The 57,671-nt window shown below is 66.3% G+C and carries 55 protein-coding genes (1 of these 55 running past the window's edge); 10 read left to right on the top strand and 45 right to left on the bottom strand.

Features of this window, described 5'->3' with window-relative positions:
* The 41 genes from ON27_RS38730 to ON27_RS42300 form a co-directional block, all read right to left on the bottom strand.
* On the bottom strand, positions 1-459 hold a 459-nt coding region (locus tag ON27_RS38730; protein ID WP_043739156.1), incomplete at its 3' end, for a histidine phosphatase family protein.
* A 145-nt stretch (positions 460-604) separates the two neighbouring features.
* Positions 605-1,300: a phosphotransferase gene (locus tag ON27_RS40980; protein ID WP_043739038.1), complete on the bottom strand. Its 696-nt coding sequence runs from the start codon at positions 1,298-1,300 to the stop codon at positions 605-607.
* Positions 1,297-2,112 (bottom strand): class I SAM-dependent methyltransferase, encoded by an 816-nt coding sequence (locus ON27_RS38740; protein ID WP_051047554.1) that lies wholly within the window; start codon positions 2,110-2,112, stop codon positions 1,297-1,299. Before ON27_RS38740 ends, ON27_RS40980 begins: the two co-directional genes overlap by 4 nt.
* A 28-nt stretch (positions 2,113-2,140) precedes the next feature.
* Positions 2,141-2,659, bottom strand: a complete 519-nt coding sequence (locus ON27_RS38745) for a P-loop NTPase family protein (RefSeq protein ID WP_043739042.1) — start codon at positions 2,657-2,659, stop codon at positions 2,141-2,143.
* A gap of 11 nt (positions 2,660-2,670) precedes the next feature.
* A complete protein-coding gene (locus tag ON27_RS38750) occupies positions 2,671-3,759 on the bottom strand; it encodes a glycosyltransferase family protein (protein WP_218003126.1) in 1,089 nt (362 codons plus the stop codon).
* Positions 3,741-5,468, bottom strand: coding sequence for a carbamoyltransferase family protein (locus ON27_RS38755; protein WP_051047556.1), 1,728 nt, complete (start codon positions 5,466-5,468; stop codon positions 3,741-3,743). Before ON27_RS38755 ends, ON27_RS38750 begins: the two co-directional genes overlap by 19 nt.
* Complete coding sequence (locus tag ON27_RS38760; RefSeq protein ID WP_043739045.1) at positions 5,465-6,430, bottom strand: thymidylate synthase; 966 nt, start codon at positions 6,428-6,430, stop codon at positions 5,465-5,467. The genes ON27_RS38755 and ON27_RS38760 overlap by 4 nt, the downstream gene beginning before the upstream one ends.
* Positions 6,427-7,497: an NAD-dependent epimerase/dehydratase family protein gene (locus tag ON27_RS38765; RefSeq protein WP_444543656.1), complete on the bottom strand. Its 1,071-nt coding sequence runs from the start codon at positions 7,495-7,497 to the stop codon at positions 6,427-6,429. Before ON27_RS38765 ends, ON27_RS38760 begins: the two co-directional genes overlap by 4 nt.
* Complete coding sequence (locus ON27_RS38770) at positions 7,487-8,806, bottom strand: cytochrome P450 family protein (RefSeq protein ID WP_051047558.1); 1,320 nt, start codon at positions 8,804-8,806, stop codon at positions 7,487-7,489. Before ON27_RS38770 ends, ON27_RS38765 begins: the two co-directional genes overlap by 11 nt.
* Positions 8,807-8,979: 173 nt before the next feature.
* Positions 8,980-10,572, bottom strand: coding sequence for an FAD-dependent monooxygenase (locus ON27_RS40685; RefSeq protein WP_051047559.1), 1,593 nt, complete (start codon positions 10,570-10,572; stop codon positions 8,980-8,982).
* 24 nt (positions 10,573-10,596) lie between these two features.
* On the bottom strand, positions 10,597-11,394 hold the full coding sequence (locus ON27_RS38780; protein WP_043739049.1) for an SAM-dependent methyltransferase: 798 nt from the start codon (positions 11,392-11,394) through the stop codon (positions 10,597-10,599).
* 419 nt (positions 11,395-11,813) lie between these two features.
* Positions 11,814-13,307, bottom strand: a complete 1,494-nt coding sequence (locus tag ON27_RS38785; RefSeq protein WP_083888187.1) for a flavin-containing monooxygenase — start codon at positions 13,305-13,307, stop codon at positions 11,814-11,816.
* An 80-nt stretch (positions 13,308-13,387) separates the two neighbouring features.
* Positions 13,388-14,053: a GNAT family N-acetyltransferase gene (locus tag ON27_RS38790; protein ID WP_157227962.1), complete on the bottom strand. Its 666-nt coding sequence runs from the start codon at positions 14,051-14,053 to the stop codon at positions 13,388-13,390.
* A gap of 60 nt (positions 14,054-14,113) precedes the next feature.
* Entirely contained in the window at positions 14,114-14,977 is an 864-nt protein-coding gene (locus ON27_RS38795; protein WP_051047560.1) for an MBL fold metallo-hydrolase, read from the bottom strand.
* A gap of 251 nt (positions 14,978-15,228) precedes the next feature.
* The gene (locus ON27_RS38800) at positions 15,229-16,158 is read right to left on the bottom strand and encodes a hypothetical protein (protein WP_043739056.1); all 930 of its coding nucleotides are present in this window, start codon (positions 16,156-16,158) and stop codon (positions 15,229-15,231) included.
* Entirely contained in the window at positions 16,155-17,099 is a 945-nt protein-coding gene (locus ON27_RS38805) for a hypothetical protein (RefSeq protein WP_157227963.1), read from the bottom strand. Before ON27_RS38805 ends, ON27_RS38800 begins: the two co-directional genes overlap by 4 nt.
* On the bottom strand, positions 17,096-17,992 hold the full coding sequence (locus tag ON27_RS40690; RefSeq protein ID WP_083888170.1) for a DUF4913 domain-containing protein: 897 nt from the start codon (positions 17,990-17,992) through the stop codon (positions 17,096-17,098). The genes ON27_RS38805 and ON27_RS40690 overlap by 4 nt, the downstream gene beginning before the upstream one ends.
* Positions 17,989-19,866 (bottom strand): type IV secretory system conjugative DNA transfer family protein, encoded by a 1,878-nt coding sequence (locus ON27_RS38815; RefSeq protein WP_043739061.1) that lies wholly within the window; start codon positions 19,864-19,866, stop codon positions 17,989-17,991. The genes ON27_RS40690 and ON27_RS38815 overlap by 4 nt, the downstream gene beginning before the upstream one ends.
* Positions 19,867-19,910: 44 nt before the next feature.
* On the bottom strand, positions 19,911-21,005 hold the full coding sequence (locus ON27_RS38820; RefSeq protein WP_043739064.1) for a hypothetical protein: 1,095 nt from the start codon (positions 21,003-21,005) through the stop codon (positions 19,911-19,913).
* Positions 21,006-21,287: 282 nt separating this feature from the next.
* Positions 21,288-22,259, bottom strand: coding sequence for a hypothetical protein (locus ON27_RS38825; RefSeq protein WP_043739067.1), 972 nt, complete (start codon positions 22,257-22,259; stop codon positions 21,288-21,290).
* A gap of 12 nt (positions 22,260-22,271) precedes the next feature.
* Positions 22,272-23,210 (bottom strand): hypothetical protein, encoded by a 939-nt coding sequence (locus tag ON27_RS38830; protein ID WP_157227964.1) that lies wholly within the window; start codon positions 23,208-23,210, stop codon positions 22,272-22,274.
* 62 nt (positions 23,211-23,272) lie between these two features.
* Positions 23,273-24,178: a hypothetical protein gene (locus ON27_RS38835; protein ID WP_043739071.1), complete on the bottom strand. Its 906-nt coding sequence runs from the start codon at positions 24,176-24,178 to the stop codon at positions 23,273-23,275.
* Positions 24,179-24,226: 48 nt separating this feature from the next.
* Positions 24,227-25,336, bottom strand: coding sequence for a hypothetical protein (locus ON27_RS38840; RefSeq protein WP_157227965.1), 1,110 nt, complete (start codon positions 25,334-25,336; stop codon positions 24,227-24,229).
* Positions 25,303-25,848 (bottom strand): hypothetical protein, encoded by a 546-nt coding sequence (locus ON27_RS40695; protein ID WP_157227966.1) that lies wholly within the window; start codon positions 25,846-25,848, stop codon positions 25,303-25,305. Before ON27_RS40695 ends, ON27_RS38840 begins: the two co-directional genes overlap by 34 nt.
* A complete protein-coding gene (locus tag ON27_RS38850) occupies positions 25,845-26,813 on the bottom strand; it encodes a hypothetical protein (RefSeq protein ID WP_043739076.1) in 969 nt (322 codons plus the stop codon). Before ON27_RS38850 ends, ON27_RS40695 begins: the two co-directional genes overlap by 4 nt.
* A 118-nt stretch (positions 26,814-26,931) precedes the next feature.
* A complete protein-coding gene (locus ON27_RS45520; protein WP_043739078.1) occupies positions 26,932-28,056 on the bottom strand; it encodes a C40 family peptidase in 1,125 nt (374 codons plus the stop codon).
* Positions 28,057-28,062: 6 nt separating this feature from the next.
* Positions 28,063-29,775, bottom strand: coding sequence for a putative type IV secretion/conjugal transfer ATPase (locus tag ON27_RS38860; RefSeq protein WP_043739080.1), 1,713 nt, complete (start codon positions 29,773-29,775; stop codon positions 28,063-28,065).
* Positions 29,772-31,238, bottom strand: a complete 1,467-nt coding sequence (locus tag ON27_RS38865) for an SCO6880 family protein (protein ID WP_245560564.1) — start codon at positions 31,236-31,238, stop codon at positions 29,772-29,774. Before ON27_RS38865 ends, ON27_RS38860 begins: the two co-directional genes overlap by 4 nt.
* Complete coding sequence (locus ON27_RS38870) at positions 31,235-32,530, bottom strand: TrbL/VirB6 family protein (protein WP_051047564.1); 1,296 nt, start codon at positions 32,528-32,530, stop codon at positions 31,235-31,237. Before ON27_RS38870 ends, ON27_RS38865 begins: the two co-directional genes overlap by 4 nt.
* A 152-nt stretch (positions 32,531-32,682) precedes the next feature.
* Positions 32,683-33,483 (bottom strand): DUF8175 domain-containg protein, encoded by an 801-nt coding sequence (locus ON27_RS40700; RefSeq protein WP_051047565.1) that lies wholly within the window; start codon positions 33,481-33,483, stop codon positions 32,683-32,685.
* Positions 33,484-33,501: 18 nt separating this feature from the next.
* On the bottom strand, positions 33,502-34,143 hold the full coding sequence (locus tag ON27_RS46200) for a DUF8175 domain-containg protein (RefSeq protein WP_506330641.1): 642 nt from the start codon (positions 34,141-34,143) through the stop codon (positions 33,502-33,504).
* 23 nt (positions 34,144-34,166) lie between these two features.
* Entirely contained in the window at positions 34,167-34,400 is a 234-nt protein-coding gene (locus ON27_RS38885; RefSeq protein ID WP_043739088.1) for a hypothetical protein, read from the bottom strand.
* Positions 34,397-35,293, bottom strand: a complete 897-nt coding sequence (locus ON27_RS38890) for an alpha/beta hydrolase (protein ID WP_043739090.1) — start codon at positions 35,291-35,293, stop codon at positions 34,397-34,399. The genes ON27_RS38885 and ON27_RS38890 overlap by 4 nt, the downstream gene beginning before the upstream one ends.
* A 56-nt stretch (positions 35,294-35,349) precedes the next feature.
* Positions 35,350-35,646 (bottom strand): hypothetical protein, encoded by a 297-nt coding sequence (locus tag ON27_RS38895; protein ID WP_043739091.1) that lies wholly within the window; start codon positions 35,644-35,646, stop codon positions 35,350-35,352.
* Entirely contained in the window at positions 35,643-36,299 is a 657-nt protein-coding gene (locus ON27_RS38900; RefSeq protein ID WP_051047567.1) for a hypothetical protein, read from the bottom strand. Before ON27_RS38900 ends, ON27_RS38895 begins: the two co-directional genes overlap by 4 nt.
* 4 nt (positions 36,300-36,303) lie before the next feature.
* On the bottom strand, positions 36,304-37,014 hold the full coding sequence (locus ON27_RS40710) for a DUF8176 domain-containing protein (protein WP_051047568.1): 711 nt from the start codon (positions 37,012-37,014) through the stop codon (positions 36,304-36,306).
* Positions 37,015-37,142: 128 nt separating this feature from the next.
* Positions 37,143-38,597 (bottom strand): cutinase family protein, encoded by a 1,455-nt coding sequence (locus tag ON27_RS38910; protein WP_169334591.1) that lies wholly within the window; start codon positions 38,595-38,597, stop codon positions 37,143-37,145.
* A 137-nt stretch (positions 38,598-38,734) separates the two neighbouring features.
* The gene (locus tag ON27_RS42295) at positions 38,735-39,856 is read right to left on the bottom strand and encodes a lipase family protein (RefSeq protein WP_083888174.1); all 1,122 of its coding nucleotides are present in this window, start codon (positions 39,854-39,856) and stop codon (positions 38,735-38,737) included.
* On the bottom strand, positions 39,853-41,103 hold the full coding sequence (locus ON27_RS38920) for a cutinase family protein (protein WP_083888176.1): 1,251 nt from the start codon (positions 41,101-41,103) through the stop codon (positions 39,853-39,855). Before ON27_RS38920 ends, ON27_RS42295 begins: the two co-directional genes overlap by 4 nt.
* Positions 41,100-41,915, bottom strand: a complete 816-nt coding sequence (locus ON27_RS38925; RefSeq protein WP_157227967.1) for a hypothetical protein — start codon at positions 41,913-41,915, stop codon at positions 41,100-41,102. Before ON27_RS38925 ends, ON27_RS38920 begins: the two co-directional genes overlap by 4 nt.
* 1,370 nt (positions 41,916-43,285) lie before the next feature.
* Complete coding sequence (locus ON27_RS42300; protein WP_083888177.1) at positions 43,286-44,110, bottom strand: helix-turn-helix domain-containing protein; 825 nt, start codon at positions 44,108-44,110, stop codon at positions 43,286-43,288.
* A gap of 223 nt (positions 44,111-44,333) precedes the next feature.
* Between ON27_RS42300 and ON27_RS38945 the strand changes: the two genes are divergently transcribed.
* Positions 44,334-45,203, top strand: a complete 870-nt coding sequence (locus tag ON27_RS38945; RefSeq protein WP_051047572.1) for an SDR family oxidoreductase — start codon at positions 44,334-44,336, stop codon at positions 45,201-45,203.
* Between the two features lie 255 nt (positions 45,204-45,458).
* Positions 45,459-46,217: a helix-turn-helix domain-containing protein gene (locus ON27_RS38950; RefSeq protein ID WP_043739096.1), complete on the top strand. Its 759-nt coding sequence runs from the start codon at positions 45,459-45,461 to the stop codon at positions 46,215-46,217.
* Between the two features lie 84 nt (positions 46,218-46,301).
* Here the strand turns inward: ON27_RS38950 and ON27_RS42305 are convergent, their stop codons facing one another.
* Positions 46,302-47,096, bottom strand: a complete 795-nt coding sequence (locus tag ON27_RS42305; protein WP_083888179.1) for a histidine phosphatase family protein — start codon at positions 47,094-47,096, stop codon at positions 46,302-46,304.
* A gap of 116 nt (positions 47,097-47,212) precedes the next feature.
* Here ON27_RS42305 and imuA' point away from each other — a divergent pair, with 116 nt between their 5' ends.
* From imuA' to ON27_RS38965, 3 genes are all read left to right on the top strand, one after another.
* Positions 47,213-48,004: a DnaE2-dependent mutagenesis accessory factor ImuA' gene (gene imuA' / locus ON27_RS38960; RefSeq protein ID WP_051047573.1), complete on the top strand. Its 792-nt coding sequence runs from the start codon at positions 47,213-47,215 to the stop codon at positions 48,002-48,004.
* A 164-nt stretch (positions 48,005-48,168) separates the two neighbouring features.
* Positions 48,169-48,336 carry a hypothetical protein gene (locus ON27_RS43770; protein WP_157227969.1) on the top strand — a complete coding sequence of 56 codons (168 nt, stop codon included), beginning with the start codon at positions 48,169-48,171 and terminating at the stop codon, positions 48,334-48,336.
* A gap of 251 nt (positions 48,337-48,587) precedes the next feature.
* A complete protein-coding gene (locus tag ON27_RS38965) occupies positions 48,588-50,369 on the top strand; it encodes a hypothetical protein (protein ID WP_043739104.1) in 1,782 nt (593 codons plus the stop codon).
* 19 nt (positions 50,370-50,388) lie between these two features.
* On the opposite strand, the gene ON27_RS38970 is transcribed toward ON27_RS38965, so the two are convergent.
* Both ON27_RS38970 and ON27_RS38975 read right to left on the bottom strand, forming a co-directional pair.
* Positions 50,389-51,537 (bottom strand): XRE family transcriptional regulator, encoded by a 1,149-nt coding sequence (locus ON27_RS38970; RefSeq protein WP_051047574.1) that lies wholly within the window; start codon positions 51,535-51,537, stop codon positions 50,389-50,391.
* Positions 51,491-52,132: a hypothetical protein gene (locus ON27_RS38975; protein ID WP_043739107.1), complete on the bottom strand. Its 642-nt coding sequence runs from the start codon at positions 52,130-52,132 to the stop codon at positions 51,491-51,493. Before ON27_RS38975 ends, ON27_RS38970 begins: the two co-directional genes overlap by 47 nt.
* A 147-nt stretch (positions 52,133-52,279) precedes the next feature.
* On the opposite strand from ON27_RS38975, the gene ON27_RS38980 reads away from it, so the two are divergent.
* Entirely contained in the window at positions 52,280-52,705 is a 426-nt protein-coding gene (locus ON27_RS38980) for a hypothetical protein (protein ID WP_157227970.1), read from the top strand.
* A 361-nt stretch (positions 52,706-53,066) separates the two neighbouring features.
* On the opposite strand, the gene ON27_RS38985 is transcribed toward ON27_RS38980, so the two are convergent.
* On the bottom strand, positions 53,067-54,044 hold the full coding sequence (locus ON27_RS38985) for a 5'-nucleotidase (protein WP_043739113.1): 978 nt from the start codon (positions 54,042-54,044) through the stop codon (positions 53,067-53,069).
* A gap of 277 nt (positions 54,045-54,321) precedes the next feature.
* Between ON27_RS38985 and ON27_RS38990 the strand changes: the two genes are divergently transcribed.
* The 4 genes from ON27_RS38990 to ON27_RS39005 all read left to right on the top strand — a co-directional run.
* Positions 54,322-54,930, top strand: a complete 609-nt coding sequence (locus ON27_RS38990) for a poly-gamma-glutamate hydrolase family protein (protein ID WP_051047576.1) — start codon at positions 54,322-54,324, stop codon at positions 54,928-54,930.
* A 32-nt stretch (positions 54,931-54,962) separates the two neighbouring features.
* Positions 54,963-55,730: a dihydropteroate synthase gene (gene folP / locus ON27_RS38995; RefSeq protein ID WP_043739115.1), complete on the top strand. Its 768-nt coding sequence runs from the start codon at positions 54,963-54,965 to the stop codon at positions 55,728-55,730.
* Positions 55,731-55,903: 173 nt separating this feature from the next.
* Positions 55,904-56,638: an FAD-dependent thymidylate synthase gene (gene thyX, locus ON27_RS39000; protein ID WP_043739117.1), complete on the top strand. Its 735-nt coding sequence runs from the start codon at positions 55,904-55,906 to the stop codon at positions 56,636-56,638.
* 144 nt (positions 56,639-56,782) lie between these two features.
* Positions 56,783-57,671: the 5' portion of a hypothetical protein gene (locus ON27_RS39005; protein WP_043739119.1), read on the top strand. The gene runs 122 nt beyond the window's last position; 889 of the gene's 1,011 nt are visible here — the first part of the coding sequence; the start codon lies at positions 56,783-56,785; the stop codon falls past the right edge of the window.

Here is a 57,671-nt window from a genome sequence, read left to right on the forward strand (position 1 = left end):
GAGTATGAGGATGCGTTGCTGTGGGTGCTGGTCGATGATGCGACGGAGCGCGTTGGTGGCGCGATGCAGGTAGCTTGACCAGGTCTCGGAGTTCTCGGCGTAGGCGTGGTCGGGGTCGTGCTGGGGTGGGCCGCCGAAGGAGTCTTTCACTCTGCGCCACAGCTGCCCATCGGCGTCGCCGTGGTCGGCTCCGCGCAGCTCAACGTCGATGACCACGGCGACATCGAGGACTTCGGTGACGATCGCCGCGGTTTCGCGGACCCGCCGCCGTGGCGTGGTGTAGACGATGTCGAAGGCGCGGGCTGCGTGTTCCCGCGCGAGGCGGGCGGCGAGCTGGTGGGCTTGGCGGCGCCCGTGATCGGTGAGGCCGGTGCAGCCACAGTCGCCGCCGACTATTCCGTGGACGTTGCAGATTGCTTCGCCGTGGCGAGCGATGAGCAGTTCGGTCGTAAACGGCATCGGAGTGTCCTCCAGGTCGAGGGTGCGGGTAGTCGCTGGTTATTGCCGCTGGGCGGCACCGTCCCGCTGTTGTCCACGAGGAGCTGGTCGAGACGGACGCCTGGTCTGTCGCCGGGAATCGGTTGAGTCAGGTTGAGCGTTGCGGTTACCGGGTCGAGGTCCTTGGCGGCCACGGTCGGACATCGACCCAACTGTGGCGGTAGCCGTTGCGATGCAGGTATGGGGCGGTGAGGTGATGGTGAATCTCTGCGTACCGCTGCAAACTCGGCAGTGAGCAGCGAGCCTCGTACGGTAGATGGCTGTTGTATGAGCCCAGGGCGTGCTCGACGGTGGCGGGGTGGAGCCGGCCGTGTGTCATAGCGGTGCTGACGATGAGTTTGGCCAGGTCGTAACCGAACGGTGCGAGGGTCAGGTCGTCGAAGTCGATGACCGCGACACCCTCGTCGATGAGCAGGAAGTTGCGGATGTTCGAGTCCTTATAGAACGCCACCGGCCGAAGCGGCAGCGGTGCAGCGGCTTGGGCGAGAACGTTGCGGCGGGAGGACACAAAGTCTTTGATGAGCAGATCACCCATGCGGACGGGCCGGTCGAGGCGGGCATCGAAAAAGTGCCGCTGGTGTGCGATGTGATGGGTGCGGCCGACCGCGTCGGCGAGTCTGATCAAGTCGTTGGCGCCTGGCTGGTGGTGGCCGAGGTGCTCGAAGACCAAGCAGTGGCTGCGGGATTCGAGTAAGGCCGGGACACGTACTGCGCCCAGGTCTCGCATCCATGCGTGGTGGGCCGCTGCTGCGGCAGCCCGCGACGGATCGGCATAGTGCTTGACGTAGACCGAGCCGGTCATGGTGTTCTCGCCAAGACGTAGGTGACGGTAGATGTCGCCAGGACAGGCCAGTGCGGCAGCCGACGAAGCTGTGCGACCAGTCGTGATGTGTCCCGGAAGGTTTGGGACATCGAGTATTTCGGCGAGGTTGCTACGTAGGAGGCCAGCGCGTCGGGGCTATCGAAGCAGAATTCGTGACGTTGGTGCACGACGTCCTCGACGAGGAGGGTCTCGGCAACGATGTCGGCTGCGTTGCCGCTGTGGAATGCCTGGTACAGGCTGGGGCGTGCGGTCGCGTGCGGGTCGAGTTCGATACTGGCGATCACGTCGTCGAGTTCGGCGTAGCTGTCGGCTGATTTGGTGGCCAGGACGGCGCGCCCGCCGGGTGCGAGGCTGCGGTTGATTTCGGCGAGCACGGTCTGTGGGCGCGGTGAGTGGTAGAGGCAGAACGCGGCCACGGCCAGGTCGAGGCATTCTTCGGCCAGCGGCAGGCTGTGGAAGTCCGCGACCACCGGGATGACGACGTGCCCGGCGTCGCGGACACGGCTTGCGGCGATGTCCAGTAGCGGCTGCGAACGGTCGAGCGCGATGAGCCTCCTGGGTCGCAGTGCCGTGGCCAGATGCAGAGTGCTGGTGCCGCGCCCGCAGCCGATGTCGCCCACGACGCGGGGAAGCGTGGCGGCTCGGGCAGCGAGATCGACGATGGTGTCGGCGGCGTCGGCGCCGCTGACCTTCGCCGCGTGCAGCGCGCTGGTGCGTTGGGTCAGTCGCGTCGCCGAGCCGTAGAGGTGGCTGGTGAGGAGGTGGGGGTCGGTGAAGGGGGTGGCGGGCATGGACAGGTCGCCTCCCTGGCGAGTGGAGTTAGCGCCGTGCGGAATACTCCGCGTGCATGGACCGCAGAAACCGTGCGCTGTGTCGGCGGCTGCGGAGGGTGATCAGATGGACGTGGACGCCGTGCTCGGCGAGTAACACGTGAATTTTGGGGCGCATGGTTTTGCGGTATCCCCAGATGTAGCGCACGAAGTTCCAGGTGATGCGGTCGTAGACGCCGTTGGGGTGTTGTCCGCCGCGGTAGCGCAGGCGGCGTTGAAGGATGCCGAGCAGACATGTGAGAGCGGGTAGATCGAGGAAGATCACGGTGTCGGCGGCCTGCAACCGGATCGGCAGAGTGCTCGCGTAGTTGCCTTCCAGCAGCCAGCGTGGTTGCGCGACCAACGCTTGTTGCCGCGCGGCGAACTCGTTGGGCTGCATCGGGTTCCAGTCGGCGTCGTAATAGATGCTGTCGAGGTGGGTCACCGGTAGTTCAAGCAAGGCGGCGATCTGGTTGGCGAGGTAGGTTTTGCCGGAGCCGCCGCAGCCGAGGATGGCGATCCTGTCCATGCGTGCAGACCCTATGTCCCACCGGTTGCCGCAGGGGCAGGCGGCCCGGTCATGGCACCGCCAACGGGCGCGTGTCGGCTGGTCAGCACCGTGTCGAGCAGGTCGAGTTGCCTCGAGAGCCGGAATACCGACAGCTGGTCCAGACAATCTTCGAGCAGTTCGGTGTGACGCGGGCCACCAGCCGTCGCGTGTAACTCACTTATGCGTTGGGCTGCGGCCGCGCCGTCGTCGATGTGCAGCGAGGTTGGGGTGAAGGTGTTGGCGCTGCGGATCGAGGCTGGTGTGAGTGGCAGGCATCCGGCGGTGACGGCCTCGATGATCCGCTGAGTCATCTGCCCGACCGCGCCGTAACGGTCGGGAAGCAGCAAGATCGTGGTCAGCGCGCGACCGTAGATGGTGGCGACCTGGGTGAACGGCACCCGTCCGATGAACCGCACATGCGGCCAGGCTGCGGTATCGGTCCATTTCCCGGCGACCAGGTGTGGATGGACAGCGGCGGCCGGTGCGAAGTAGATGTCGAAGGCGTCGTCGCGGTCGTACTGGTTGCCGACGTAGGCCAGCGCCAGATCCCGAGGCCGGGCGCACAGCTTCGCGGCATCGGCGTTGTCGAGCACGGTGTCCTCGACTGGAAACAGCAGCGACACCGCTCCGCGGGTGGGGTGCAGTGCCGCCTCGCAGATCACGACGTTGTGCTGAGCGCGCAGTGGATCGTTGATGGGCAGACGGCGGTCTTTGTCCCAGATGATGGTGCGCACACCGCGGCGGGTGTAGTGGGCGAGCAGCCGATGTTGGCGGTGCAGGTCGCAGGTGTGGCCGGGGCTGGCGCAGGTCGTGGTGTTGCGGCCGGGGATCGGCCAGCGCCATTCCAGGAATAACACGTCGATGTCGGGGAATCCGCTGTCCCACCGATAGGTGTCAGACAAGTCCAGCCCAGCTTCGCGGTGGTCACGGTTGGCTTGCAGGAACACCGGTTGATGCCCTCGCTGACAGAGGCCGTCGATAAGGATGCGGCGGTGGCTGCGGCCGCCGTCGGGAGTGTCGAGGATTCCAGGGCCGAGGAAGCCCCAGAAGCTGTAGCCGATCAACATTTCGTGATCCACCAGCCTTCCATCATCAACGCGTCGAGGCCGCTACCGAGCAGGCAGTCCAACGCCATATCGGGTGTGCCGCAGATGGGTTTGCCTTTGACGTTGAGTGAAGTGTTGATCAGCACCGGAATGCCTGTGAGTCCGGCAAATTCGGTGAGCACCGCAGCCAGAAATGGGTTCTGCTCGGCGGTGACGGTTTGCACTCGTGCGGTGTCGTTGGCGTGGATGACGGCGGGGATCTTGTTGCGGGTCAGCTCGGTGACGCCGGATGCGAACGACATGAACGGTGCGGGCTGACCGAGGGTGAAGTACTGCGCGGCGGCCGACGCCAGCACTACCGGCGCGAACGGCCGGAACGGTTCGCGGAACTTCACTGTGTCGTTGAGGCGGTCGACGACATCCGGCAGCAGCGGTGAGGCGAGAATCGAGCGGTTGCCTAGCGCTCGCGGTCCCGCTTCCAGCCGCCCGTGGAACAGTCCGACGATGCGCCCGTCGGCCAGCTGCCGGGCGAGGTACCGCGCGGGGTCTTCGCGGCGCTCGGCTGTCGTCCCGCTCCGTGGTGTGGGCGGCATGCGCAGCTGGGGGTAGGTCGGACCCAGGTAGCAGCGGTGATCGATGCCGGTCGGCAGAGTGGGTTGGCGTCGGGTGTGCAGTTCTATCGCCGCGCCGATGGCGGTGCCGGAGTCACCAGGTGCCGGGGGAACGTGGACTTCATCGAACAGGCCGCTGCCGATGATCTTCGCCACGGCGACGCAGTTGGCGGCCACACCACCACCAACGCACAGCAGCCGCGACCCGGTCAGTGTCCGTGCCCGGCGGGCCAGGTGCAGCAGGATCTGCTCGGTGCGCTGCTGCAAAGCGGCAGCCAGATCTCGGTGTACCTGGCTCACCGGCTCGCCGCCGCTCCGGGGTGGGCAGCTCATTCTGATGAACGCTTCGCTCAGGCGCCGGTAGCGGCTTGACATCACCCGTAACGGGACCAGAGCCGGGTCGAGAGTGAACCCGGTGTCAGTCAGGGGCATTGCGTCGGCGAACAGTCCTGCGAATCTGGTCGGGTCACCGAGGGCGGCCAGCGCCATGACGGTGCCTTCCTCGTCGCCACGGCGCCAGCCGAGGTGTTCGGTGACCGCCCCGTAGACATAGCCGAGGGACGCCGGGTCGGCGATGGCCTCGACGATGCGGTATCGAGCCGGGTGGCCGCTGGCGTGGCCGATGGTGGTGGTGTGCGATTCTCCGAGGCTGTCCACGATGAGCACCGCCGCGTCGTCATAACCGGAGGAGGCGAAGGCATATAGGCCGTGAGCACGGTGATGTGACACCGGCCGAGTCTGTGCGTACGGAAACCGTTGCGAGATCTGCTGAACGCGCGCCCGCGTACGGGCAGCGACCTTCGCGAAACTCACAGCCCGCGGCAGTGCGCGTGTACGGCTGTCCGGTCCCAACAGATGGCCCGGAAATTGCTGCAGAGCAGTGAGATAGCGGTGCGGCTGGAAGTTGTAGGCCACGACGTCGATGTCCGCAGCTGAGAGCCCATTTTCCTTCAGCAGCCAGTTCACGCCGCGGGCAGGATAGGCGTTGGTGTGCTTGTCACCGGTGAGGCGTTCCTCCTCCACGAATCCTGCCAGCCGACCGTCGATCAACAGTGTTGCCGCCGAGTCGTGGGTAAACGCGCACAATCCCAGAATCCGGCCCGGAGCTGACGTCGGCGTGCGCGCGGTCACTGGATCGCTCCTGGCGCACCGGCTGCCAGCACACGAGAGGCGTCCAGATGCTGGTACCAGGATTCGAGGGCACGCCCCAGTTCACCGGGCACTTGGCGCGCAATCGCGCGGGCGTCGGCGCGGGCACCGTCGCTCCACTGCCCGTAGCTGCTCATCACACCGGCGAACGTCGCCCATATCGGGCACTCGGTGTCCGATACGTTCCCCACGATGGTGGCGCCCAGGACAGTGTCGAACCGATCCCAGGCCACCGCCAGCGCCGGCATGGCGGCAGACGCTGGTGGCTTCAGGGGGATGTCGGCCGCGGCGGTGATGTGGTTGTCGTAGAGGTGCAACGAGTCTACGAAGTGGTGGTATTCGCCGACCTCGACCCGCAGCCATCCGGCGAGCAGTTCCTGCAAGATGGTGGTCGCGAAGATGTCGTACGGGAAGCCCAGCCACAGATCCTGGCTGCGCATCGTGGTGTGCATATGTAACTGGCCGTCCCGGATGAAAAACCGGTAACTCAGCGTGCAGGGCACGTCGCGGTGTCCGCGTGTGTCCCGCTCGGGATCGAATAATTGGACGACTGCTTGGCGGGAGTCGCGGTCGCGGGTGAGGATGGCTCGTACCTGGTCCAGCTGGTCGATCCGTCCATGCCAGCGACGCATTCGCGGACCATACGCGCCTTGCAGTCGTCCGTCGTCGGTGTAACGGGTCAGGTTACGGTTGTAGCGGAAAATCCACGGATCGTCGGACCCTGACAAGATCCACAGCGTTTCGGCCACCGCGAACGCTGGATTGATCACTCGCGTCGGTGGGAGGTTGACCAGTCGGCGGCGTGGATTTGTTAGATGCAGGTGGGCTCCGAGGACCTCCATCGTTGCCATCCCCCGAGGACTCACCTTCGTGCCGTCACGCCGCACCGCTCGGCAGGCTGCGGCGAACAACTCGTTTGCCGAGTCGGCGGTCACATCGATCATCGGATCTCCTTGAATCTTCTGAGAAGCAGGCCATCTCGTACAGCTGCCGGTAGCTCGACGAGCCAGCTGGCCTGCCGACGCATCCCTTCTTCCAGCTCAACCGATGGTCGATATCCGAGGAACTCGCGAGCTCGCCGGAGATCCGCGCGGGTAGAGGAGACGTCTCCGGCCTGCTCGGGCATGCGCTCAACCGGGACCGTCCGCCCGGTGACCGCCTTGGCGAGCTCAAAAACCTCCTGCATGGAGGTACTCACCCCGCCTCCGACGTTGAAAACTTGGCCGTCGACCTCGACGGAGTCGGCGGCCAACGTCGCCGCGATGACGTCATCGATATAAGTGAACTCTCGATGCTGGCTACCGTCGCCGAACAGCGGGATCGGCACACCGAAGATGCAACTCAATAGTGCCTGGTTGATAGCCATTCCTGGCCGCTGCCGTGGCCCGAATACCGTGAAATACCGCAATGCAACGACGCTCAATGTTGTGTCCGCCCGCGTCGCGTGTGCCAGGGACAACTGTTCGGCCGCGAGCTTGCTCACTCCATACGGCGAGATCGGAGTGGTCGGATCGAATTCGCTACTGGGGCGACCGGCGTCGCCGTAGACACTCGAGGACGACGCAAGTACCAACCGCCGGACCCCAGCTTGCTCACTCGCGTTCAGCAGACGCTGGGTCGCAGTGATGTTCGATCGGACGTAGTCGTCGAACCGCCGACCCCATGAGTCCCGAACACCAGGCACGCCCGCCAAGTGGAAGACCACGTCGACACCCGAAAGCAGCCCACCCAACTCGGCGTCGGCGAGGTCGAGCTGGTGCAGTTGCAGCCCCGAATGTTGCACTGCGCGAGCTAGGTTCGCTGCGACTATGGGATTTCGATCGTCACGGCGATCCAGGGCGACCACCTCGTGCCCCTGCTCCAAAAGAACGTCTACGAGGTGAGAACCAATGAAACCAGCCGCGCCGGTCACTGCCAGGCGCCTCGTAGAGACGCGACTGTTTGTTCCCGGACCGGAAAGACTCGTCCCAGCGGGCGGCGTCGGGAGATGCCGCTGAGCGTTATTTGACAACGTAAGCCTCGCTACACCGTGTTCGATAGCTGTCCGGCTGGGATTGGGACCCGGTGGTGAGTTGAGGGATTTCGGGGAAGATCACCGGCAGTTGTTGGAGAGCTCGGTGGAAGGGGCCGGGCCGCCAGGTCAGCTCGTTCGCGGGTACGGCCAGCCGTATGTCTGACAGGGCGTCCAGCAGTTGGTCGATGGCCTGGTGTGCGACGAGGTAGGCCACGTCCTTGGCTGGGCAGACGTGCGGTCCAGCGCCGAATGCCAGATGGGAGCGGTTGCCGGTCAGTTCACCACCGGCGATGTCGGGGTCACGATGACAGGCGGCGATGCCGATGAGGACGGGCTGTTCAGCGGGTACCCAGGTTTGGTCGAGCATGATCGGTTGGCGTGGGTAGGTGGCGCAGAAGTTCGCCATCGGCGGGTCGGCGAACAGCACCTCGTCGAGGGCGTCGCGGGTCATCAACGATCCGCTGAGCAGGCCGCCGCCGAATCGCCCATCGGTGAGCATCAGCAGCAGGGTGTTGGTTATGAGGTTGCGTATCGGTTCGATGCCCGCGCCGTAGAAGCTCAGCAGCTGAGCGAGCAACTCGCGATCGGTGAAATTGGCGTGGTGCAGCGCCAGCCGGGAGGTGATGTCGTCGCCAGGGTCGGCGCGCTTGTGCCGGATCAGCTCGATCAGCGCCGCGCTGGCCCTGGCCATCCCCGCGGCGGCGTCGGGGCCGGAGTCGAACCGCGCGGACATGCCGGCCGCGACTTCGTTGCCGATCTCGGGTGAACAGCCGATCATGTGGTTGAGGACATCGAAGACGAGCGGGAACGCGTAGTCGGCGGCCAGGTCGGCGCTCCCGCGACCGCAGAAGGTGTTGATCCGCGGGATCGCGAGCGCTTCGACCAAGTCCTGTAGGCCATGCAGATCGATCTGCGCGATGGGATCCGACGAGGCTTCCCGGTAGCGGTCGTGCGCCGATCCGTCGTGGAATCGGGCGGCGGGCTGCCACCCCAGCATCGCGCGAATCGGTGAGTCCTGCGGGATTGTTTTCTCCCACTTGCGTGGGTCGGCCGGGAACCGTGCTGGGTCGTGCAGGATGTTCACGGCCGTGCGGTAGCCGAGCACCAGTGTCGCCGGGACACCAGCTGCCAGCTCGACCGGCGCCAACGGCCCGAACCGCTGACGCATGGACTGGTAGGTGCCGTGCGGGTCAGCGGCGAACTCCGGGCTGTACAGAGATACCCGGTGGCCGTCGCCAGTGTCGTAGGGTGTCCCGTGCCCGGCGGGGCATCGGTCAGGCACCATCGGGTTCGGCGGGATGGTCATTGACGTAACTCCAGAGAGGATGCAGGGGTGGGCAGGCACGACTCGGGGCAGGCCCGCAGGCCGTCCAGAAGGCGTCGAGGTTCCGCGAAGCGCGGCATAGCGTCGTTGCGCGCGGGCAGGGCGAGCCCGCTGTGGGCGGTGAATAACTGCGGCGTGTGCCGCGATGTGGGCGGCTAGGTCAAGACAGCGCCGAGGGAATTGAGTAGTGGCTCCTGCTCAGGCAATCCGCACAGTGCATGGATGTGGCCGTCGGGGTACAACAGGCAAAGGGTGTCGGTGTCCTCGGCGCCGTACAGTTTGTGAGCGGCGAAGCTGTCGGCGACGATGGCACCGTCGGGCGCGGCGGCACGCTGATCGGGCGAAGCGATCACTGTGCACCGCACTCGATCACCGAAACGCCGCGCGACCCGGCTTTCCAATGCTTTCACTGCGGATGCCGAGTGGGCGTCACGCTGGAATACGAGCAGCGTATGTCCGGGATGGTGCAACAGTGCGTGCAGGCGTTGCCGGGATGTCAGAGCAACGTCGGGTGCGCGGTCACCAGCGGCCAAGCCACCGAGTGGGGTGAGCCCCGGCACTTGGGAGACTGTGTGCCGATAGGTAGTGCCGATTCCAGATATTCCATTCACCGCTTGCTCGACGAATCCCGGTTCCCGAATGATCGCCAGACGCTCGGCGATCGGCGTGCCGTGCGCCATGAGCAGGTCATGCAGCGTCTTCGTCCTTTGGATCGTCCGTTGCGCTGCCTCGCGTCGCTGCGGCTCGTAGGTGCAAAGAAGGTCCTCGGGGGCTTCTCCCCTGGTGACCAGGGCGAGCTTCCAGGCGAGGTTGTAGGCATCCTGCAGGCCCAGATTCATCCCTTGCGCGCCGGCAGGTGAGTGGTGGTGGGCGGCGTCCCCCGCCAGGAACACGTTGCCGCGCCGATAGTCGCTGATGCCGATGCGGATCGAGAAGTTCGACGCCCATTCCGGCCGGCCGAGGGTGACCGTGCCGTGGAAGCAGCGGTCGAGCACCGCCTGGAACGCCTCCTGCGTGATCTCGGTTCCGGGATTCTCGCTCATATCGCTGACCAGCAGCCGGTAGATGTCGCCGGGCATTGGTATGAACAACGTCATTCGGTCGGGCTCGACGAGGTAATCGAGGTCTTCCGCAGACAGTGGGAGCCCGGATATGGGCGCGTCGGTCATTCTCATCTGGTCGGCGTAGTACTCGCCGCTGACGACGGGCATGCCCATCTGACGACGGACGGTGCTGTGCACTCCATCGCACCCGATCAGCCGCTCGGGATGCAGGATCTCCTCGCGACCATCGGCTTTGTTCACCACTCGCGCGGTGACGCGACCGGCACTGTCGGTGCTGACGGACAGCAGTTCGGTATTCCACTCGATCGTGCCTCCGAGTGAGGCGTGCTTCTCGTGCAGGATCCGCTCGGTCTCGGCCTGGCTGATGTTGAGCATGAAGGGATAGCTGCTGTCGAGTTGCGTAAAGTCCAGTCGCGCAACCTCGCCTGTGCCCACGAAGTGATAGTTCATCCGACGAGCACGGCGACCCCGCGCAACCAATCGGTCAGCGATCTCCAAGTGGGCGAGCAGTTCCAGCGAACGCGGATGCACGACACAGGCGTTCGATGTCTCCGCCGGACCGCCCGCCTTGTCGATCACGCGGCATGCAACTCCCCAGCGTCGCAGGATAGTGGCGGCCAGCGACCCGACCGGTCCCGCGCCGACGATGAGAATGCGGTTGCTTTCTTCGGAATGATGAGACATGGATTCGGCCTTCCTTATCCAGGGCTATGGTTTGCGGGCAACCGCGCCGTAGGCGGAGATCGGGCGGGTTTCACCGACCTCGGTGGTGCCGCAACGCCATTGGGTGATGGACGCGAAGCCGGGCTCGACCAGCTGCAGTCCGTCGAAGACGGCTTTCAGCTGCGCCTGCGGGCGCGGAACATAGGGTGTGCCGCCGGTGCCGGTGTAGTTCTGGCACAAGGTGACGTACGCGCGGCTGTCGTCGGTGCCGTCCCACAGCGCCAGATAGCTGCCCGACGCGACGGCGTCCATGATGGTGTGCACGATCCGCAGCAGCTCGTCGTAGGTTTTGGCGTGGCCGAGCACGCCCATGAACATCACGGCGACCGGCTCGTGGAAGTTCAGAACATGCTTGGCGTCGGCGATGATCCGTTCGGGATCGTGGTAGTCGGCGTCGATGTAGGTGACCACGCCCTCGGCTGTGGTGGAGGTGAGCAGCGCCCGCGCGTGGGTGAGGACCAGCGGGTCGTTGTCGACGTAGACGATCCGGGCCTCTGGCGTGATGGCTTGGGCTATCTCGTGGGTGTTCTGCATCGTCGGCAATCCCGTTCCGATGTCGAGGAATTGCCGCACTCCGGCCTCGTGGGCGAGGTAGCGCACAACGCGGATGAGGAATTGCCGGGACTGCACGGCCATGGTGGTGATGTCGGGATCCACTTCGATGCCGGCATCGCCTGCGATGCGGTCGATCTCGTAGTAGTCCTTGCCGCCCATCCAGTAGTTCCAGATCCGCGCCGAATGCGGGATGTCGGTCCGGAGGAGAGGGCTGTCGTCTTCGCACATGGATTGGCTCCTATTGGTGCGGGTAATCCGCGGTGATAGGCGCAGCGATACGCCGGATTCGCCACTGAATTGGGGTCCGCAGCTCAGCCGCAGGTGCCGTTGCCTAGGAGGCGGCATTCGGTGTGACGCCGGTGGTCGCCGTCGTTGGATGGGTGCCGGGCGTGGCTGCAACCCACGCCCGAAACGGCATAGCCGTTTATTCGGGCGGAAAGAACCCCACCGTCACCTATCAACCGGTCGGCAGCTGCGGAGGACTTGACGGTAGCCGTTCCACACGGCTGGTAGCCGCGACATCAGCCGCTGTCCTCACTTCTCATAGCAGCTAGCGTCGCGCGCACGACATCATCGGCGCTAACAACGCAGTGTTGTACAACGCTCGGTTGTGATGAACATCGTTGTGTTCTCCTTACTTGAAGGGTCTAAGACGCTGCTCGAGTGGACATCGGGGGACGCGTTCGGTTTTCGCGGTGGGTCTGCGGTGGGACGGTGGTGAAGACCGTTTCCGGTGCGTGGCGCGTGAATTGTTCGAACGCCCTCGCTGAGGCCGGCCACGGGTTGGTGACCCGTCCGGTGGGATGCTTGAACCAGCTCGGCCCGGCGAGCGGCCACACTGTGTGGTCGATGGCGTGGTCGAGCCATCGTTGATAGCGCCGCATTGCGTTCGCGTCGATTTCGACCGCTTCGGCGCCGATGTCTTCGCGCCAGCGCAAGCAGCGGATGATGTAGTCAATTTGGTGTTCCTTCATCACCGGGTTGCTGCCTGCCGGGTTGAAGGTGTTCGGTCCGGCGATGAGGAACGCGTTCGGGAACCCTGGCACCGCCACTCCGAGGAAAGCGCAGGCACCCGAGGACCAGTGTTCGTGCAGCACCAAGCCGTTCCGGCCGCGGACAGCGACCGGTACGAGGAATTCCGGTGCCCGGAATCCGGTCGCGTAGATGATCGCGTCGGCTCGGTGGTGGCTGCCGTCGGCGGTGTCGAGTCCGTCGCTGGTGAACCGGGTGATCGCGGCGGTGATGAGTTCGACGTTGGGCCGGGTCAGCGCCGGGTAGTAGTGGCTGTCGAGGATGATGCGTTTGCCGCCGATCGGATAGTCGGGAGTCAGTTGCGCGCGCAGCACCGGATCGGGAATCTGCCGGTGCAGATGCCAGCGGGCAAAGGTTTCGGCCGGGCGTGCCGACCAGCCGCGGCGCATGATTGGCGCGAGGACAGCGTCCGCGCCGCGATGCAGGGCCTGCCGGTAGCGGTGGTGGGCGCCGGGCAGGCGCAGCACGGCACGCGCCAGCGGCCCGAAGTCCGTGGCGGGTTTGGGCAGGACCCACTGCGGTGTCCGTTGGTACACGCCCACATGCCGCGCGGCCGCGGCAAGGGTGGGCAGTATTTGGGCGGCGCTGGATCCTGTGCCGATCACCGCGACATCCAGGCCGGACAAGTCGATGTCGTGATCCCATCTCGCGGTGTGGAACACCGGCCCGGTGAACTGCGCCCGCCCGGGATAGTCGGGGATGTTCGGTCGGTGCAATTGCCCGACCGCGAAAACCACAACCTCAGCCACTATCTGCTGCCCGGACACGGTCGTGAGTCGCCAGCGACCCCGATCATCGAGGTAGGTTGCCTCGCTGATCGCGGTGCCCAGCCGCAGATGTGCGGTGAGCTGGTGTTCGCTGACGACCTGTCGGAGGTAGTCGAGAATCCGCGGTTGCCCGGGGTAGCGGGTCTGCCCGTTGCGGTAGGGCGCGAAGGAAAACGAGTACAGGTGCGCCGGGACGTCGCAGTTGCAGCCGGGGTAGGTGTTGTCGCGCCAGACGCCGCCGACGTCGTCGGCCTTCTCGTAGATGGCGAAGCGGTCTATGCCCGCGCGGCGCAACGCCACACCCATACCGATCCCGCCGAAACCCGCACCGATGACAGCCACCTGCACGTCCTCGGGTTCGGCACCGCTCGGAGGCACGACGCAAACGGGTGACGGCGAAGAGTGCCGTTCGGGTGTGGCGTTCACTGGTTCACCACCCGATGAAACAGCGTTTCCCCCGGCAGGGGCGCGACGTAGGCGGGCAGATCGATGAGTGCGTTCATCTGCAGCGGTGCATCCGGTTCGGACACGTTCATGCCGTTGCGGTGGTAGAACTCGGCCAATCCTGGTGCGTCGGTGTTGAACTGGCCGTAAACCACGCTCGCTCCCGCATCGCAGGCGGTGGTGAGAGCGTGGCTCAGCAGCGCGGTACCGATACCGCAGCGGCGCCAGCCGGGCTTAACCGCAAGGGCGTGGATCTTGATCGTCGCCAGCGCCGCTTGCAGGACGGTCGCGGGGCCCAGCATCGCCAGTTGTGCGCAGAGGAAGAACGACGGTCCCGCTGCCAGGCCGCCGATGGGGCGGTTGTCGGCGACGGCGACCAGAGCCATCGTGCGCGCGGCCAGCAGCGTGGGGATGCCGCCGGGGATGCTCGGGTCGTTCACCTTCTCCGCGGCGTAGCTGCGGGTGAGGCCGGTGGAAAGGATGCCTGCGTCGGCGACCTCGACGAGGTTGCGTCCGGCCGGGCGTGATTGCGGCACACCAGCGAGGTGATGCCATTGGGTGAACTCCAGCAGTTCGGCGCGGGCACTAGCGGGGCGGACCTGCACGATGGCGTGAGCGGGAGTTGTTTCGGTAGCGGGTTGCACGGGATGTCTCCGATCGAGAGTTGAGGTGAACTGGGCAGACGGCGTCCGAGTGGGTGTGCGCTATTCGGGCTGCCAGAGCAGCTGGCCTGTGTGGGCTGTGGTGACTCGGCCGAGTTGGACGTCGGCGAAGTGCAGGCCGAAGCCGAGGGTGCCGGGGGTGGCGAGTTGGTCGATGACGGCGCGACTGGTGATGACGGATTGGGCAGGGTCGTCGTCGATGGCCGCGGTGAGTTCTGGGTGGGTGATTTGCAGGGGGGTTTGCATCGCGTCGCCGAACACGAGCAACCGGTGCCCGGGTGAGGTGATCACGTAGCCGAGGTGCCCGAAGCTGTGGCCTGGGAGGGCCAGGGCGTGGACGCCGGGGAAGATTTCCTCACCGTCGGTGATGGTGCGGACTTGGGCGGTGAAGATGTCGAGCATCTCGGTGCTGGCGCCGGTCGCGGCGGCGAGGCGGCGGTGCTGCCATTCGGTGTCGCCGATCAGGACGGGGATGTCGGCGAACGGGCTGGTCGCGGCGTCGGGGGCGGCCTGCCAGAGCCAGCCGATGTGATCGAGATGCAGGTGGGTGATGGCGACGAGTTCGATGTCGGCCAGGGTTTTGCGCGCGGCGGAGAGGCTGTCGAGCAGTTGCCCGCCGCGCATCAAACCGAACTCGGTGGGGACGGCCAGCGGTCCGAAGCCGGCGTCGATGAGCATGGCTCGGTTGCCGTGTTCGATCAGCAGGGCGCCGATGCTGGCGATGAGGTAGCCGTCGGGGTTGATCAGATGCGCGTGCTCGGCCCAGATGTGGTCGTCGGCGTCCGGCAGCCACGTGTGGGGTTCGAGCAGGGCGACGCCGTCGGGGAGGTAGGTGATGCGGTGGTCGCCGAGCTGGTGGTGATGGAGGGTGGCGGGGCGGGTGTAGTGGTCGAGGCTGAGAGTCATGATCGGGTCTCCTGATGTCGGGTTTCGGGGTGGGTGTGGTCGCCGCCGCGACGCGCGGCCCTGTAGGGCAGTGGGTCGGTGTGCTGGGGGGCGGGTGGAGTCGCGGCGGCTGGGCGGTCGGGTCACGGCGCGACCTCGCGTGTGGGTGCGCGCGCCCGGTGTTCTGTTGCGGGCTCCGCGGATTCGGAAAACGGCATGGGCTTCTCGCAGGTGGGATCGAATGCGGGCAAGGGAGGTCTTGCGGCGTCCGGTTACGGATCGGGCCCGGTGTCCGGGTACGCCGCGACCGCGGCGGTCTCGCCTGCGTCGACGCCGGTGGTGCTGTCCCAGCTGTCGGTCGCGGCCTCAGGGATCGCGGCGTCGACTGCGGCATTGATCTGAGCCCCGGCCTCGGATTGCCCCCGGATCGCGGTGTCGAGGGCGTGGCGGGCTTGTTCGATGAGCGCTTTCGGTGTCGGAGGCTGCTCAGCATCGGGGTCTACGGTGGTGATGTCGCGGTCGATGCGACGGAGGCTTTTCAGCGAGCGCCGCACCCCATCGGCGATGGCGGTGCTGGTGTAGCTGCGCCAGTGGGTATCGAGGTCCTCGCGGCTATAGCGCAAGTAGCCCTCGACCCGCTCGGCGAGGTCCGTGGTGGTGTTGAATGCTCGGGCGCGGGAGCGTGCGCCGAGGCCGATCGAGGTGGCGGTGCGATCAGCGCGGGTCCACAGCGCTTCCATGTTGCGCCGCAGCTGTTGGGCGGCGGCAGGGTCCGGCTCGGCGTCGGCGGTGTTGATGCCGAGGAGATGGTCGCGGGCGACGGTGAGGGCGGCCATGTCGGTGAGCTGACGCATGTCGTCCGCGACGCGGGGAGTGTTTCGTCGTCCGGGCGCCGGGCGTGGCGCCGGGAGCAGGTGGTCGTCGTTCCATGCGCGGCCGGATTCGGCGAGCCGCCGCACAACCCCAATCCAATCGGCCGGCACACCACGATTACGGGCTTGGATCTCCGCCAGACTGCGTTGCCGGTCGACCGCGGCGATCTGCTCGAACACCGCCGTTGTCGCGGCGGCCTCCGTATCGGTGGTCAGGAGGGTGGCGCGCAACTCGTTGGCGTCGGCGGCCAGCTGGTGGATGCGGCGCAGAAGAGTCGCGTGTTCGGGTGGGATGTCTCCGCTGCGGATGCCCGGTTGTGGGTGGGTCATTGTTCGTATCCCTCGCCTGGTGAGGAGAACTGCGGCGCGCCGATGTCGTGGTCGGTCATGGGGTCGTTCACCCATGCCTGGGTGTCGGCGGCGTGGCTGAACACCGCTGTGGCGCGGTCGGTTTCGGTGTCGTGGACGGCTGTGCCGGTGGGAATCGCGGCGTCGACCGCGGCGGCGATGTCGGCGCCGGTGGTGTTAGCGGACTGGAACAGAGGCGGCGGGAGCGTCAGCCCTGTCGTGATCGCGTGTACCAGCTCTTCGTGGGCGCACAACGCCGCCGCGGTGTCGATCGCGATTCCGGCATTGTTCAATGCGGTGGCTTGCAACGCGTAGGAACGAGTGTCGGTGCGGGCGATCTGCTGCCAACGCTGTGCCACCTGTTCGGCGGGAAGGCCGTCGACGGACGCGAGTGCGGCGTGAGCCCACTCCCCCGCGTCACCCCACAGGTCGTGGCCTTCCTCGCTGGTGAGGCCGAGCAGGTTGGCCACCGCTGCGGTTCGGTAGCGCAGGGCACGCAGGTTGCCCTCGACTTCGGCGACGATCGTGGCGTCGCTGGATGGGTTGATCCGGTCGTTTACGGTGTGCAGGGCGGTCCACTCGCGCAGCTGGTGCACGTCGGCGGACAGATCGCCGAGGACGCGGTCCCAGTCGGTGGGTTCGGGGGTGCGCAGGTAGAGGTCGGCGCGCCAGTGGGTGCCGCGGTCACCGCGTTCACGCACGTGGTCGATCCACACGCGCGGCACCCCACCCGCGGAGGCGGCATCGATCAATGCCTCACGCAGGAGCGCGCGGCCTTGATAGTCCTCATACCAGGACTGCGGCGGGGTTTGCCCGGTCTGCCGCTGGCGTTCGGTGGCGGTAGCCACCATCCGGTTGAGGAACACCGTTTGGTTCTGCAGAGCTTTCAGCACCGCTGCCTGCGCCCGTGTCGGTGCCCTCACGGCCCCGCCCCCGGGGTGAGGCCGTCGCCGAAGGCGCGGAAGTCGGGACCGAACCCGAGCCGCTCGATCGGGGTGCTCGCTCCGGGCGCCCCGAACCACGCGGCCGGGACCGGTTCGGCCAGGAGGCCGGGGGTGTCGATGTGCTGGTCGGGGGTGCAGCGGTGCAGGGGGCCGTTGGCGGCATCGAGGATGTAGCGCATGTGCGGGTCGATGTGGCGGGTGAACAGGGTGCTCATCGCGGATTTGTCTTGCGCCACGCGGGCGGCTTCGAACCCCCGGTGCAGCCCGGCGAAACGGACCGCCACGGCGCGATGCTCCCACCACCGGCGACACCACGTGTATTGGCCTTCGCGGTTGTTGGCCGCGATCCGCACCGAGGTCACCGGCAGCAGCCACTGCTGCACGAACAGACTCCAGTGTTCGAACAGCGGCGGCGGTCCCTTCTGCTCCTGGCCGTCTCCGTTGGTGGTGGGCTGGGAGGGTGTGAAGTACCGAGTGGGGACCGGCTCGAATGGCAGGCTGGGTGTGGCGATGTGGGTGGTGCGGGTGCAGCGGTGCAGGGGGCCGTTGGCGGCGTCGAGGATGACTTTGAAGTGGGCATCGACGTGGGAGAGCACGAAGGTGCTGAAGCCGTTACCGGTACGGGTGCGTTTCTGCGCTTCGAACGCGGCGTGCAGGTGCGCGATGCGCACCGCGACCGCGCGGTGTGCCCACCACCGGCTGCACCAGGTGTAGGTGTTCTCCCGGTTGGCTTCGGCCAACCGGACGCTGATGAACGGCCAGAACCACTTCTCGGCGAACTCGGTGAAATGCTGATACGACGGCGGCACCGGCTTGTTCGGCACGTTCTTCCCCGCCGCAGGGTTCCCCGTCGCCGAGGTTGGCGCGCTCACGAGCGCTCACCTCCGTCGGCCGGATCCCCCTCGGGACCAATGACTGGCGCCGTGCTCTGATCCGCCGCTTTCCGGAACCGCTCGAGCGACTTCCGGATCAGGGGCGCGTATTCGGTGTCCGACCACCAGATTTTGCGCACCACGACCGGTCCGTGGTTCGGAAGCCGGACCAGGGCGCGGTCTTTCGGCAGGGCTGCCAGCAACGCGGTGTCGAGGATGGGTTCAGCGCGCCAGGACACGGTGCGGTTGGTGCCTTGGGCGCCGCGGCTGTGGGAACGATCGGCGACGTCGTGCGGTCCGGTCATCGCCGACCAGTGCTCCAGATAGTCGGTCGCGGCGATCCCGCCGCCGTAGACCTCGATCGACTGGGCGCGCATCGTCTTCAACCCGTTCGCGCCCCATAGATCTTCGCCTTGCTCGAGGACCTGAAGGATGGTCATCAACACGATCCCGCAACCACCGGCGTAGGTGTAGTAGGTCGGCAGTTCGGCGATGCGCGCGCAGTTGGCGGCCTCGTCCAGCACCGACAGCAACGGCACCGCCAACCGCCCATCCGGGCGAGCACGCGCCGCGTCCAGCGCGGCCTCCAGGATCTGCCCGACCAGCGCGGAGGTCAGGGGTGTGGCGCCGTCGGGGCCAGCCATCGACAGTGCATACAACGTGTCGGCCGACTCCACGAACCGCGCGGGTTCGAACTGCGGCAGGTCATGGGTGGGGTCTTGTTCGGTCCGGTCGATGACGACTTCGCTCTTGCGGGTCTTCTGGTCGACCGCCTCGCGGACCGCTATCCGCACCCGCCGTTGGGGTGTGACCATGCGGGCGTAGCCCTCGTCGGTGAGGACGTTCAGGAATCGCCTGGCCATGTCGAACAAGCCGTCGCGTTGGCGGCTGTAGAGCGCTTGGGATTCGAGGATGCGTTCGGCGGAGCGGTGGTGTCTGTAGTGGCGCAGGATCAGCGCCGGGGTCTGGTCCTGATCACGCCCGAGCCATTCGGCCACGTGCAGCAGATCCCCGCCTGCGCAGGCCGCGGCGTACAGATACAAGCTGAGCAGTTCTTGGGCGCCGCCGTCGAAGTAGGAGTCGACCTTGGCGTTGGCAGCTTGCGCCGCCGACCCGGAGGCGGCGGAGACGAAGAACCCGGCCAGCTTCCGCGCCTTGGGCAAGCTGGTGACCTGAGCCAACAAGTCGACCCAGAACCCGCATTCCACCTTCCCGGTCACCGCTTGCAGGTCGCACAACCAAATCTGGCCGCGCTGTTCACGCCCATACACGGTGTGCCGGTAGAGGTCTGGTTTGTTGCTGGTTGCCAAGCACGGGCCCCACGCTGAGAGCACAGCCGGGATCGCCCACGCCATCGTTTTGCCGGTGCGTGTGCCTGCGGCGATCGTCACCCCCAACTCGGCAGGCACGAATAGTTCCACCCCGCCGATGACGGTCTTGCCCAGCGGTGGTCCTTTGAGGGCTTGGATTTCCGGGGGCGCGTCGCGCAGCAATCGCTTGTTGGCGCGCAGGATGTCTCGCCTCCGCGCCATCCGAATGTCGCGGGGCCGTTGCATGGTGCGCGCGGCGGCGTCGATCTCACTGCCCGATCCGAATGTCCGCCACCCGAACACAGCCAGCCCGCTGCCGGCCAGCAGGTAGACGACAGCGATGAGGGTGGCTTGCCACGGCCATGGGTGTTGCCTGGTGGCGACCTCCAGCAGGGCACCGACGGGGTGGCGGGTGACGGGCAGTCCGGCCCAGCGGCTGCCCAGGCTCAGCGCTGACCACGCTGCCAGCGCCATCAGCGCCACTACGAGAAGCAGCAGCAGGAGGCTGGTTTCCTCGCCGAGTCCGCGTTTGGTGCGGCGGCGGGTTTCTCGGGTCGAGAACATGATGCGGTCCTTTCGAAGGGTGTGACGAGCGGCGACGGAGGGGTTCACGCCGTAAGGTCGGCCTCGGCACCGACCTCAAGCGACGGCGCGGGCTGCTCTTGGTGACCATCGGCCGGACTCCATGCGGCGAATCCGGCCTCGGGCAGTGCGGCGTCGATGGCCTCGCTCGTCTGTGCGCCTGCGGCGTAGTCGAGACCCGGCTCCGGGGTGAGGTCGACGAGGTGTTCAGCCGCGGTCGCGTCGCGTCCGGTCCACGGATCCGCCGCCGTCGTCTGTGGAAGGTTGGCCGGCGACTGGTGGGAATAGGTGCCTGCGAGTCCGGCGTGGTAGGCGGCCTCGATGTCGACCGATGATGCCGCGGCTGCTGCGGCGTCGACGCGGGCGGTGCGGGCGTCGTGCAGGAGGGTTTCCAGGCGTGCGAGGTGGGCTTGGTCCCGCTGGGAGGTGCCCGGCCACGCATCCGCCAGACGGGTGTGTTCAGCGGTCGCGTCTTGCAATTGCCGCAACGCCACGCGTTGGCGGGTGAGGCGTTCCTCGCGCCCGCTGTCGGCGTCTCCGGTTGCTTCTTCGGCCTCCAGCAGCTGGTCGGTGGCGGCGATGATCGCATCGACTTCGGCGAGGCTGGCCAGTTCCGGGCCGCTGCCGCCGAGCGCACGCTCGAGCACGCTGACGCGCTCCATCGTGCGCTCGGGTGAATGGGCAGGTGGCTGCCAGCGGGCGCCGTCTTGGTCGGAGCCGGTGGTGGTGGTTTCGATGTGGCCGGTGATCTCGGCGGCTTGGCGCAGGTTGCGCCACACCATCGGCTCGACGTCGAGGTCTCCCTCGAGGTTTGCGCGGGTGATGCGGTTGTAGGCGGCGCGGGTGAATTCCGGGCGCGCTTCCCATCCGGCGACCGCGGCTTGCAATTGTCCCCAAAGCCTGCGGTGCTCAGGTGATTCGTGGCGGCCCCACCGTGCGGCCAGCTCATCGGCCCATGCGGTGAATTGCTGCTGCTGGTCGGGGGTTTCGCCGTGGGGTGCGATCAACCGCAACTGGTAGTAGTGGGTGAAATCAGCCCGGATCTGGGCCTCAGTGGGGTCGGTGGCGTCGCGGTAATAGGCCGGATCGGTAGTGCCGCGTCGGGGATCGGGCCAGCTCATCGCTGTACCCGCCGATCATCGCGAAACATCGGTCGATGCTGGTGCGCAACAGCGGCATCAGGTGTGGTGTCGGACATCGTCGACCTCCGGTGAAGGAAGGGCGTGGACCGCGTTGCGTCACGTGACGGCGCGTGCGCGGCCTGGGATGTCCCCTGGCAGTGCGGGTTCGAACGTCCCGGTCAGTACCCGGTGACCAGAACGTCGACGAGAAATCGTGTGCGGTGAGTTCTTCGAGTCAGCAGATGGGTCGTCGGTAGGTGTGAGTTCCCTTCTCGAGTTCGGTCAGTACGGGGCGATACCGCGATCGGTCGTGCCGCCCGGTTCGGTGGCCGGGCCGGTGTGGTCGGGTTCGGTGTCCCAGACGTGTGTGCCGGCGGGCAGGGCGGCGTCGACGGCCTCGGTGATGGCGGCGGCGTCGGGGTTTGTTGTGTCGGCGTCCCCGAGGGCGGCGTCGATGAACTGGGCGCGCAGTGACGCCGCGGCGGTGTCGATCATCTGGTGTGGTGTCGGTGGCGTCAGCTCGGCGCCAGCGATGGGGGTGCCGGTATCGGGGTCGGTGGGAACGTAGGGCGGGATCGCCAAGTCGGGGCTCGGGGCAGCGTAGGCGTTCCATTGGGCCACCAAATCCAGCTCGTCGTAGGTTTCCAGATGCACCGCGTGCGTACGGCGCGCGCCTTCCGCGGCCGGCCCCCAGAAAAGGTCGGCTTCGGTGGCAGTGAACTTCGCGGCGTGCGCCAGCGCGGTGACCCGCTGGTGATACAGCTGCATGTTGCGCGAGAACTGTGCCGCACGAGCGGGGTCGGTGCCGAAACTCCAGCGCCCGGTGGAGATCCGGTCCGCACGGGCCGCTGCGAGCGCGGCCATCCGTTCCAGGTGCCACAGGTCGAGGCTGAGCATGTCGATGTAGAAGTCCTGGGCAGCGTTGTCGCGCATCGGGTTCTGCCGCACCCCGGCTTCCACCCGGGGTCGGGTGCTGGCGGTGCCGAGTTCGCGGGCATCGGCGATCCACGCCGGCTCGATCCCCGCGGTCAGCGCGGTTTGCTCAGCCTGCTCACGTTGCGCTTCCAGCCCGTCCAGATGCGCTTGCCACGCGGCCTGCTGGTCGCCGTCGCTGGTGAGCGCTTCGAACTTCTCCCACCCGGCATCGGCGATACGGGTGTGTTCGGCGGCCAGCAAACGGATGCGCATCAGCAGCTGCGCCTGCCACTGCGCCACTGTCTGTTCGGGCGAGAATTCCGATTCAGGAACGGTCATCGTCGTACCGCCTCACCAATCACGCTCGACCGACGACCCGGATTCCGGTGGCCGAATGTCGGGTTCGCTGGCCGGTTCGCTGTCCCACACCGCGGTCACGTCGGCAGGCAGCGCCGCGTCCACCGCCGCACCGATACCGGCCTCGGCGGCCACCTGCCCAGGTGTGATGGTCGACAACGCTTCGGTAGCGCGGTCGATGAGCAGGTGCGGGGTGGGTGGCGATGTTCCCGGTTCCTGCGTCATCGCCTGGTCGACGGCGAGTGTGTCGATGCTGCGCCGGACGTCGTGTTCGATGCCACGCCAGGCGTAGGTGCGCCACCGCTCTGATAAGGCGGTGTCGTCGTAGCCGCGCACGGTCACCGACACCAGCTTCAACCAGCCCGCGCCGTCACGCTCCCACAACTGCGCGCGTTCCTCAGCGCTCAACCCGATGACGTGGGCGGTTTCTGTCGCCCGGGTCCACAACGCGGCCATGTTCCGGTCGAACTGCTCGCGCGCGGCGGGGTCGTCGGCCACGGTGTCATCGAGGCCGCGCTGGCGGTGCTCGACCTTGACCGCGGCCATGTGCTCGAGCTGCCAGATGTCCGCGGCGATGCCTTCGACCATGTGCGCGCGCACCGGGTCTTCCCCGTGACGCATCGTGGGTGGGGAGTGCACGCTGTCGCCCCACCGCTGCCCGCGTTGTCCGGCGGCGCGGGCTGCGGTTATCGCCGTCTGCGGTAGGCCCACGGCGGCGGCGTGTATCTCGATCTCGCTGCGGTCAGCCTCCAGGGCGCGCAGGTGGGTGCGCCAGGTCTGCACTTGGATCTCGCCGCTGCCGTAGTGCGGCTGGTAGTTCGGATATCCCTGGTGCAGGACCCTGGTGTGGTCGGCGGTGGTGTTCTGGATGCGTTCGAGCAGCCGCAGCTTCCAGCTGGGCAGCCTCTCCAGATCAGGTATGGGACGACTCACGGGCATGAACCTTTCTTCTGCGATGCTGGGGCCTGCTGGTCTGGTGGTGCGTTCCGGGCGTGTCACGGCTCAGGTCCGGGGGTGAGTTCGGGCGGCGAGCCGGTCACCTCGAGCGCGTCATCGACCGGGTTAGGGTCCGCGCCGCGGGTGTCGGACAGGCCGGCGGCGTCGATGGCGGCGGTGATATCCGCGGCGTGCCGGGGGTCGCGGCCCGGGTCGACGACGATCAGCCTGGTGATGGTGCGGTCGGTGGCGGTGAGCGCGGCCGCGGCGTGTTCGACCATGCGGTCGGGTGAGATCGGCATCTGGGCGGTGATGTCGTCAGGGGTGATGCCCGCGGCTTGCAACACCAGCATCGGCATCGCCACGGCGGTGAAGTCCGCGCCCGCCACTTGCTTCCACCGCTTCGCAAGCTGCTGGTCGCTCTGCCCGCGCAGCTGCTGGGCTACCGTCGTTGCCCAGTGCCCGTATCCGCGCTGCCACACCTGGTGGCGTTCGTCCTCGCTCAATCCCAGCGCGTGGGAGACCGCGCCAAGGCGCTGCCAGGTCATGCCCATCACTCGCCGAAACCGCGCTACCGCGTCCTCATCGAGCGCGGCGCGGCGCGGGTAGGCGGCGCCGATCCCGGCCATGTCCTGCAACCGGTGAACCTCGCGTCGCAGCGCGGTAATCAGCGTGGCCCGCTCGACCTGCCCGGAACCGAGGAGGGCTTGTCCGGGCTGCCAGCGGGTGCCGCGTTCCCCGGCGGCGCGCGCGTAGTCGATCCACGACTTCGGTACCCCGACCGCCAGGGCGACCGCTTCGCACTGGTCGCGGGAGCGCTGCCCGATCCGTACTTGCTCCACCACTTCCGGTGGCGGACTGGTGTGACCGGCATGATGGGCGCGTTCGAGCAGCTGCTGGCTGTCGTAGGCGAGGTTCTGCACCGCTTTGAGCAGGTGCGCCTGCAACGGAGTGGGGGTGTCCATCTCACCGGCCTCCGCCCCGCCGCTGCGTTGCCTCGCTGCTTGAGCTGGTCATAACTCGTGACCAAGATCGGGTGTGGGCGGCATCGCAGCATCGGGGAGTTCGGCCTCGATCCCGAGTTCCAGCACCTGTGTCACGCCGTTGTCGGTGAGTCCAGCGGTATCAACCGCGTCGCCGATCGCCGACCCTTCACCCGATGCGGTGCCCGGCTCACCAATGAGATCAGCGAACTCGTGGGCAAGGTGCGTGGCGACCGATAGTTCCTCGGTCAGCCCGATGACGTCCTCGATCGCCACCGGCGACCGCTGGCGGGCAGTGCCCAGCGTGGAGTCGATGTCATCGACGAGGGTGGCGTCGATGATGGACGGGCCACTCTCGATCGCCAGCGGTGACAACTCATGCGCACTGCCGTCGACGGGGTCGATGTCATCGACGAGGGCGGCGTCGATGACGATGGAAGGATCACCGCCGGTGTCTTCGGTGAACCGCTCGGCGTAGGCATCGGATTCGTCTGCGTGCTGCTGCGATAGCCCTTCGGCGCCTTTCGCCGCAGCGAACGCCGCCGCCGAGGCCATCGCCTCCCCCGTATCACCGTGCGCACTCAACGTGTCGCTGAAACCAGCTGCACGGCGGCGGATGTCGCTGAGCAGCTTCTTGTATTCGACGTCGAGGCCGTGTAGCTCGTTGGCGCGGGTCTCCCGATTCTTGTAGGCGGTGATCTTCACGCCGTGAAGTTCACGGCTTTGTCTGCGTTCGAGCGAGCCCGCCATATTCCGCCGCGTGAGATCGGCGTCGGCACGTTCGATCTGCCGCTGCTTCTGCTGCTGTTCGAGCGTGTGCTGCTCACCGCCGCGCTGGATCCGAGAACGGACTTCCTCGACCCTGGCGCTGTTGAGGTCCCGCGCGTGACCTGCGACTTCCACCGCGTTGGTCACACGCACCCAGTGCTCGACCGAGGAACGGTGCTCTTTCGCGTCGGCGTGGCGTATTCGCTGGTCGGACTCCGCTTTCGAGCGGGCGTGTCCGCTCTGGCCACGCATCAGCGCGGCGGTTGTGTGCGCGGTTTGCAGGGCTTGGACGAATCCCTGGCGCATCGCCTGGCTGGATTCCTCGACCGGATCGCCAGTCACCCTGTCACCTCCAACCCCGACAGCAACCACGCCGACCGGTCGCTGGTGCGGGTGGTGTAGGCGTAAACGGCCCACCGGATTGGTAGCTGACCGGTGGGCTGCAGTTCGACCGCCAGCACCCGGTGCACGGAGGTAGCGGTGTCGGCCGGATGGTCGTCGCTGGTCACCCGTGCGGTGGTGGTGATGGTGGTGGCATCGGTGCGCCATTGCTGCCACTGAGCCGTGGTGACCGGCGCCCACACCACCGCCGCGGGTTCGGCGCGTTCGGCGAACCCGGGATCCAGCAACGCGCGCGCCGCCCGCAACGCTGCGCGCTGGTCGACCTGCTCGCTGGGCCGGTAACCGAACACCACCGTGACCGCCGCAGTCATGACCTGCGCGGGCGAACATGGGTCCACGCTGGTGAACGGTGTCGCGAAATGCTCCGCTCGGCAGAGTTGTTCACTATCCGCAGCGGGCGCCGTGATGGCTGCACCGCACCCAGCGACCGTTACCGCGACGACGCCGATGAACAATGCCAACGTGGGGATATGGGTGCTCACGGTTCACGCCCCGGCTCTCGTGGGAACCGCGCAGGGCCGGGCTCGGGTTCGTGGGCCGGTTCGGCGCTCCAGCTCAGCTCCAGCTCATCCGGGAGGGCAGCATTGACCGCCGCATCGTCGGGTGCCGTACTGGCCGTGTACTCGACGCCGTCGCCTTCGGCGCCGCTGTGCCACAGGTGATGCATCGCGTGCTGGATCAACTGCTGCGGCCGTGGCGGCAAAACCTCGGCGTCCAGGACCCGAGCCCGATGGCGGTCGATGGTGTCGCGGATATTGTCGACGCCGTCGCGCGCTTCCCGTTCGATGCCCGGCCAGGCGTGGATGCGCCACCGCTCCTCAAGAATGTCGGTGTCGTAGGTATGGACCGTGGCAGCGAGCAACACGCCCCACCCGTGCGCGCTCCTGACCCACAACTGTTCGCGTTCGCTGTCGAGAAGGTTGATCGCCAGTGCGAGCTCGCACGCGCGTTGCCATACCGCGGTCATGTTGTTGTGAAGATGGCTGGCCATGACTGGGTCGGGCTCGGAATGGATGCCGCAGCCGGCCATCCGAGCGCGGCGTGCGGCCGTGATCGCAGCCATGTGTTCCAGCTGCCACACGTCATCAGCGAGCAGGTTGAGGACCCAGACTCGGCGGGCTTCCGGCCCGCACGGCGGGCGCGGTGGCGCCGGGTCGCGCTCGGCCCAGCGCACACCTTGACGCCCCAGCAGCCGGGCGGCCTCAATCCACGGGGGCGGAACTTCCACTGCGCGAGCGTGAATCTGGGCCTCGTTCCGTAGTCCGTCCAACACCCGCAACCGGCTACGCCAGCTCTGGATTCGAAACTCTCCATCACCGCCAGGGGTGTAGGTCGGGTAGCCGCGCCGCAGCAGACGCGCACGTTCCACCGACAGCTCCTGAATGTCTTCCAGCAGCCGCGCCTTCCACGGCGGCAGGACCTCCCACGGCAGCCTCGTCTCGGTCACTGTCGGACCTCCGTGCCGCGGCCGCGCGAATGCGAACGGGACTCCTGTCGGTTCATAAGAACTCCTGATCGATGTGGAACGGCTCGTGTGGCGAGTCACGGTCGGTGTGAGGGCGCGGTCAGGCATTTCGATCTCCTGGTGGTGTGCTGGTGTAGCGGCGCACGTCCATGCGTTCGCCCTCCCATGCGCTCAGCGGAGTGAGGGTGACGATTTGCCCGGATTGCGGGGCGTGCAGCAACAGGTCGCGGCCTTGGGCGTCGCGGCCGTAATAGATGCCGACATGATGGGAATCCGCGTCGCCCGGGGCGGTGAAGAAGATCAGATCCCCCGGCGCCCGCTGCACGAACGGCACTATCTGCGCGGTGGGGTGGTCTTGCTGGGCTTGGGTATAGTGCGGCAACCGGATCCGCCCGCCCGAGGCGTGATAGACGGCGTAGAGAGTCAGGCCCGAGCAGTCGAACCCTCCGCCGGTCGGACCGTTCACATCCCCGCCGCCCCACACGTACTGTGTGCCGATCCAACGCGCGCCGTGCTCGATCACCGCCCGCCCGAACGCGCTCGCCTCCACTGGCAGTGGCGTGCCGGAGCCGGTCGTTCCGCACCCGGCAGCGAGCGACCCGGCCGGCGTGCGGGCCATCGATCCTGGGTCGAGGTCGGCGAACATCGCATACAGTCGCCGCGCCAACTCCAACTGCCCGGCATAGGCGTTGGGTGCGGACCGTTCGATCGCCTGAGCCAGTTCGGCCGGTGTCATCCGCTCCGCTGCGGCGCCCAGTTGTGTGGCGTGGTCGTAGAACCAGTTGATCTGGTAGATGGGGTCCATCAGTTTCGCGATGCCGACCGACCCCCAGACGCTGGCGCGCATCTGGTGCGGGCCGACCGAATCGTGATCGAACCCGAGCCCGTCGTTTGCGTGGTTCAACGACTCCGGCACCGCCGGATTCGCCAGGTTCCGGAACATCGATTCGGTTGCCTGGGCGGCGAGTTCGGCGATGATCACGTTCTGCGGCATGCCGCGCTGCTTGCCGATCGCCACCCCGTTGCGCGCCAGCTGCAACTGCGATTCCGACAACCCCGCCACCGTCCGGCCGGTCGGGCCACTCACCCCGCCCGCCGCCCCCGCCGACAACGGTGCCGCACACGACGACGTCTGCTCGACGCCGAGGATCACCAAGATCAGCAGAAGCAGCGCGATCGGGAGCCCGAGTGCGGTCGCGGTCACGGTTTTCGATGCGGTGTCCATCGGTGCTCACCTGCTCGCCTCCCCCGCGCCGGGAAGGTTGTCGAAACGTCGGTTGGTGTTGTGGACGTCCGCGGCCCGTTCGGTAGGGGTGAACACCATCCGGAATGGGATTCCTGGCTCGTTCGCTTCACCGGTCTTCAGCAAGAAACAGCCAGTGCCGGGCGGGGTTTCACGCCGGACGGGATCCAGGTCGTCGTCGCTGGGCGGCCGCGGCGCAGCCCAGGAGGTGACCAGCAGCTTCTCGGTGTCGGTGATGCCGACCGCCGCGCGGATACGGTTGATCTCCTCCGGCCCGACCGGGCCGATCAGCTTCGCTCGCGCCCTTTCGAAAAACCCGAGGGCTTTCGCCTGCGCGGCGGCGGAGTCGAACGCGGCGAGGTCTTTGATGGTGTGGCTGCACATGATCAATCCAGTGCCCAAAGTGCGATTGAGCCGGGTGAGGGCGTCGACCCGGTCCACCATGAACTCCCCCACCCCGAGGACCCGCCAGATCTCGTCCATGACGACCTCGAACGTGCGCGGCGGCGCGAGTCCGGCGTCGGCAAGGGCGTGCGCGGCGGCGACCGCGCCGAAGCCTTCGCTCCAGCACACCATCAACACCGCGGCCAGTAGTTTGGTGTCACCTTCGGGGATGCGGGAGACGTCCACACACACCGCCGGACTGCCGAGGTCCAGCCGGGTGGTGGTGGGTCCGTTGAAGATCGCTCCGAACGGGCCTTCGACCAGCGCCCGTAGGGAGCGGCGCAGGGTTTTGGTGCTGGCGCGGTAGGAGGTCTCGTCGTCCTCTTCGGCGAACTGGCGCAGTTGTTCGGCACCACCGGAGATGACGTCGAGCAGGTCCGGTAGCCGCGGCGGGCGCTGATAGGAGAAGCCGCCCGTGGGGCTGTAGAGCTGGCGCAGGCCAGCGGCGAGCAGCACTTCTTCGTAGTCGGCGACTCGCGAGCCGCGCACGAGTTCGACAAGTCCGGCGACGATGTTGACCTGGCCAGCTTCCACACGAGCGGCAACCTGGCGGCGCTGGTCCGGATCGGTGAGCTGTTCGACCACGGCACCGAGGGTGCCGACGTCGAGAGGATTCACGGTGCCGTGGCCATAGCCGACATCGACGACCTGACCACCCAATTGTTCGACGAGGTCGCGGTAATCGGGTTTGGTGTCGCCCATGCACAGCACGGTTTCCCCGGCCGCGACCGCGCCAGTAACCATCCGCCGGATCAGCGAAGACTTTCCGAACCCGTTGAGTGCCAGCACAAACACGATCGGGGCGGTGATGAACCCTTTCAGGAACCACGACATCGGGTCGAAATGCACGGGCGTGCCCGTGATGTAATGCGCCCCGACAGGAGTGCCGACGGTAGGTGCGCTCGCCCCGACACTGAACGGCCACAGCCCGGCGACCTGCACAGTGGTCGCCCGCCATTCCGGGGTGGTGGCGACGACGGCGGCGCGGCCGCCGCCGAGCCCGCGATACCCGCGGTCGGACAGACTCGCAAGCGAGCGGTCGAAGCCATCCCCGCCATGGTCTTCCGCGCGGCGGGCGGCGGTGGCGCGTCGATGATCATCGCTCGATATCGCCAGCCTCGCCCGCCAGCCGCGCAGGCCGGGCTGGGCGGCAGCCGCCTGGATCGCGGCGCGCGCCGAGGGCGTGAGCACCCGCACACCGGCGACGATTTCGGTCCGGGCGGGCCGTGGTGTTTTCTCACTGCGGGGCTTGGTCATGCCGACACCCGCTTGGAGATCGAGGTGTGCTCAGGCAGGATCAGCCCGATTCCCAAGCTGGCGGCGAAAGCGGCGGCTTGGGTGCCGTAGCAGCGGCGCACACTCAGCCGGGACGCTGCGGCCATCCCCTTCACCGAGGCTTCGATCCCGGGCAGGTCCCCGTCGAGGTGATCGGTGACCGTCACCAGCACCCCGAACCGCGTCAGCCCGGCGCCGCGTGCTTGTTCCTCGCGGGCTGCTTGGGTGTTGCCTACCCGGATCCGCGCCGACGCCGAGGCGATGCCCCGTTCGGTCTGCTCGGCCGCGACCGCGTCGCGGAAGTCGGAGTCGACCAGGGTGGTGGCCTCGGCCGCCGAATGCAACCTGTACACGAACGCCACCCGCTTGCGTGGCACATCTGCGCGCGGGCGCAGCAACTCCTCGAGCACGGTTTCCATCACCGCGCCGCGCGGAGCGGCGTCCATCTCCCACGTGATCGACCTCGCACCATCGTGCACGTAGTGATCCCACCGATCCTGATGCGCGAGCGGCCCGACGGAGTCCCACGATTGCGTGGACGTGATCGCCGCGCCGGCGGCTTCCACGTCGCGCTGGGCAGCGAGGTCGTAGCGGCTACGCACCAGCCCGAGCACCTCCCACGCCTGCAACGGCGTCGCCGGAAGTCCCGCACGGGCGAGTTGGGACAACACGCCTTGCAGGCGTTGGCCGATCTCGTGGGCCTGCTCGGCATCATCACGACGCCCTTTGCCGATGGCGCGGTAGGTGATCGCGATCCGGCCCTCAACCCGCACTCCGACCCCGCCGATATCGGCGGCGGCTTCCCGCATCACCGCCTGCGCATAGTCCGGCGCGCTGTTGCGGACCAGGCGGGTGACCTCCTGTGACTGTTTGAGGCGGGTTTCGACCACGTTCTCCAGCACCGAGCACACCGCGACCACTTCCCCACCACGGCTTTGGGTGGCCAGGAACTGCCCGTAGCTTTCGACCCAGGCGTCGATCTGTGCTTGGTCAACCAGCTCCTTGCCCCGCGGGATCACCTTCAGCACCACCGTGTAGTGGTCGCTGCGACGGATGTGGAGCATCGCGAACCGCTTTCCGCCCGCCGTCTCGAACTCACTCAGTCGCGAATCCGCTAGTAAGCCAGGAAGTTTCGCGATTCCCGGGATCCGCGAGAATCGTCCGGCACGGTAGAGGTGCTCGCCGCGGGCGCGGGCGGCGGCGAACTGCAGCCGCAACAACGCGATCTCCCAGCCGGTGCGGCCATTGCGGGTGACCGCCAGCGGGGTGAACACCACCGCGCTGCCGAGGATCAGCACCCCGGCCGACAGCAGGGATCGGGTGATCAAGAACCCGACCATCACCATGATGATCAGCCCGAGCCCGAGCATCGACACGCCCCAGGTCAACCCGAAGAACCCCGCGGAACGGGGACGCTCCCAGCGGCCATACATGCGTGTCGTCACCGCCGCACCTCCCCCGGCCCCAAAGCGTCCTGGTCCAAGCTTGTGGCGGTTGCTTCACGAGTCTGGCTCTCGATTGCCGAGACTGTCTGCTGTGCAGCGTCTTTGACCATCTGCGCGCCCATCGCCGCCGCACCGGCCACACCCGCGCCCGCAACACCGACTGCCTCACCACCGCCGCTACTCGCTGCGGACGCCGACGGCGGCTGAACTGCCCCGGCACCGGCAGGACGCGCACCACTGCTGCCGTTAGTCGATCCGCCGGTCTTACCGCCGCCGGTCCCAGCGCTACTCGCGGCACCGTCGCCGCCGCCAGGCATCGGGCGGCCACCGCCCCCTCCCCCTCCATCTCTGGACGGGCCTCCAGCACCAGGTGAGCCGACGGCCCCACCACCAGGCGCGTTCTCACCCTCGCTGACCTTGCGGGCATTCGACCGCTCACCGATCGCCGCCATAGCCATCCCGGCCGCACCGCCGGCCACAACAGCCGCCGCGCCGCCCCCGCCACCGAGTGTCGCGACAGCGGGGGCGACCAGACGGATCAGCGCGGGCAGGACAATCACTGTCATGACCAGCAGGATCAAGCCGAGCAGCACCAACTGTGGGTCTTGCTGGTCACGGCCCGCCACGGTAAAGGCGATCGCATAGACCAATGCCCCGACCGGTTTCCACAACACGAAGGCCAGTGACCAACTCAGCAGGCGTTTGTACGCTTGGGAACCAGGTCCGGTACCCGAGGCGGCCGCCGCGATCGGAATCACCGCCACCACCACGATCAGCAGCGCTTGCCGGAGAACCAGCATCACCAGTTGAATCAGCATGCTGATGATCCCGAGCAGGAACAACACCAGATAGGTCCCAATCCCTAACCCGGATTTCGTCTCGAACTCGAATTCGGCGATCCCGGCGACGATGTTGTGCGCATCTCCCCTGGATGCGTCGAACAACACCCACTCGGCGAAGGCATCACCGGCACGGGTTCCGGTGGTGACGATTGCCGCGAAGGCCATCGAGGTGAACACCGCGCGGGCCAACATGAGGAAGCTTTCCTGGGCCTCGCCCGCGACCCCGCCGCGTTTGGCCAGCGCCAGTCGCGCCGCAGCGAAGATGATTCCGCAGGTCAGCAGCAGCACCTGCAGCCCGCTGGTGTAGTCCCGGATTCCCGCCAGCGCCGGTCCCAATCCGCCCCGGCTGTCCGCCAGTTGCGGAGATGGCAAGGCTGTCCACCACGTCATGACGAATCGCAGAAGCTTGCCGAAACTCTCCCCGAGCTGCGAGGTCAGGTCGTCGAGCACCGAGTTGGCTGCCGCGGAGGCAGCTTGGCCGAGTTGTTCGCACGCCTGCTGGGGTCCTAGCGGTATGTCGCACACATCCGACGGTGGAAGCGGTGGCAGCTGTGCGCGCCACGGCCCTGACGCGAATGATGCCTGCGCGAGGGAGCTTTCGGTCACGGTGCGGCCTTCCATGAGCCGAAACCGGTCAACGTGGATGTCGACGTGCCCGGACCCCACAGTGCTTGGATGTCGTCGGGTACGCGGACGCGCCAATCCCCGTCGATCCAGGCCATGGGCCAGGTGGAGACGGTGTAGCCCAGATCGTCGTGAGTGGCGAACTGAACGATGGCGAGGTCGTCGCGGTAGCCGGGCTGGATCCGCACGCCGTCGGGGACCACGACATAGCGTGCGACACCCGGGGTGCGCTCGCGTGAGCGGGCGAACCGATCGGTGAGTGCCCGGCCGCCGCCGTAGTAGCGCTCACGCACTACCTGCTGCCACACCCCCTCCGGTGCAGCCAGCACACGTGCGAGCGCGTCCGCGGCAGCCAGCGCCGCCCCGTGGGGTGTATGAGCAAAGCCGGATGCGATGCCGTGCTCAACACGGCTGGGACCGTCGCTGCCCGATACCGGCAGGGCGGCCCCGCCCCAGCCACGCTGCCAGCGCATTTGGGCGGGTGGGGTGGTCAGGTAGTCGGGGCGGGCGGGGTCCGGACGGGTGCTCGGGTCTTGCGGCAGCGCGGCACCCTCGTCGTCGCTGATTACTTCCAGCCTGTTGCCGAACAGGTCGATGGTCGGTGGCGGCGTGGCGGGAGGAAGATCGGGAAACGTCCGCACCGTTGGGGAGGGCGGGCTGCTGGGATCGGGGGGCTGCTCGGATGAGCGGGAGTCATGGGTGATGGTCAGGACGAATACCGCGATCACGACAGCGGTGATGCTGGCGAGGAGGATTGTCAGTAGACGATGAGCTTTCATCTGGGCTGGGTTTCTTTCTCAGCGTCGTGTGAGCGGGACTAGGTCAGGAGGGGGCACCGTCATGGCGGTAACCGCCGCAGTGGTGGTGGGGCTGTCGGGTAGCTGTAGGCGCCAGTCGTCGCCATGCCAGACGACGCCGGTGTGGTTGCATGTGACGGTGTTGTCGGGATGGATGCTGTAGATGTCGACGTTTGTGGCGTCGAGCGTGTAACGGGTGATCACGTAGCCGAGAAGTTTCGGCGGGCGGTCGGTGGTCGGGCTGGTAATCGAGATCTGTGCGCGCGCGGTCGCCCAGGCGTCGCGGCCTGGACCTGGAGCGAGCATCCGCTGTCCGACGATCGGCCATTGGTTGTCGGTGGCGATGGACATTCGCACTGTGGCGTGGATGGCGGCTAGCGCGGCTCCTGCCGGTGATCGGTCGAATCCGACAGCAACGGGTTGTTCGATGTGGCGGGGGCCTTCTTTTCCGACCGGTAGGTCGACCCCTTGGAAGGGCTGCCATCGCAGACCGGTAGGTGCGGCCACGAGTGCATTGGAAGTTGGTTCACCGATCGGGGGGTGGTTTTCGCGGCCGCAGCCAAGCAGCCCGGCAGCAGTGACCAGTACCGCTACAGCCAGCACAGCAGCGCTGGTGGTCTGGTGTGTTCGGATCGAATTCACGGGATGGGTTCTCCTCGGCAGGATCAGGTCGGAGGCAGCACGGCCAAGGCCAGCGAGCTGGCGCTGCCGAGCAGCACGGCGCCGAGCAGGGCGCCAACGAGCCCTTCGACGGCTTCGTCGCGGTAGAGGCGGACGACCAGCAGCCCTCCGACCCACACCGTCCGGGCGATACACAGCAGCAGCACGAACCAGGCCAGCCAACCCAATAGCTGCGTCAGCGGTGAAAGAACCTGCACGGGAAGCGGTTTGGCGATCACGGCGCACCGCCGCTACGTTGCTGGCCGCGGTAGGCGACTTCGAGCGCGGCTAGGATCGCCTCGGCGGCCGCGGCGGGCTCGAGGTGAGGCAAGGAATGCCCCGCATCGGCAACACAGCTGTAGTCGCCCCAGATGAGTTCGGCCAGCTCCTGAGACATGCGCGGATGTACGACGAGGTCGAGTTCACCGGTCACAATCCACGTCGGCACGCTGCGCAAGATGCTGACGATCTCGCCGGACAACCTCGCACCGCTGTAGGCGGCCAGCTCCGCCCTCACCACATCCACATCCATGTCGGCGGCGCGCATCCTGCCCCGGCTGCGGATCGGGCGCGAGCGGCGGCGCGGCGACCTGTAGCTACCTGGATAGAGGTAGGTCGTCAGTTCTTCGACGAGCCGACTCTCCCAGTGCCTGCCGGTCTCACAATTAACGGACTGCGACGACCAGGGAAATGCGGGGCTGGCGTTGAACAGCACGATGCCAGCCAGGGCACGGGCGCGGCGCGGATGTCGCCCGGCCCATGCCTGCACCAGTAACGACGCCACCGAGTGCGCCACCAGAACGACCGCGCCGTGCGTGTGCGTCAGGACGGTGTCGAGGTCGTCGATGAGCACCGGCAGCCCGGTCCCTGCTCCGCGACCAGGCGGTGCGCTCGTGCCGTGCCCGCGCTGGTCGTAGGCGATCTGTGCGATACCTCCGTCAAGGCGCTGGTCCAGGTAGTCGGTCAGCGGCTTCCAGTAGCTGGAGTCGGTGAGTGTGCGGTGGACGTAGGCCACCGTCACCGGTGCTGTCGAGGCACCCAGTCGGGTGCCCGAGAGGCGGGTCCGGTCCCGGGTGTGAATGGTGAGCGGAATCGAGTCGCGATGACCGGTCGTGGCTGTTTCGCGTGTCACGGCGGCGGGCGGTGTGGCTGTGGCTGGACAGGAACGAATCCGTTGGCGGAGCATGCCTATCCGCCTCCGGTGATGGCTGCGTCCATGATCTGCCCGGCGCTGGTAGCGATGATGCCGCCGACCAAAGCACCCATGATGATCTTGGGTGATTCGACAGCGCCGCCGTGGAATCGTTCCCACCCGAATTTGCCGCCGGCGTATATCAAGGCTCCGATTCCGACCAGGGTGACAATCCAGGACAGGTAGTTGACAAGATTGACCAACTTGTCCGCTCCTGGCGGCGTCGTCGGGGTGATCTGAATCTGCTGGGCGAGCACAGAGACGGCCCCGGCAACCGCGTACGCGGTAGTCATGACGATGACTCCAAATCATGTTGTGCCGCAATCGCTATACGACGTGCGGCAAGGTGAGTGATGATTTGAGACCCCGCGCGGTGCACATCGGCGGGAACTGCCTCGGTCAACCGTGAGCGCCGCGGTGGCGGCCGGTCGAATGGCACATACTGGGCTAGGTCGGTGAGCTCGCAGCTGAGCAGTTCGTCGTGCCAGGCGATCTGGTGGACATGCTCGATCAGATCCGCCACGACCGCGCAGTAGCGGCGCACGACCATGGGGACTCGCCCTGGGCGCGCGGCCGTTAGCACGAGGCCGATCACATGCACGCCGTCCGGGGCCAGTCCGGCATGCCATTCCCGCAGGCGGTCGGCCGCGGCAGTCAGGCCGGGCATGCACAAACGTGCGGCGACGACGACCTGTTGGGTGGTGGCCAGTGAAGCGGGCCAAGCCAGGCCGGTGTCGGCGGCGGGTGCCCACCACCGCGCCAGGGTGGAAGTCCCTGCGCCGCCGTGTGCGCCGAGCACCGCGAACAACGGCGGATGAGCTCCCGTAGTCGGCAGCGGGGTCTCCCGCACCGGCGCCAACCGTTCCGGTGCGGCGACGGTTCCCGGCTCGAGGCGCCCCGTCACCCAGGGGCGGTCGTCTCGGTGCAGGTGTAGCGGTGCGGCCATCGGTTCAGCCCCGCTTCTGGATGTTGGTGATCACGACACCGACAGAGTCGTGGCGGACGTTGATCAGCTGCAGGTAGTCGACGCGTTGCCCGTCGCGGTGCTGTTGGACAACGTGCACCTCCGCAGTGCTGCCAGCGATCGGGGTGATCGCCACGCAATGTGTGGCCCCGGCCGGAACTGACGCGATCCCCGCCGCCAACGCCTCGGCGACGAGTCCGGCCTCGGGGGCTACGAGCCGCATAGCTGCTTCAGCGCTGCGCTGGACGTAGTAGGCGTGCTCGAACGCCGCGATCGCCCCAGCCACGCTGTGGGTGTCTCCCGCGGAGTCGGTGACCGTCTGTCCGGACAATCCCGTGCACGCACCGCTGAGGTGCGGCGTGGTAGTCGGTGGAGCTGCGGTCAGGGTCGGGATCGCCGTGACGGGATCCGGGGTGTCGGCGACCCAGCTGAAATCCAGCCCGGCTAGCACGGCCGCTCCGCTGAGGCTGGCGGCAAGCCAGACCCACACGCGGCGCGGCACCTGCGTGCGCACCGCCCCTCGGACTGGCCGTGGTGGTGAGAGCTGCTGTGCGTTGATCCACCGCCATTGCTCCCCATCACGCTCCGGCTCGTCGGTCGTGTCCAAGAGCGGCGAGAGTGTGGTGAGTTCGGTGGGATCCAGCCAGCCCCAGCCGTGGTCGCTGCTGGCGTCGGTGTGGGCTCGGGTGTTGGGCATCGTAGGTTTCACCTCCTCGGTGTGTGGTGGCGCGGGATTGTGGGCCCTTCGGGCGGGGTGCCAGGGGAGAATCAGCAGACAAGGCTTGGGTACGTCTGCGGATTGGGCGGGATCCGCCCGAAGGGGTCTCACGGACCGCCGCTGGACGTAGGCACCCCCGGTACGGCGGTGCTAGTGACCGGTGCCGTCGCGGGCGCGGAAGACGTCCAGGGGGCGCCGGACTGCGGTACGGCCGACGGCGAACCGGTGGCCGCGAGGTCACGGGCGACGGCGGTGAACCAGTCGGCGGTCGCGGCCAGCGCCGATCGGCCAGTCGGTGTGACCGGTGTGGCGCGGTAGGAGCCGTGACGGCCGGTGGTGTCGCTGTATTGCGCAGCGGCGGCGAGGGTGTAGAGCTGCTGCTGGTCGGTGATGGTGCTGGTGATCGCGTCGAAAGCTTCGTTCACCCAGCGGCTGGCCGTCTGCGGCGGAATCAACTCGACTGCCGCGGTGGCGAGTTTCGCGCCCAACGTGGCGACCGCCGCCCATGGGTTGGCCAGCCCGACGGTCGCCAACTCGGCGATCGTGGCTGGAGTGAACACTTTCCGCGCGACCGTCACCGCCGCGTTCAACCCGATGGTGCCGATCTTGAACAGCGCCGCCAAAGCCTCTCCCGGCCCGGGTGGGACGATGTCAGGTTGCGAGGCTTCGGCCAGTCGCTGCCCGAGCGGTTTCGCAGGCTGATACGACAGTTGATCCAGGCTGGTCCCGGTGACGTCCTCGTTGATGACGTTCACCGCGGTGGTGAACACCGTGGTGGTCAAGGCTTCGGCGATGGTGGAAATCGCTGCGATCGGGTCACGCAGGTCCGAGCGGGCGGCGATGTTCGCGGCCGTGGCGGCCAAGCTGCTTCCGGGCGGGGTGTCACACGTTGCGTCACCGGCCACACACAGGTCCGCGACACGACCGGTCAAGGCCCCGAACCCGCTCGATGCCGCCGGTGTGGCGGCGATTCCGGCACCGGTCAACGGCTGGTTAATCAGCGAGACCGTGGCAACCTTCCGCCCCGCGGTTCCGGGCGCGGGCGAGGGGGTGGTGCTGTCGGGCCGGCCGGGCAGCACCGGGGTGTTGGTGGCGCGGTTCGGGTTGGCCAACAACGCGATCGCGGCGATGTGTTCAGCGCTGACGCGTGCGTCACCTGTACCAACGCGCTCGGCGAACCGCGCGACCGCGGGTGCACCGTGGGCGTAGCCGGCGGCGGCGATCTTCGTGTTCGGGCAGCGCGCCACGACTTCGACGGCCATCTGTTCCAACCGCTCAGCCGCAGCGGTGATCGCCGCCTCATAAAGCAATGCCGTCCCGTCGGGTGCGCGACCGTAGGGAACGTACGCGCGTTGCACCAGATCACCGGCCGTGACGGCCAACGGGCCGAACAGTTGCCCCAGTGCACCTGAATCGCTGCTGAGCCCGGCCTCCGGGGAAGCTTCCTCGCTGCCCTGCACCCCGAACGCATACAGAACGGGGCATGTCTCACCGAGCGGAACGCCGGTGGGCTCGGCGTGCGCGGTGCTGATGGCAATGGTGAACGAAACAATGACCGCCATGAGCACCGCCGCAGCGGCGTGGCACCGCGCACGAGTGCTTGTGCTGTTGCTGGGGCGCATAAGTGTTGACCTCGATTCGATCCGGCCTGGGACCTGCCCGCACCCACAGCAAGGGGTCGTAGGACGGGCAGGCCGATTCAGGTGGTCTGCGGGCTGGATGGCGTGGGTCGGCGTTGCAGGTAGCCGGCCAACCGGGCGACGGCTTCGGCGGCACCGTCCCGGGCGGCGCCCACATGGCTGGTCGAGTACTCCCGCCAGCTCAGATCCACGCCGAGCGCGCGGTATTCGGTGAACAAGCTGCGGCCGATCTCGACCGGCACAAGGGCGTCTTCGATGCCGTGGTAGAGATGCACGGGCACCTTGGGGGCGGCGCGGCCGCTGGTCTCGTTGGCCAGCACATAGCGCCAAAGAGGGTCGTTCCACGGATCAGGCCGCTCACACCAGCCGCCCAAGGACTGGTTACGGTAGGTAAGCAGCAACTCTGCCGCATCGAGCACTCGAGCCTGCTGGACCGTCTCGCGGCCGGCGTCGGTGAGCAGGTGCCCGGTCGGCAGGTGGGAGTACGCGCGACTAAGCCCGATGAGCCCGGCCAGAGCTAGCCCCGCCCACGGCCCGCCGTCGATTCCCGCGATGACTGCGCCCGGATCGGCCACGACGCCACCGGCGGCCACACCCCGCAGATCCAGCTCCGGGGCGTAGGCCGGTTGTTGTTCGGCGGCCCACACCGCGTTGCGGCCGCCGTCGCCGTACCCCCACACCACGCACGGCCCCGCGTCGCTGAGTTCGGGCAGGTGGCGGGTTGCACGCGCCAGGTCCAGCACGGCGTGCGCGCCTGCAGCTCCGGCCAGGAACTGGTGCGGCCCCAGACCGGTTACGCCCAGGCATGGCCCGTCCGGTACCGCAACGGTCCATCCGCGCTCCAGAGCTGTGGCGATGAAGAGAGATTCCGGCTCGCGCCCCTCAGCCAGAAGTTGCGACGGGGCGCAGCGACCACCGAGACCGTGGAAGGACGGGCAATACACCAGGACCGGGCCCGGATCGGCAACTCCAGCGACCGGACTGGCGGTGATTACCGTGCCGGAGGCAGCCATCGGTGCGCGGGAACCTGTCGTGGCATATACAACCTGCCACGCCGGACCCGCGCCTCTCAGACCCGCCAAGGTGATTGGGCGGCGGCGCAGGAGCTGCCCGGCTGGTGCGGCGATACCGTTATCAGGACTGCTGTAGAAGCCGTCATCGATCGCGATGGGATCGGTCATGGCCTATCTCCCGCGATGTCGTGGGCGAGAGCGACCATCCAGGCGATGCCCGAGTTCAGCTGGCCGTTGACGGCGTAGTTGTTGTGCCGGGCGACGGTGTCTGCAAAACGCACCCACACCGCGGGATCGACCAAGTCGGCGTTATCGGCGACCAACTGACTCCACGCCGCCGACAGCTGACCGGCCACCTTGGGCAGCAACCCGATCGGATCCGCCGCCACGATGGCGGTGATCTCGTTCCACCGCGCGGCAGCAGCCCCGATCTCCTCCGCGCTCGGTGCCGGGTTGCGCGGGTCAGCCGCGTCCACCAGCCGAGCTGCCAGCGGCAACTGCGGAAGGTAATCGACGTTGCCGCCACCGACCTGGAAGTCGTTGAGCACCACGGTCGTCCAGGCATCACCCAGCGCGGCGGAGAATAGACCATTGAGCGAGGCGATCGCGGCCAGCGGATTGCGCAGGTCGGCTTGGGCGGCGATCTCCGCCCCAACGCGCAGCACCGCCGCGCGGTCGGGCGCAGAACAGGCCAGGTCTCCGTCGGTGCAGATATCGGCGACCCGCCCAGTGAGTTCCCCGTAGCTGGTCGCGCCATCGGCGATACCACCCCCACCGGCGGGCGGGTTGGACATCTGCACCGCTGACACCGCAGCCCCGCTCGTGCCCGGCGCAGGATCCGGGACCATCTGCCCCGGCCGCCCTGGAAAAATCGGCGCGCCCGGTGCGCGATCAGGATGGGCATACAGCGCGATCCCTGCGACACGCTCCGGGGCCACCGGTCCGGCGCCGGAGCCGACATCGTGGGCGAACGACGACATCGCCTGCGCGCCTTGTGAATATCCGATGCCTGCGATCAACGTGCTGGGGCAGGTTTCAGCGATCTGCACCGCGGCGGCATCCAGCTGACGGCGGGCATCGGTCACCGACACCGCATATGGTTCCGGGCCCCCGCCGGGCACCGCGCCACCGAAGCCCGCGCCGTAGGGGATGTAGCTGCGCTGCACCAGGCCAGGAGCAGCTGCCAAGACGGGGGCGATCAGGGCGCCCACGACACCGGTGTCGGCGAGCGGGTCCGCGGTGGGTGAGGACTGGCCGGTGCCTTGAACACCGAGCATGTACAGCGCGGGACATCCCGGACCGATCGGCACGGCCGCAGCAGTTGCGCTGCTGGTGGTCCCGGTGGCCACCCCGAGGGCGGCGGAGGCTGCGATCGCGGCGGCGATGGTGCGCCGGCGGCTCAACGAGAGGGTCATGGCTGCCCGACCCCCACGCCTGCGCCGAAGCCCGCACCGACGGTTCCGGCGGCGACCGCGCCGACCGCCGCGGCCGGGATGCCAGCGATCGCGGCACCGGCGGCGGCGCCAGCGGCGGCGCCGAGCGCTGTGCCGGCGATGCCGGAGGTCACTTCGCCGATGACCGGAACCGGCACCACCGTGCCGAGTGCGGCTCCGGCGATGCCACCGACGGTGCCGCCGATCAGGCCACCGACCACCGCGCCCGCGGCAGCAGCTGGGACACCGGCCACGGCAGCGCCGACCGCGCCACCGATACCCGCGCCGGCGAGCGTGGCGCCACTGACGCGGTCGGAGCGCCCGGCGGGGATCCCGATCGAATCCAGCGCGGTCGCGACCTGCGCTTCGGCGTTCGCGGCGACGTCATTGATGACGTCCGCGTATTCCGGCGCCAGCCACTCCGGGCGCGGAGCCTGCCACTGACCGACCCGAATCGTGTTCTCCGGCGGCTCGATCGGTGCCACCGGTGCCACCGGCTCGGGCAGGTGCAGTTCCTCGATCCGGACCGGTTCCACCGGTTGCTCCGGCGGTGGCGCCGGACGCGAGGGCGCGGCGTTGCGGACCTCCGGCGGTTGCGAGTAGTACACCGGGGGCGCGGGCTCTGGCGGCGCGGGTACCGGCTCGGGCTCCGGTGCCGGTGGGGGCGGCGGGGGCGGGGTGGTCGTGCCGGGCTGGGCGGGGTTGGTGACGCCGGGCTGATCAGCGATCGCGGCAAGACTGGCGCTGGCGCTGGCGGTGTCTGCGGCTGCCATCATCACCACTGCGGGCACCACGGCCGCCAAGATCGCGCGGCTACCTCGGCCAAGGCTGGAGCAATCCCGCTGCCAGCGCGCGTTGTTCTCCTGGTCCCCGCTTGCTGCGTCGTCGCAATAGGCGAAATGAGTATGTCTTCTGATTTTTTGCATGCCGAATAGACCCCGTTGGGAAGGTATGGGAAGGGAATTCTTATGATCGGAATGCGCCGTGGCGCTCAGTGGTTCCTACCTCCCAGCAGCGAAACCACTGCTGGGAGGCCGCATCTCAAGGCGAGATGGTCAGATGAACGGACGGATGAGCGCCAGCGCCTGGCCTGCCACGGACAACCCGTTGGAGAGCGCAGACAGGGCGGTATTCACCCAGCCCAGAATGATCAGTGGGTCCATCGGTTTCCTTTCGGTGGTCGAACTTGCATGTCCATCAAAACCCCTCCCGAGCAGCAAAACCAGTGTTTCGGCGAACCGAATTTGCGTTAACGCAGCCAGCGTAAAGCTGCAAAAGGGGTGATACGCTGCGGCGTAGCACACCATTTTACGCAGCCAGCGATAAACGAATTTCTTTTGTCCACCCGGAAGCCTCCGACACCGAAACGACCCAGGTTGGCCATGAATAGGTTGGATAGGCCGAAGCGTTCCCGAGCGTCGCCGATCAGCGTGCACGAGAAACGTCGAACCGCTGACGATGAGAAGGGCTGCGACGGCGGATAGCCGCAGCACATGAAGCGCATAGAACGCTTACTGACGCGGCTGGAAGCCCGGGACCATCAACTGTGACGTGAGCCAGGAAAGGACGGCCGACTATTCGAATGCGCGTTGCGGAGGTATCGGGCGGCGGCGCTGCCTCCGCCTACGAGTCGGACGTCGGCGATCGGCTGTTTGCGGTTTCGCAGGATCTGGCGCCGCACGGGCGTGGGGACGGCGCGCGGTCGACTGAATTGCCGCAGCGATGTCGCTTGCGGTCAGGTACCACGATCGGCCGGCTTTGTGGCCTGGCAGGCGTCCCTTTCTCAGCTGTTCTTCGTACCAGCGTGTGGACTTCCGCAACGCCTGAGCGCCAACTGCCACGGGATATGTCGGCTCATGCAGCAGATCGTTGGCACCATTTTCCGACGGATCCGCTGATCCGGCGTTTCCATGCTCGCTCATTTCCCAGACCTGCCTGCCATTTCTGCCAGCATCAGATAGGAAATTAAGGACGAGCTGGCGAGCGACTACGAGAGTCACTGCATCCAGAATACCTGCGGGGCCGATGCGACTAATTCAACGAAGGTCGCCAGTCCGCCGCATCCCGGCCAGACCACGAATGCCCCGCGCGTCGCGAAAAATCGATCGTGGGTGCACACAGCAGCATGGACATCGCTTCACACGTCATTTCGTGGAGGATGCAGCTAGGCCACCTCGATGTTGGGTCCGCAGTATGGCACCGGAAGCGCGGTGACCAGCAATACGTCTCCAGTCTGACTGATCTCTGACATGGTCAGGCTGTAGGAGATCAGCTCTCCGGTATCGGTGTTGCGCCAGTGGAGCTGGTCTCCGGTGTTGCGGCCGTAGGAAATACTGATGCTGCTGGACCAGAGCCGGGCGAACGTACTGTTGGGACGCAGCCGTCGCATCAAGTCTCGGGCCTGCTCCGAAGTCCGGTAACGCCCGAGTACTGCTTTGGTGGTAGCGACCGAATGAGCAGCCTCCCGATCCCAATCGACTACCGTGTCTCGCGCAGCCGGACTGAACAGCCATACCGGCACCGACTCGCTCGAATCCAGCCCAGGCAGTGCTGACCGGAACGAATCATTACAGGCCAAAACGTTCCACATAGGATCCATGTAGGCCCCGAGCACTCCCCGTTCCTCAAGGGCATGGATATGGGTCATCAGTCCGCCGTTCTCCCGAACGAGCCGACGAAGGTTCTCGGCGGGAGCGAGATCTTCGGCGGGAGCGCGAAGCTCGAGAAGGTGACGTGCTTGCGCAGCGTCCAGCCGGTATCCCCGGATGAGCTTGTCGAGCGTTTCCAGGCTGGGTACCCGCTCGCCGCTTTCGATTTGGCTCAAGTAGGACGCACTGACCCTGGTGCGCTCGTAGCTCCCGACACGTGACAGCCCCAGGTGATCTCTGATCATCCAGCATGTCGTCGACAGCGTCGGTATGCTCGGCTGCGCGCTGCGACTGGGCTGGCGGTGTGCTGGACGCCGACTCAAGCGAACTCCCCCTCTCATGCAATGATCTCCGCTACGGTTAGCGCGGGAGGCTCGACCAACAATCGCCCCCGCGGGTTACCTCAGACCTGCTGAGCCGCAACAGGTTGCTGCGGCCTGGCGGTCCTTTCTGCTCAACCTTTGCCGCCCGCCCGCCGGGCGTCAATATCACAATCTTTGATACCTGCGCACCCGCCACCAAGCTTTGGCAGCCGTTAGTGTGCAAGAAGTCGATCATGCACAGATGGGGGATCCGGTGAGCACAATCGAGTTGAGGACCGGGACGTTAGCTGGCAAGACAGCGATCATCACAGGAGCCAGCCGCGGCATAGGTGCCGCGATCGCGATACGGCTGGCCGCGGAGGAAGCCAACGTGACGATGATCGGCCGCACCGCCCAGGCACATCCCAAGTATCGCGGCACCATCCACACCGCGGCCGCCGAAGCGGAGGCCGCCGGCGGGGATGTCCTGCCGATCGCGGCCGACGTCCGCGATGACAAGGCAATGGCGGATGCTGTGCAGCGGACCATCGAGCGGTTCGGCGGTATCGACATGTTGCTGAACGTGGCAGCGGTGATCGAACCAGCACCTGTAGCGACACTGACGATGAACCAATATGACTACATGCAGGACATTAACTGTCGCGCAACGCTGTTGATGACGAAGCTATGTCTGCCAGCGCTTCAACTCTCAGCGCAGGCCGGTCGAGCACCCCATGTCCTGAATATCTCCCCACCGTTGAACATGGCTGCTGAGCAGATCGGTAGGTTCCCCGGATACACCGTCAGCAAGTACGGCACCTCCTTGCTGACCATCGGAATGGCTCATCAGTTCACTGATCTGGGCATCGCAGTCAACTCACTGTGGCCACGCACCACGATCGACACCGCGGCCGTGCGGAACAAGCTCGGCGGCGATCAAGTCGCGGCGACGTCACGCAACGTGTGGGTTATGGCTGATGCAGCACTGCTCGTGCTTACACGCTCGGCCTGTACCGGCGAGCTGCTGCTCGATGACGAAGTGCTCGCCAACCACGGAGTGACCGATCTGGAGAAGTACCGCGTGACTCCTGGAACAGGCCCGCTGACCAACGACATCTTCATCGATGACTAGATCTATCGCCTCGACACAGAGCGACACCCTGACCCAGCTCGCACATGTTCGGCCGCGCACATGTGGAATACACTGTGCGCCAATATGATTTGCGCCACCTTCGGGGCGCCGATAGCCGGTTCACGGTGAAACGATTGGCTTCGTTGCCATAGCCTGGCCTGTTAGGCAGCCACGAAGCGTCCCGCGAGTCTGCACTTCCATCGATGCACCGCGCACGCTCCCGAGGCTGTTGGAAGCCAAGTAAAGGCGTATGCGATGGTTGAGGATGACGATCTACCCGTACTGGCCAGGCTACTTCGGGCCGAGCGCGAAGCCGCCCAACTGACGCGCGAAGAAGCTGCCCAGATTATCAAAGTCTCGAAGGGCTTGATCTACGCGTGGGAGCGCAAAGGGCGGACTCCCTCAGCCGAGACACTCGAGGCATTCTTGAACGGCCTCGAAGTCCCTCAGTGGCGAAGACCCAAGTACGCCGCGCTGGCACAGCCGCTGCTCAACCAGCTCAACTGGGACATGTCGCCGGTCGTCACTCCGGACGATCAGCTCGGCTTGGACCGCAACCTCGACCCCGCCTGCTACCACGACGACGCCTTCGACCTGTATGCCGCCAACGGGCCACTGCTTGACCGGTTCCCCGGGCTCGTCGCCCCCGAACCCGATGCCACAGTGCGGCCGAACTTGCTCGAGTGGGTGGTCCGCGATCCTGCCGCGAAGAAGGTGATCGGGAACTGGGAGGAGCGGGCCACCGTCATGGCCAACGCCTTTCTCATCGTCGCGCCAGGCCGGATCCCCGAGCGACGCATCCAGCAGATCATCACCTCCTGCGAGCAAGCACCCGAATGGCCGGAAATCTCCAGGATCCGCGCCACCGACGAGCACGTCCTCAACCAACGGATTTATCTCTGGGACCCGGAGACCGAGTGCTACGAGAACCGCATCATCACCGCCTACACCTTCAAATACCCCCCGCGTCCGTACAACGTGCTCGTATTGCAGGCAACAGTGCCGCAAAGCTGACCAGCGCCGGGCCGCCTCGGAAGCCATCACGCCGATACCACGGCGGCGGCGTCGACGACTGCGGCGGCAGGGTTGACACGTCGGTCATGCGTGTCGCTTGCGCCGGGTGATGCGGTGCGGTTGCGCTCTCAAATGCTCGGCGTCGTTCGCGCGGACCAACACCCACCGCGACCCTTCGGCCTCTGCAGACTGGTGGCGAGCCGGGCGCAGCTGCCATTCGGTGATCGCGGTGTGGTCGACCTCGATCGAGGCATGCGCGCGGGAGTACGTTCCTTCCAGGAAGTACTGGGCCGCGGCGAGCGCGGTGGATTGGTGGCAGACCACCACAACCGTCTCGCCGGGATGCCTCCCCGCGATCAACTCCAACTCCCGCCCCACCCGTGGTGCCCACTGCCCCCACAGCTGCCCACCTTCACCACCCGACATCGCGCGCTCGACCGGATTCCCGTGCGCCGGCCCGAGCGGAGTCGTCTCGACCGATAGCCCCAGCAGCTGGGCCACGATCGTGGCGGTTTGCGCCGCCCGGCGTATGCCGGTGCTGTACACGCGGCTGACTTGCAGGCTCGATTGCTCGGCGGCCAACCGCTCCGCCAGCCTCGCGGCTTGGCTTCTGCCCGTCGCGCTTAGTCTACGCTCGGTCTCTTCGCCCTCGGCGACTCCGGCGGCGTGGGTCTCACCGTGGGCGCAGCGAATAAGCAGCAGCCGTACTCCGGCACGCGCACCCCCGTCGCATCGGTCCACCAATCCGCCACCTACCTGACAATCTCGAAGCTCCGGACGTTCCCGCCCACCTCCCAACCATCGCCCGCGTCGAACACTCGTCGCCAACAACAGGGCGTTGTACAACAGCATGTTGTACCGCCGCGCCAGCCACCACATTCGCTAGTCGAAGGCCAGCTGCAATGGCGGCTCGGCCGCAGTTCGGTGACCGTTAGTTATCGATCAGCGTGCCTGTCTCGACGGCCGATCACGCGGTATGCAATCATTTCGCACATATGTTCGATAGCTCGCAGTTGGAGGGCAGTCAACGGTCCGACGGCACCACAGCCGCAGCACCGCTGACCGACCTCCCACGTACCGAGCAACTCGCGCTCCTGCGCGCCCGCATGGACGCCATCCACGGCCGAGTCGGCGCCCGCGAAGCCCCACCGATGCCCACCACCGCACCAGCGAACACACTGCCGATCCCCGGGGCACTGGGTGAGGCGCTGCCCGCCGGTGGCCTACCGCGCGGATCGCTGATCGCTTGCACCGGACGCCTCGGCCCTCTCCTCGGATTGCTCGCCGCGGCCACCGCCGCCGGGGAATGGACCGCCGTCCTCGGCTGCCCGCGGCTGGGGTTGCTCGCCGTCGCGGAGATGGGCGGAAACCTGTCCCGCCTGGCCCACATCTCCAACCCGGGTGACGACCCCCTCGATGTCGCCGCCATCCTCCTCGACGGCCTTCCCCTCGTCGTACTCGACCACCCCGCCACCCCAGCCGCCACCCGCACACGAGCGGTCCTCGCCCGGCTTCGCAGCCATGACGCCATCCTGGTCACCACCCACACCGGCTGGGCCCGCCCCGACCTGGAAATCCACAGCGAACTTCTCGAGTGCGAGGGGATCGGCCGCGGACGCGGACGGCTGCGATCGATGACCTACACGATCCAGGTTTCCGGCCGCACAGCGCGCCGCCCACGCAGCACCTCACTACGACTGGGCGCTGCCGGGACGCAGCGATCGTGCTGGACCCGCCGACCAGCCGACCCCCACACCGCTACTACCGCGATCAGCCGGACGGGGTGACCATGAACGAATCCGGATCATCCCACCACGCCAGCACCAGAATGCTCACCCCTCCACGCAGGGTCCTCGTCGACCCCCGGCGAATATGGGTACCTCCAACTCGCAGTCCCGCCCGAACGGTGCCGTTCACTCTCGGAGAGAAAGCCGCCGCCCTGGATCTACGCATGGGCGAGACATGGATTCCCGCGCTCGGCTACCGGTGGGCACGCCTGCGGTTCGGGACTGAGCCCGTATGGTTTCTCGAAGTCGAACTCGAACTCCGGTCGGTCAACGGCCACGTCGCACTCACCGTCCGACAATGGGTGCCCTGGGACTCCGTCAAGCCGGCGTGAGTAACCAACCCCGTTCGCTCGTGACTAGATCGCGTCCGCACATTCTCCTGCCACGTCGCGTGCGATCGAGGTTAGCCGAGTATCAGGGTCGCCCTGATGACATCGTGCCCGCAGTCGCAACGCGCGCACAGCGCCCCGGAATGAGTGGCACTGGAGCTAGGCTTGCTCTGTGGAACATGCGATCGCCGCCTCACCACGATCCGTACAGCTCCGCTGGACGGAGCCGTACGCCTGATGGTGCACCGCCCCATATGAATCATGTATCGCTGTCCGGCCTGATCGGTCGCCATCATTTCCAGCAGCACCAGATCCCAATTCCCGACGCGATCGAACGCGCGACCACACTGCTGATCCCAGCGCCGTCCGGAAAGTGGCATGTCCCCGGCGGCTGCAGGTACGCACGTGAGCATGCGGGCCAGTCGGTGCCACTGCTCGAGGTCAGGTGGGGCGATCTGTGCGGCAACTGCGCCCCCACGCAAGATGTTGATCCACTGCACACTTGCGCCCTGCGTTCCGTTGCCACTCTCTCCGAGATGAGCGCGGCCGTCAGTGCGTTCGCTGAAGAACTGGCCGACCCTGGCAGGTCTTTCGAATGGCTCGACTACGCCCGTCGCCGGGCCGGGCGACCCATCACCGACGAGTCATTGCCAGCTTTGACCGCCCCTATGCGTGGCGTCCGCGGGTGGGCCCGCACTGTCGCGGCTGTCAACCGCGCTGCCCTGGAATACTCGGGCCAGTTCGACGCCCTGCTGGCGCAGCTCGCCGAGCGGCTCGGCACCGACTCCGAGGACGGGCTGTTCGATCGCGCAATCGATATCGTCGCCACTGAAACACCGGCCTGCGCCGAAAGCGAACAGCTCCAGAGGATCACCTGCGCCGCCGATCCGAACCATCGAGCCTACGTTGCGAAAAACCGCGGCTTCGACGCGTGGACATACGTCGCCGACCTCTGGCTGGGCGCACACCGGCAGGGGACCAACCATCCCGACATCATCACCGCACGCGCCAAACAATCTCTTGCCGAACGTCTCCCCCACGTCCGCGACTTGACCCAATTGCCTATTGACCCGAAGGTGGCACCGCACCCTGCCGATACTCCGCAGAGCTGGGCCGACCGCGTCCTCGCTGTCCTTCGCGACCGCACGGTCACCGTGTGGATTGAGCGGGCCGAGATGACCCTTCACAGCCTGCGCGACGCACACCGCACAAGCAGCAACGCCGAGCCGGACCGCGCGCTGCTGGTTACCGGATGGCCCCTGCACCACGACTCCTGTGCACGCTTGGCCTACCTGAGCCAATACCCAATGCTGCTGGCGCCCTTACGGATCGTCGGCAGCGCCGACTGGCAATTTCCTTCCACCGAGACCTGTGTGGCAATACTGCGGGTGCCCGAAGCCGCCGCCGAGCAAGCCCACGCCGTCTCCAGCAACATCCGCTCCACTGTCTTGGCAGCCGGCACCGACCCCCTCGTCGCGGCGTCCCGGCTGTTGCGCGACTTCGGAGTCGTCGTCCATCCGATTGATTTGCCACCGACGGCCCGGCCATCGCGGCTGGTCGAATCGGAACGAACCCGGCTGGCCATCGCGATCACCGACACACCCTTCCAAGCACACCCCAGGCCATTCGCCCATGGCGCCGACCTTCCCCCGCATGTCCACGACCGCGGCGGCGAATGGACACCATGGACAGCACGCGACGCCTTCCACCGCCGTGGTTCGGTCTTCATCCCTGGCATCGATGATCTCGAGCGGTTCGCCGTAGGTTTCGTCCAATCAGAGATGTACGACACTCTCGAGGTCCAGGTGCGGCTCCAAATACCCGCAGGAACGGCCCCGCGTGTACAGCGCTATTCGAACCAGGTGCCGGCCATCGAAAACCCACCCACTCTCACACAGGCTGGGCTGATCGATGTCCCCGCCATCCTGCACGGCCTTACCGACGACCACACAACCCTGCTGCTCGAGATCGACCCGTGCCGCGACCCGATCCACGTGCCCCTGAACTACATCGCCATGCTGCAATTCCTGCGCTGAGCGCGACAACGGCATCCGCCTAGCTGGAGCTTGAACCGAGAGCGTAGACCGATCCAGTGGTCGGTTTGCCGCCGCGGTTTTCGTAAGGCGTGGGCACCACCGATCGCAGCACGGCCGGGGGAATTGCGAGGGCGTCGGCGGCGGCGCGGTACGGCCGCGACCCGAACCGTCGGCTGAGAAGTGTCCACAGCAGCAACGGACTCTCGTTGCCGACCTCCACAGGTTCTTCTCGTCGCCATCCTTTGGCCGACAACTGCACGAACAATGACCGTTTGCGGCTGTCGGTGATCAACTCCAGCGCTGAAGCCCTCATGATCAGCGCTTGCATCGATACACCCCACGTTGCCTTGATCCGTCCGAAGTCGGTCAGGGTCGTCGCGTCGGAGAGAATTTCGACAGCGCGTGACCGGGGCACCAACAAGGCGGCGGCGAACTTGTTCGCCTCGCCTTCCGGGTCGGCCGCACGGGGACGGAAAGAGTGCAGCACCAAATGTCCCACCTCGTGCGCGATCGTGAATCGCTGCCGATCGCCGTGAGTTCCAGGGAAGAATCCCACCAGGGCACTCGCGCCCAGACCGCCCCAATACGACGCGCCGAAATGCCCGCCCCCCGCGGGCGCCTCATCACCGTCGATGTGCGGAGGAACGATGGGGGCCACCGCGACGCCTGCACGTTCCAGTGCTCGCGTCAGGTGGGGAATCGGCGCGTCCGGAGCGAGCCGCAGCGATTCCCGCGTCTGGTCGGCCAACTCGTTGATCTCGTCGTCACTAACCGATTCCTGAGTGACGAAAGGTAGGTCGGCGACAGGATACTTGCTCTCGGTGATCAGCCCGTCGGACACGCGGTAGCTCTCGCGATACCAGCGATGTATCCGGCGAGTCATCGTGATGCTCGCGCCTGCCAGCTTGCGAAAGCGCAGCGAATCCAGCGGAATCGCGTTCGACTCGACGTAGAAGAAGCTCAGCGGTGTCCCGGTCGCTGTCGCGATGACTTCCAGCTCCGCGTCGGTTACATCGCGGAACTGATTCTCGGCATCGGATAACCGCGACTGTCCCAACCCCGTCATCTCAGCAAGCTGCTTCTGCGTGAACCCGAATAGCTCACGCAGCGCGCGTATCCGTTCACCCGGAGACGCCGCGAGCATCACCACCGCCTTCCTCGTCGCCATCCGCGTGCGGCATCAACAGATCCAGACCCTCATCGGTCGGCTGGAACTCCAGATCCGACAACTCCTCAGCCGTCTCAGGAAGCACGAACTCGAGATCGACCTTCGCCTTCTCGCCCCACTTCCACGGGCCGATCGTACGGACGATCCGGAAGCTCGGTGTCGCCAACTCCGGATCGATACGCCACAGCCCCAGCAGACGGTCGTTCGCCTCCCCGGTCAAAGACAGCTGACGCGGCAGCGGCGGATTGCTGTAGTACGCCCGCCGCGCCGCGTTCGTGCCAGGCGGAGGGATGTGGTCGTCGGCGTGCGCGTGAAGCAACTGCACCCGGTAGTGGTCATCGGTCAACCACAACGCACCGTTCTGCGAATGTTGGCCACTCAGCTTCCACGCACCCAGCAGACCCTTCTTCTGCCGAAGCTTGTGGTGGGCCAGTGCACGGATCGTGTGCGTCGCATGCCAACCATAGAGCTCGGCCTCGTCGAGTTCAGGCAGCCGCTCCCGACGGATCTGCTCAGCCCACGTGAACGTGTCGTGTAGCGGCTCACACAGATCCGACAAGGCCGCACGGACACGCTCCACATGAACCTTAATCATGGCGCAGATATTATCACGACAAAAGTTAATACGTACATCCGTTCGACCGTGGCGGTCGCACGGCTTGGGTCGCGGGTCTTGCAGATGCGTGGGTGTTGCGGCGTGCCGTCGCGGTTTTGACGGGGCGGGAGAGGAAGATCGCGCGGCATGACGGCAGGCGCGCGCAGCAGGACCTCATCTCCGCGGCGAGAAGATGCCCACACCTTCGAGGTGGCCGGGCGGGTCTTGAGCCTGCTACTCGATTCCATCGGGCCTCTCGGACGAAGCCTGGGATTTCATCTGTGGCCCAGCCCGATCGACCCAGGGTTCGTGCTGTCGTGGCGCGGTCCTGTGCCGGGCGAGATCGAGGTGATCCAGTACTTGGTCAACGCCTCGGCCGACGACGAGCTGACCACAGCCCTGCGGCCCGGCGATGTGACGTTCGACTTCGCGGCGGACGACAAGCACTACACCCACGTCGACGTTCAGGGCGTGCGGTTTCAGCTCCGGCCGGAGCGAATGCTCACTCCCAAGGAGCTCGCCTCGTGGGGCACGTACTGGCGCAGCGGGGATCTGGAAGCGTTGCTGAGCTGATCGGCCGACCTGTTGGTGGACGCGACTGTGGGCGTCGCTGCGCGCGTGCCGCGGAGCGAGCTTCGCTCGCTTGCCACCGTGGCCACATGGCCAGCCGAGCGTGCGATTGGCAGTGGGCGGCGACTGCCTTGAGATGTTATGGCCGGTCACAGCCGCCAAGACGTGCTGCGAAAGACGGTCCGGGACTCTGGACTGAGGGCGTCGGCGGTTGATCGTGCTCGGAACACGTCAGCGTCGCGCCCGCACGGGGCCACCGGCAAGAGTGGCACGGACGTCGGCGAGAAGGCGTCGCATACCGCGTCGACGGTCCGACATCACAGCAACCACCTTCCCGCGCAGAGATGCCGTCCACGTCTTCGTCTCAGGCTTCCGACGCATCTACCTCTTTCTCCCCAACGATCTTTTCGGCCGACCTTCGATTCAGCTCGCCAAATGGGACGTGAACCGAGGGTACATATTTGCTGGTATCTATCAAATGACTTTCTTGATCGTCAAAGAATATGTGCGGCTTCAGAACTTGCATGACTCGGCCTTTGTCGACGCCCCCCAAGAAGAATGCATTATCGACCTGCACCTCCCAGGCTTTGAGACTGAGGATCATCCGCTCATGCGCTGGCGCGTTACGTGAGGTCACGACCGAAATTGACAGCCGTCGACGATAATTGCTATCGCTCTTACACCTTTCCCTTTCCATCGTCTGGATACGGGACAGCGCCTTCAAGAAAGGCAGAAGCAGCCCCTCCGGGTGGGTCTCGTTGGCGTGTTCGGATTCACTCGCATGAAAAGCACTGATGCCACCCGATTGGAAAATCTGCTCGGCACTGTCGTTCGTCAGGATCCCATCGAAGTCGAAAGCGATCCGCAGTTGATCACTATCATCCGCTTCTGCGACCGAGGCAAGGACAAGTCCAGCCGGGTGGTGCTGTTCGACCGCGGCGCGGACCGCTTCGTCGTCCGCCGACAGGTACAAGGAGATGTTGAAGGGGGGAATGAACTCGTACGGAGATCGCCCGGCAGTGAAGATAGCCCGTGTGATGGCCAGGCCGTGACGCGACACGGATCTCATGACCCGCAAGCCTGTATCAGGATCGTTTCGCGACATAATGACTACCTCAACGAGGGGATCACCCATATTCGGAGAAAGATCATTGAGTTGCAGTATTCGCTTGACGAATTGAAACGCTACACCCGGCTGCAGAGCATCCTCAAGATGCTCCTCCTGATACCTTCGGTAAGCTGCTTCACCCTGTTCTCTGAAAACTCGGTCTGCCTCTCCAAGGTCGAATAATGCGCTCGAAGCGACGCCTATTACCAGGCGATCATCAAGGATGTAGGGCACGGGTAGAGATTATCCCACTCGAAGTCATTTATTCGAGTAGTGCAACGAACCACCCAACCCTTTCCCAGCACACCGTGGACCGGCAGGGGACCGCCGGTCGCCGCGACCACGCTCCAATCTCCGAACCGATCCATCCCGCGACTACGATGCGACTGCATCCGACAGAAACGGTTTAGGGATCGGTCTGCTGCAGGAGCAAGGATCTGACCAGCCGTGCAACTCGTTCCGGCTACGCAACCCTGCATCCCGATACGTACATTCGTTGAAGGAGTATCCGATGCGACAGCGCTGGGCCAGCGCCGACAAGCTGACACGCATGCTCGCGGAGTCCCGGATCGAAGTCGATCTCGACGGGCCGGTCGGGTTCCTGGCGTTGCATGGCGGGATCGAAAGTGGCACAGCAACGTTGGCTCTTCGGGCGGCGTCGCGGGTGGGCGGGTCCGCGCTGATCGTGCGTCAGCAGTCCAACGACACTCGCCTGCATGTCTCGTCCAACGAGTTCGCCCCCGAACTGTTTCCGCAACTGCGGCTGATACTGGATCATTGCCCTGTGATTGTGTCGCTGCACGGCCATAACCGCCGCGCGTTCGCCCACCATGTCATGGTCGGCGGACAGAACCGGGTGTTGGCGGGGAAGATGGCGTCCTGCCTGCGGCGCCACACCGAGCGTCTAGCCGTCATCGACGACTTGGCGGTCATTCCCCCCGAGATCAATGGCACGAAGCCGGCCAACCCGGTCAACATTGCCGCGGCCGGCACCCAACTCGAGATTCCGCACCTACCCGATGTGACCCGCCCGTGGTCACTTCATATGGATCCGCGAGTCGAGGATGAACTTCTCGCCGGCCTGTGCGAGTTCGCTGATCTCGTTCACCGCCACAACTGACAACCCGCACGCTCGGCAGGAGCTCAGCCCGCATGCCCGTGAAGATCATGGGTGTTCTCAACGTGACTCCCGACTCGTTCTCCGACGGCGGCCTCTACCTTGATCCCCACCGCGCGCTCGATCGCGCATATCAGATGCTCGATGAGGGCGCGGACATCATTGACATCGGCGGCGAGTCAACCCGCCCAGGCGCGACGCCGGTCGAGCCCGATGTCGAATGGGAGCGCGTCGGCCCGGTTATCGAGGCTTTGGCGGGTAACTGTGTCCTGAGCGTGGACACGCGCCATCCCAATGTCGCCCGTGCTGCGGTTGGCTGTGGTGTAAGCATCCTCAACGACGTTTCCGCCAGCCTGTCCGAGGTTGCCGCACAGAACCAAGTGACGTGGATCGCCATGCACATGCAACGTGACCCATCGACAATGCAGCGTGATCCTCACTACACGAATGTCGTCGCCGAGGTACGCGCCTACCTAGCCGCATGCACTGATGACGCACTGCGCCGGGGGGTGCCCGAGGTGCTTGTCGATCCGGGCATCGGCTTCGGCAAGAACTTCCAGCACAATCTCGAGCTGTTACGCCATCTCGACAAGTTCGCTGATCTGGCGCATGGCCTCGTCCTAGGCGTTTCACGCAAATCGGTGCTCGGCGAAGCTATCGGTCAGACCGATCCGCTGCGGAGGCTGTCAGCAGCTCTAGCTGTGTCGGCCCTTGCAGTGAGCAAGGGGGTGTCGATCATACGAACCCACGATGTCGCCGAGACCATCCAAGCCGTTCGTATGGCCGAGTTTCTACAGGGGTAATACCGTCGTCCCCATCACAACGGCACCTGCTCTAGACTCGGCCCCCAGACCGGAACCTCACACAGCAAGCACTCGGGCACCTAGCGCACAGTGGGGCGTGTCGGTGAAACAGGGACTCCTGCGGGTGTGTAATCGTGTGGCTAGGGCCCCTCTGTATTTGGAAGGACGATCGGATGGCTGCTCTCGACACCGACACCGACGTGACCACCCGCAGCGATGTCGAGGTCGAGCTCGTCAAATCGCAGGCATCCGATGCTGACGTCCTGTTCGCTGCGAGGGTATCGACCCAGGGCCCTGAGTCGCTCGCTGCAGTCGAGGCAGACGCCACCGGATCGTCGGGCTTGATCAATTTCCTGATGAAGAACCGGCACGGGTCGCCCTTCGAGCACAACTCGTTCACCTTCTACATTCATGCGCCGATCTTCGTGTTCCGCGAGTTGATGCGCCATCGCATCGCCTCATACAACGAAGAATCCGGCCGCTACCGCCAGCTGCGGCCGGTCTTCTACAAGCCGTCGATCTCACGCAACATCGTCCAGGTCGGCAAGGCCGGCGCCTACACCTTCGAACCGGGCACCTCAGACCAGTATGAAGTGCTCGACGAGCAGGTCGATGCCGCATACGAAGCGTGCTACCGCTCGTACACCGCGATGCTCGAGGCTGGTATCGCGCGGGAAGTGGCACGCATCGTCCTACCGGTCGGCCTGTTCTCCAGCGCGTACATGACCGTCAACGCGCGCTCGCTGATGAATGTGCTGTCACTGCGCACCAAGAGCCCCGACTCTGCCTACCCCAGCTTCCCTCAAGCCGAAATCGAGATGGTCGCTGAGCAGATGGAGAAGAAGTTCGCCGAGCTGATGCCGCTCACACACGCTGCTTTCGTCAAGAACGGCCGCGTCGCTCCCTGATCTCTCTCGGCAGTACCCGAACCGAGCCACCAGCGCCCGGTTCGGGCGAACGTGCGCGCCAGCTCCCGCGGACCGATATTCTTAACTCGCGGCATAGTCCGTGATTCTTTGATCCGCAGTACATTTCGCCTGCAGGGGGCGCGGATGACCAGTCCGATCGAGAACGTCGTCCACGCGCGGGCTGGTATGCGCCAACGCCTGCTGCGTCCTGACACCCGCCAGGTACTCATCGCACGCCTGGACGGATCACTGGAGGCGGTCGACAGCTACACACGCGTCAACTGCGCAGGCTATGGGAGAATTCGCCGCTTCAACAGCTTCGGCATCCACCTACGCTCCACCCCCGGCGCTTCCAGACCGAAGCCGCTGTATCGCGGGTTGCCGCCAGCCTTGCCATACACCACTCAGGTCTTCCAACTGGGCGGATGCAACTGGGCGTGTTGGTACTGCTTCGTCGATGACGCGCTGCTGTCAGGCGACCAAACCCGCGGTAGGTTCATGACGGCCGCGGAACTAGTCGACTTGTATCTCGCTGACGCCGACCCACCCCCCGCGCTGGATCTGTCAGGCGGACAACCCGACCTTGTGCCCGAGTGGTGCCTTTGGATGATGCAAGAACTCGATGAACGCGGCCTGCGCGGTCACGTCCCCATATGGATCGATGACAACCTCAGTGGTCACTGGATGCGTCAAGTGCTCTCCGCCCAAGACATCGCCTACATGGCCGCCTACCCCCGGCACTCCCGAGTCGGATGCTTCAAAGGCTTCGACGAAGCCTCCTTCGTCGACAACACCGGCGCTCCCACATCCTCGTTCGACCGCCAATTCGCCGTCCTCGCCGAACTTCTCACCGCAGGCTTCGACCTCTACACCTACGCCACCTTCACCGCGCGTCCCAAGCCCGACCGACACATCCCCTCAGCGATGAAGGCTTTCGTCGATCGGCTACAGGCCATCCATCCCGACCTTCCGCTGCGCACCATCCCTCTCGAGATCCGCCCCTACACCGCAATCAGCAGTCGCATCGCCTCCG

The sequence above is a fragment of the Nocardia asiatica NBRC 100129 genome (assembly GCF_000308415.1).
Taxonomy (GTDB): domain Bacteria; phylum Actinomycetota; class Actinomycetes; order Mycobacteriales; family Mycobacteriaceae; genus Nocardia; species Nocardia asiatica.

What these genes read in the sequence shown, in the direction of transcription:
- ON27_RS43770 (WP_157227969.1), top strand. Translation starts at nt 48,169, where the DNA reads ATGGGCGAGACATGGATTCCCGCGCTCGGCTACCGGTGGGCACGCCTG.
- ON27_RS38780 (WP_043739049.1), bottom strand. Translation starts at nt 11,394, where the DNA reads ATGTGCGAAGACGACAGCCCTCTCCTCCGGACCGACATCCCGCATTCG.
- ON27_RS38975 (WP_043739107.1), bottom strand. Translation starts at nt 52,132, where the DNA reads ATGATTAAGGTTCATGTGGAGCGTGTCCGTGCGGCCTTGTCGGATCTG.
- ON27_RS40700 (WP_051047565.1), bottom strand. Translation starts at nt 33,483, where the DNA reads ATGAAAGCTCATCGTCTACTGACAATCCTCCTCGCCAGCATCACCGCT.
- ON27_RS38800 (WP_043739056.1), bottom strand. Translation starts at nt 16,158, where the DNA reads ATGACCCACCCACAACCGGGCATCCGCAGCGGAGACATCCCACCCGAA.
- ON27_RS38990 (WP_051047576.1), top strand. Translation starts at nt 54,322, where the DNA reads ATGCGACAGCGCTGGGCCAGCGCCGACAAGCTGACACGCATGCTCGCG.
- ON27_RS38835 (WP_043739071.1), bottom strand. Translation starts at nt 24,178, where the DNA reads ATGGACACCCCCACTCCGTTGCAGGCGCACCTGCTCAAAGCGGTGCAG.
- ON27_RS38815 (WP_043739061.1), bottom strand. Translation starts at nt 19,866, where the DNA reads ATGTTCTCGACCCGAGAAACCCGCCGCCGCACCAAACGCGGACTCGGC.
- ON27_RS45520 (WP_043739078.1), bottom strand. Translation starts at nt 28,056, where the DNA reads ATGGACACCGCATCGAAAACCGTGACCGCGACCGCACTCGGGCTCCCG.
- folP (WP_043739115.1), top strand. Translation starts at nt 54,963, where the DNA reads ATGCCCGTGAAGATCATGGGTGTTCTCAACGTGACTCCCGACTCGTTC.
- ON27_RS38910 (WP_169334591.1), bottom strand. Translation starts at nt 38,597, where the DNA reads ATGGCGGTCATTGTTTCGTTCACCATTGCCATCAGCACCGCGCACGCC.
- ON27_RS38945 (WP_051047572.1), top strand. Translation starts at nt 44,334, where the DNA reads ATGGGGGATCCGGTGAGCACAATCGAGTTGAGGACCGGGACGTTAGCT.
- ON27_RS38950 (WP_043739096.1), top strand. Translation starts at nt 45,459, where the DNA reads ATGGTTGAGGATGACGATCTACCCGTACTGGCCAGGCTACTTCGGGCC.
- ON27_RS42295 (WP_083888174.1), bottom strand. Translation starts at nt 39,856, where the DNA reads ATGACCGATCCCATCGCGATCGATGACGGCTTCTACAGCAGTCCTGAT.
- ON27_RS38820 (WP_043739064.1), bottom strand. Translation starts at nt 21,005, where the DNA reads ATGAGCTGGCCCGATCCCCGACGCGGCACTACCGATCCGGCCTATTAC.
- ON27_RS40980 (WP_043739038.1), bottom strand. Translation starts at nt 1,300, where the DNA reads ATGACCGGCTCGGTCTACGTCAAGCACTATGCCGATCCGTCGCGGGCT.
- ON27_RS38770 (WP_051047558.1), bottom strand. Translation starts at nt 8,806, where the DNA reads ATGACCATCCCGCCGAACCCGATGGTGCCTGACCGATGCCCCGCCGGG.
- thyX (WP_043739117.1), top strand. Translation starts at nt 55,904, where the DNA reads ATGGCTGCTCTCGACACCGACACCGACGTGACCACCCGCAGCGATGTC.
- ON27_RS38825 (WP_043739067.1), bottom strand. Translation starts at nt 22,259, where the DNA reads ATGACCGTTCCTGAATCGGAATTCTCGCCCGAACAGACAGTGGCGCAG.
- ON27_RS38740 (WP_051047554.1), bottom strand. Translation starts at nt 2,112, where the DNA reads ATGCCCGCCACCCCCTTCACCGACCCCCACCTCCTCACCAGCCACCTC.
- ON27_RS38980 (WP_157227970.1), top strand. Translation starts at nt 52,280, where the DNA reads ATGACGGCAGGCGCGCGCAGCAGGACCTCATCTCCGCGGCGAGAAGAT.
- ON27_RS38745 (WP_043739042.1), bottom strand. Translation starts at nt 2,659, where the DNA reads ATGGACAGGATCGCCATCCTCGGCTGCGGCGGCTCCGGCAAAACCTAC.
- ON27_RS38920 (WP_083888176.1), bottom strand. Translation starts at nt 41,103, where the DNA reads ATGACCCTCTCGTTGAGCCGCCGGCGCACCATCGCCGCCGCGATCGCA.
- ON27_RS38965 (WP_043739104.1), top strand. Translation starts at nt 48,588, where the DNA reads ATGAATCATGTATCGCTGTCCGGCCTGATCGGTCGCCATCATTTCCAG.
- ON27_RS40710 (WP_051047568.1), bottom strand. Translation starts at nt 37,014, where the DNA reads ATGCCCAACACCCGAGCCCACACCGACGCCAGCAGCGACCACGGCTGG.
- ON27_RS42300 (WP_083888177.1), bottom strand. Translation starts at nt 44,110, where the DNA reads ATGAGAGGGGGAGTTCGCTTGAGTCGGCGTCCAGCACACCGCCAGCCC.
- ON27_RS38860 (WP_043739080.1), bottom strand. Translation starts at nt 29,775, where the DNA reads ATGACCAAGCCCCGCAGTGAGAAAACACCACGGCCCGCCCGGACCGAA.
- ON27_RS38895 (WP_043739091.1), bottom strand. Translation starts at nt 35,646, where the DNA reads ATGACTACCGCGTACGCGGTTGCCGGGGCCGTCTCTGTGCTCGCCCAG.
- ON27_RS38760 (WP_043739045.1), bottom strand. Translation starts at nt 6,430, where the DNA reads ATGATCGATGTGACCGCCGACTCGGCAAACGAGTTGTTCGCCGCAGCC.
- imuA' (WP_051047573.1), top strand. Translation starts at nt 47,213, where the DNA reads ATGTTCGATAGCTCGCAGTTGGAGGGCAGTCAACGGTCCGACGGCACC.
- ON27_RS42305 (WP_083888179.1), bottom strand. Translation starts at nt 47,096, where the DNA reads ATGTGGTGGCTGGCGCGGCGGTACAACATGCTGTTGTACAACGCCCTG.
- ON27_RS38900 (WP_051047567.1), bottom strand. Translation starts at nt 36,299, where the DNA reads ATGGCCGCACCGCTACACCTGCACCGAGACGACCGCCCCTGGGTGACG.
- ON27_RS40685 (WP_051047559.1), bottom strand. Translation starts at nt 10,572, where the DNA reads ATGTCTCATCATTCCGAAGAAAGCAACCGCATTCTCATCGTCGGCGCG.
- ON27_RS38970 (WP_051047574.1), bottom strand. Translation starts at nt 51,537, where the DNA reads ATGGCGACGAGGAAGGCGGTGGTGATGCTCGCGGCGTCTCCGGGTGAA.
- ON27_RS38795 (WP_051047560.1), bottom strand. Translation starts at nt 14,977, where the DNA reads ATGACTCTCAGCCTCGACCACTACACCCGCCCCGCCACCCTCCATCAC.